We start from the raw sequence: 57,671 nt of genomic DNA on the forward strand, positions 1-57,671 counted from the left end.
AAACATGATTCATAAGTTCAAGCAAAATGTTGTTATGCGAAGACTCTGCAATTCCCATATGGAACTGAAAATCTGCTTTTTCACCAGCTTTTTCATCTCCAACGCTCTTTGCCATTTCATCTAACCAATGCTTCATATTTTGTAAATTATCTTCCGTACGTTTTGCCGCAGCTGCTCGAACTGCCCCCACTTCAAGCACCTTTCGTACTTCTAATAAATTCAAAATATCTTCTTTCTTCATCAATAATCTATTGTTTAATGATTTTGTTAATGAAGAAGAATCGAAGTTCTTCACATATGTACCTTCTCCTTGTTTCATCTCAATTAAGCCCATTGCTCTTAGCGCACTTAGCGCTTCACGAACAGCAGATCTACCAACTTGAAACTGCTCAGCTAATTGATGTACAGGAAGTAGTTTGTCACCAGGTTTTAACGTACCATTTTTAATCATTGTTAAAATAGCTTCAGATACTTCTTCATAAATCTTTTTCGGTTTAATAGATTTGTACTCCAGTTAAATCACCTCAGTATCTTCCAAACAACAATTGAAACGATTTATAAGAACTTTGCATCATAACTATTTTAGAACGAATTGGTAAGAAGTACAAATGTTTTGTTCATAAAATCGTCAAAATTCCGATATTTATTACATATTAATTTATATCTTACGTATAATTATTGTCTTCCATATAAAGAGCATGCCCTAAAAATTAGAACATGCTCTCCTCATCCTGTACTTTCAATTTAATACTAACCGTCGTACCGTTCCCTTTTTCACTTTCAATCCGCCACTGTCCGTCATGTATATGAACAATTTGTCTTACAATTGCCAGGCCTAAACCTGTTCCACCATGTTGACGACTTCTCGCTTTATCAACTCGGTAAAAACGCTCGCCAAGGTTTTCCAAATGCTCTGTATCAATACCAATCCCCGTATCTTTTATGTTCAATTCACAGTAATCATCTATCTGTCTGAGCGTTACCATAATATCCCCGTTTTGATTTGTATACCGTATCGCATTATCTAACACGTTATGAAGCACTTGTTGCATACGATCCTCATCAATCATTACAATGATTTCTGGATTTAAATTTGTTGAAATACGAATTTTCTTTTCTATAAACTTAATCTCATACGTATCTAACACATCTTCAATTAGTTGTGAAAAAACGATAGGTTGTTTCTTTAACGGAAAATGTTCACCTTCTAATTGTGCTAAATCTAATAAATCATGAACGAGACGCTGCATACGATCTGCTTCTTTATGAATAAGCTGTGTTACTTTTTCCTGTTGTGGTCCCTTCGCTACACCGTCTAAAATAGCCTCGCTATATCCTTTTATATAACTAAGCGGTGTTCTTAGTTCATGCGAAACGTTGGCTAAAAACTCCTTACGCTTTACGTCTTCTGTCTCCAAAGAATTTGCCATTTTATTAAATGCTTTTCCTAATCGCCCAATTTCATCTTCAGAAGAAATTGTAATTCGTTCTGAGAAATCCCCCGTAGCCAAATGATTGGCAACTCGTTCCATTTGCGAAAGTGGTTTCGTAATAGCAATAATAATTTTTCTACCAATCCATATTGTCAGTAAAGTTATAGCAAGTGCTAACGGTGCTAAAATAAGACCCATATCATATATTAAGTCTTTTATACTTTTTAAAGGAATATAAGAATATACAATACCAACTAATTTTTTATTTTCTAAAACAGGGATGACAACCCCCATAATATTACGATCAAAATGTTCCTCGTATCCTATCTTTGTCACAGTTTTTCCATTTAATAATGCTTGCCTGTCCCCTTCACTTATAAGAGAATGATGGTGCACATCAAATGGTAAACATGCACTTAAATCACGTGGGTTCGATACGAAAAGAACGTCTGAACTAGATATTTGATCAAATGCTCTTACTTTCTCTTCAAAAATTGATATTCCTTCGCGCTTATCATATTGCGCAGAAAGACGCTTCCCTTCCATTACTAATGAATCTTTTAAATTATCAACGTATAGCTTTTCATACGAGTATAAAGATACAAAATAAAGAAAGGAAACTGTTACAAATACTGCACATACTACTGTCAGCCAAAGCTTCTGTACCATCGTAAACATACGTTACACCTCAAATTTATAGCCTACACCCCAAACAGTTTGAATGTAGTTTCCACTTTCTCCAAGCTTCAAACGCATCGTTTTCACGTGCGTATCTACGGTTCTTGTACTTCCGGCATAATCATATCCCCATACCTTTTCCAGCAATTGTTCTCGGCTAAATACTTGTCCCGTATGTTGGCAAAGAAAATAGAGTAAATCAAACTCTTTTACTGTAAGAGAAATTGGCTCACCATCCACCTCAATTTTCCTACTTTTTTCATTAATAAGGATCGGCCCAAACTGAAATTCCTCTTGTTGCTCTTGCTTTGTATAACGCCTTAATACAGCTTCCATACGAGCAATTAATTCACCAGGACTAAATGGCTTTACAATATAATCATCTGCTCCCATACGTAAGCCGTTCACCCTATTCCACTCTTCACCTTTTGCTGTTAAAAATATTATTGGTACATCTGACGTTTTTCTAATTTCTTTACAAACTGAAAGTCCATCCATCTCTGGCATCATAATATCTAGTACAACGAAATCATAATGATTTGTCTCTAATTTTTTTAGAGCTTCTTTTCCATTTTCAGCTTCTCCCCACTCGTATCCGAAATTATCTAAGTACATTCCAACAAGTTGCCTCATATCACTTTCATCATCTACAACTAGCACCCTATATTTACTCATTGTCCTTCCCTTCTCTCTCTATGAGTTGAAACGGTCCTTTTCCGACTTTAATTGTTTGTTTTATTTTCAAATTCTTCATATCCATGACGCACACTTCATCACTATCATAGCTTGCTACGTATCCTTCTGCTCCGCTCTTCAAAAATGCAAATGGGTTTGATCCTACTTCTACAGAAGCCACCTCTTTATACGTGCTAACATCAAACTTTCTAAGCGTATTCGAACCGTGACTTAATGCATATACATACTTATTATCCTTCGTAATATTCACAGGCATAAACGGAGCGTGTAAAGAACGTACCATTTCTCCGCTCTGCAAAGAATACACTAATACTTTCTCATTTACCTGATTTCCATCACCATGTCCGCCAATCCATATTTCTTTCCCATCTGGACTAATTGTTGCCCCCGTTGACGCTGGTGGAATCATAAAGGATTGTATTACTTCTTTTTTCTTTGTATCAATTGTCGTTAGCTTCGTATCATAAAAGTTTAATACAGATAACTGGTTATAGTACTCTACCATCGTTATTGGTCCTTTTCCTGTCGAAACATTTCCTGTTTCTTTTCCATTAATCGTAAAGAACCTTATCTTTTGGGCATTTTGATCGGCAGCAAATAATTGCTTTTTATCTTCTGATACGACTACATTTACAATGCCTTTTCCTGTTTTATATTTTTCCACTTGCCTTCCTTCTGCTAGTGAATATACATACATGTACTCTAACTGCTTACCATATACAAGTATGTCCTCACCATTTGGAAGTAGTGCAATCCCTGCCATTGGTTCGTTAAGTTCCCATGTCGTAATTAACTTTTTAGTATGTTTATCAATAAAACTAAGGCTACCTTCTTTTATATTCGTTGTTATAATAACGCTTTTATCTTTAGCAATCGATGTATAGGAACTTCCTTGACACCCTACTAATAGAAATAAAAAACAGAGAAGAAAAACATACTTTCTCAAAAGATCCCCTCCATCTTCGGATGATTTCGTTATAATTGTAAAATAACAAATAAATGTGTGGAAAGTGTGAAATTTCCCTTTCCTACTTCATTTACATATATAATGTACAACAAATAGAATTTGAGGTGTGCCAATTATGCTTTTTCCTGATTTAGCGAATAAAATTGTACGAGAAGTACGCAGGCTAATTAAAGAAAATATTATTATCATTAATATACAAGGCGTTATTATCGCAAGTACAGATATAGAAAGAATCGGCCAATTTCATGAAGGCGCACTCCGCTGCGCAAAACAAAAGAAAACTGTCATTATTACAAAAGAGGATGAACGACGTTTGCAAGGCGTAAAGGCAGGTATGAATCTCCCTTTACTATTCCATGACGAAGTAATTGGTGTCATTGGAATTACAGGCGAACCTGAAAACATTTCCCAATACGGAGAAATATTACGTAAAATGACCGAACTACTCATTCACGAAAACTACTTTTTAGAACAGCTAGAACTTGAACACCGTTCTTATGAAGCATTTGTCTTTGATTGGCTCCAAAATACAGACTGGTCTCCAAGCTTTCTCGATCGTGCCAAAACACTTGGTATTGATTTATATAAGAAGAAACAACTTATTTTGTTCTCTATCGATCAAAATGACACGATGCTTCAGCGTAAGATTTGGCAACACGTACGCAATCTATTAACAAAGGAGCATCTATTTGTTCGCTGGGGAAATGATCGATTCATTTTATTTACATCCACGAACTCCAAAGAGCAAACATATCAATTTTTAAAACGATTAAAACAAGACTGTGAAACTTTGTTTTCTATTCCTTTATATATCGGGATTGGCCAATCCGTTACGCCAAGCAATATGAACTTATCATACGAACAAGCATTACAAGCTCTTTCCGTATCACTTGCAACGAAAAAGATTGTATTTAATGAAGATTTACGTTTAGAAATGTGCTTACAAGATATTTCTGCGGAAACGCGGGAACAGTTTCTAAAGCGCACCATCAAAAACTTGCTATCATCGCCTGAGCTTATGCACACTTTACGTTTATTTATCGATTATAACCAATCCTATAAACAAACAGCGGAGCAATTACATATACACATTAACACATTGCATTACAGACTTAAAAAAATTGAGGAGTATACAGGACTTGATCCGAAACAATTCAAGGACTTAAACATTTTATACTTCTCGCTCCTCTTATTAGATAATCACACAAAAAAGAATGATAAAATAGATTAATCTTTAGATGATTATACATAGAAAGAATCCCCCGACTTTTTTATCATTATAATGAAAGCACTGTGACAACGTTTTTTATTATGACTAATTACGTTAACAGTTTGAGGGGGATTTCCAATGTTAGAAAAACAAATTATTGATTCATTCGTATCCATTGTTGGCGAAGATAATGTAGATACATCCAATATGGGGCGTTTAACGTATAGTTATGATGCCACTCCAAACTTCCAAGCAATGCCTGATGCAGTCATTGCTCCTCGTAATACAAATGAAGTAGCTGAAGTATTAAAAGTATGTAACACTCACAACATTCCTGTATATGTTCGTGGGTCTGGAACAAATCTTTGCGCAGGGACATGTCCACTTGAAGGCGGTATCGTCCTTATCTTCTGCCATATGAATAACATTTTAGAAATTGATGAAGAAAATTTAACAATTACTGTACAAGCTGGTGTCATTACACTTGATATTATTAAAGCCGTAGAAGAAAAAGGTCTATTTTATCCACCAGATCCAAGCTCGATGAAAATTTCTACAATTGGCGGTAACATTAATGAAAACTCAGGTGGATTACGCGGATTAAAATATGGCGTAACACGTGATTATGTGATGGGTCTTGAACTTGTCTTACCAAATGGCGATATGATTCGCACTGGTGGTAAATTAGCAAAAGATGTAGCTGGTTACGATTTAACTCGTTTATTTATCGGTTCTGAAGGAACACTTGGTGTCGTAACAGAAGCAATATTAAAACTTGTTCCTATGCCTGAAACGAAGAAAACGATGCTTGCACTCTATGAAGATATTAATGAAGCTGCACGTGCTGTTTCTTCTATTATTGCAAATAAAATCATTCCAGCGACACTTGAGTTTTTAGACCAGCCGACAATTGAAGTAGTAGAAGAGTTTGCTCAAATCGGTTTACCAACTGACGTAAAAGCAATTTTATTAATTGAACAAGACGGTCCGCCTGAAGTTGTTAATCGAGATATTGAAAAAATGGCTAACGTTTGTCGTTCCATGAATGCAGTTGATGTTCGCGTCGCAAAAGATGAAGCGGAAGCAGATGCGCTTCGGACAGCTCGCCGTAGTGCACTGTCAGCACTGGCAAGATTAAAACCTACTACAATATTAGAAGATGCAACGGTACCACGCTCACAGATTGCTCCGATGGTTGAAGCTATTAATGCCATTGCCAAAAAATATAATATTCCTATTTGTACGTTTGGCCATGCTGGCGATGGCAACCTACACCCAACTTGTATGACAGATGCTCGCAACGAAGAAGAAATGCACCGAGCTGAACAAGCTTTTGCTGAAATATTTGCGAAAGCAATTGAACTTGGTGGCACGATTACTGGTGAACATGGTGTTGGTGCGATGAAGGCTCCGTATTTAGAAATGAAGTTAGGTAAAGAAGGTATTGCTGCTATGCAAGGAATTAAACAAGCCTTCGATCCAAATAACATTATGAATCCAGGAAAGATGTTCGCGAAGGACACTCGCAAAAGAGTGGTGGTTGAGCGATGACAACATTAAATAAAGAAAACATTCAAAAGGAATTTAAAGAACGATTAAGTGAAGATGAACTACTAAACTGTATGCGATGCGGTTTCTGCTTACCAACTTGTCCTACTTACATTCAATCTGGATATAAAGAATCACATTCCCCGCGTGGACGTATCGCATTAATGAAAGCGGTCGTTGACGGCTTAATTGAGCCAGATGAAGATGTTGAAAACACATTAAATGTTTGCCTCGGCTGCCGCGCTTGTGAACCTGTTTGTCCATCTGGTGTGAATTATGGACATTTATTAGAAGAAGCTCGTGATATTATAAATCAAAACAAAAAGTTTTCAATGCCAGTGAGAGCTGTTCGTAAAGTCGTTTTTGAAGGACTTTTCCCGCATCAAAATCGAATGAGAACATTAACAGGATTAATCGGATTTTACCAACGTTCCGGTTTACAAACGCTAACACACAAAACAGGAATTATGAAGTTATTCCCTGAAACACTTGCAACAATGGATCTCGTTTTACCAAAAGTCCCAAAAATGAAAGCAATGAAAGATCGCCCTGAATTTTTACCTGCTGAAATTACAAAAAAGAAACAAGTTGCATTCTTCACAGGTTGTTTAATGGATACGATGTTTTTAGAAACAAATAACGCAACGATGAAACTACTTCAGTTAGCTGGTTGTGATATCGTTATTCCAAAAACACAAAGTTGCTGCGGGGCATTACATGGACATGCTGGTGAGAAAAATGGAGCAAAAGAATTAGCAAAACGCAATATAAAAGCATTCGAAGATTTAAACATCGACTATATTATTACGAATGCTGGTGGTTGCGGAGCTTACCTCGTAGACTACGATTACTTGTTAAAAGATGATCCACAGTGGGCTGAACGTGCAAAGCAGTTCGTTTCTAAAATTAAAGATATTACTGCTATTCTAGTAGAACTAGATTTCCATAAACGTAATGACTTACGAGTCACGCCGCAAGTTATTACGTATCAAGACTCTTGTCACTTACGCAATGTTATGCGAACATCTTCAGAACCTCGTATGTTACTAGAAGCAATTCAAGGCGCAACATACCGTGAAATGAAAGATGCGGATCGCTGCTGTGGTTCTGCTGGTATTTATAACATTGTTCATTCAGAACTATCTATGGAATTTCTAGATTATAAAATGGACCGTGTGCATGAAACAGAAGCAGCAACCATTGTTACTGCAAATCCAGGTTGTTTATTACAAATGAAATTAGGCATTGAACGAGAAGGTCTTTCTCATAAAATGAGAGGAATTCACATCGTTGATTTATTATTAGAAGCAATTGAAACCATCTCGTAATAACTCGTAACATACGTAATAATAGGAAAACGGCTATCTCCTTCGTCTATGTAAAGAGATAGCCGCTTTTTTGTCCGCTACAACATTAAAAATATGTTACTTTATTATAAAAAAGAACAACAGAAACATTACAGTTTTGTAAAAATCAATCCAGTATATTCCTTAAAAAAACGCTCAAACCATTGATACAATAGGATTCTTCATTTTCAATATAGGTACATTTATCCAAAAACCGCGTCTTATAACCAAGTATAAAAATGCTGAAAATTCCTTTTATACTCTATGTTTCTCTTATTTTTCCCCTTTTCCCCTCTTAGGATAAATTAGGTAAATTTTAAGTCTATGAATTTTTTTCCATCTTTTTTCTCACAAAATCTATGCTACGATGAATTTGTCAGTCAGACAGGCTGTCAAAAACAAATCGTGTGAAAACAAATTAAAACTTTATATAGGGGGACACACATCATGAAAAAGCGTGTTTTATTATCTGTAGCTGCTGCAACGGCTCTTACTTTAGGAGTATCTTCTCTAGATGCACAAGCTGCAACAGTACAACCATCTAACATAAAGGTTCAAAATATTCAGCATTCAAAAGTGATGATGAAGCAAATGAGCCAACAAGAATTACAAGCATTCTTACAATCTATGGGCGTTGAGTCATTAGCACAATGGCAACAAGGAAACTTCCAACCAAATTGCATTATTCCTGGTCAACAACCTACTGAAAATGTTGTAACTGAGCAACCGACAGCTAAGCCAGAAACTCAAAAGCCTGCTGAGCAAAAACCGGCCGAGCAAAAGCCTGCTGAAGAAGTTCAAAAACCAGAAGCTCAAAAGCCTGCTGAAAACAATAATACGCAAAAACCGGCTGAACAAAAACCAGCTGAGCAAAAGCCTGCTGAAGAAGCAAAATCTTTAAGCGAGTTCGAACAACGTGTTGTTGAATTAACAAACGCTGAGCGTGCAAAACAAGGTTTACCAGCTTTAAAAATCGACACTGAATTAAGCAAAGTAGCACGCATTAAATCTGAAGATATGCAAAAAAATAACTACTTTGATCATAACAGCCCTACATACGGGTCTCCGTTTGACATGATGAAGAAATTTGGTATTTCTTATACATCTGCAGGTGAAAACATTGCCCAAGGCCAACGTACACCTGAAGAAGTAGTACAAGCTTGGATGAACAGTGCTGGACACCGTGCAAACATCTTAAATAATGGCTTCACTCACATCGGTGTTGGCTATGTAGAAAGCGGCAACTACTGGACACAACAATTTATTACGAAGTAAATAGATTAAAAGAGTCTTCTCATAATGAGAAGACTCTTTTTTACGTTTCATAACTTTCTATTATGTATGAGTATAAAGCGTAGAACATAAACAAAATAGAACCACCACTTATTACGCTAAGTAACACATAAAATCCCCATTTCAAGTTCAAAAACAATGAAAACAATATACTACATGCCATCACTTGAAAAATCCGTCTACTCACTAAACGGATTTTTTTTAATTTGATTGAGTCTTTTTCCGTACTCTGAACTTTTTTAAACGCCTTACTAAGCATAAAGAGAAACATACTAATCCCAATTGTTAGTCCTGTTTGAAAGGATATCATGCTTCCAAAATTAATAAAAAGAATGAGCATATGGATAAACAACATAAATAAAGTAATCGTCTTTAGAAATCCACTTATAATGACATGCTCGTCTTCATTAAACTTATATATATTATGTGAAATAATATACATCAATCCATGTAAGAAAATAATAAGACAAGGAATAAGTGCTATAACAACTTGTTTACTCATAAACTCGTTTGGCCGACCATTTCCATCCCAATGTACCGCCAAATGCTCTGGTAAATATGGATAGAGACATAGAGTAACTAAAAGACAAGCGAAAAATATTCCTAGTATATATTTATATTTGATCAAGTGATTCTCACCTCTCTTTTCTCTTAACGGCTTCGCTTCTTTTAGAGAAATTCCTGCAAAAATCTACTTTCTCAAATTTAAACTTACACTTTACGCATTTACTCTTTGAAATTCTTTCATTGTGTCATTTAATTTTGTAGGAAATGGTACATCCACTTCAATCTCTTCTTTCGTAATTGGATGTAAAAAGTTTATCTTCATCGCATGTAACGCTTGCCTAGACATATATTTCGTTCCTCCACCATATAAAACATCCCCAACTAACGGATTACCATTATAGCTCATATGAACACGAATTTGATGGGTTCTACCAGTTTCTAATTGTAACGTTACAAGCGTAACATTTTGTTTTCTAAAATACTTCTCTACTTTATAATATGTAATTGCTTGATCTCCCTTTGGAGAAACACGTCGTCTCGTCGCATGATGGCGATCTCTTCCGATAGCCGCGTCAATCGTTCCTTGCTTCTTTTTCACTTTGCCTTCTACAAGAGCTGCATATGTTCTTTTAATTTTTCGTTCCATTAATAAACGATCCATAATTGCACCAGCAATTCTATGTTTGGCAAACACGACACCACCTGTCGTATCTTTATCTAACCGATGAATATGACGAACCTTCGTCTCTAAACCTTGCATTTGAAAATGAAAGGCAACAAGGTTTGCAAGTGTTCCCATCCCACCTTTTTCAGAAGGATGCGTATCCATCTTCTCAGGCTTATTTACAATGAGTACATGATCGTCTTCATATACTACATGTAATTCACCATATTCAGGCTCTACATCGTATTCTTCCTCCATAAACATATGAACTTGCAACTTATCGCCTTCTTTTAAAAGCTCATTCCATCTTCTCTGTTCTCCATTAACGGTAACACCTTTTTCCATACGAAGCTGATGTAACAACTTTTTCGGTATTTCCCATTCTATTTTTAATAACGACTCAATGCTTATACCATTCCATTTCGCTGGCACAGTCATTTCGCACCATTCGCCCTTCTTCTTCGTTTCCATACTGTATCACCTTATCTTATTTCTATTGATTCTCTCATTGTAACGGAAAATACACTTTGATGCACCGTCAAAAATAGAGGACAGTCTTATAATAGACTGCCCCTCATGCTCTACGCCTTCTCATTTCCTGCAACACTTCTTCCGCTTTTTGTTCATATGATAAATCTTTAAAGAAATCCGCCAACCTCTTATAATCGTTATACGTATCTAATAAGTCATCCATCTTTTCTGTTTTCATCACTTGTTGTTTTTGCTTCATTTTTACCGGATAACGATAGCCCGATACTTCTTGTATTTTGTAATACTCATCCTCTACTTGAATGACCTTTACAAGTTCCTCTTCTTCCGCATCCATCGTATACCCATCAAAATCCCTAAGCAATTCATAAATAATATGAGTCCATTCATCTTTTGGATAAAATCCTTTTTCTAACCGATAACCGACAATGCGATACATATGCCCATCGTTTTCTGCAAACTGTACTGTATCATTTAGCTTAAATTTAAAATAACGAAACATTGCCTTCACCTACTTATATGTAATGTTCTTATCACATACTATTTGCAAAATGTAGGTCTTGCTATTCATAAAAAAATACTCATCTATAAGATGAGTATTTTTTACGATGATTTTTCTTTTTTCTTTCGAAATGGTAACCACCAGTTCCAGTCTCCAAACAATTTCATTAAACTTGGTACGAGCATAAGACGAATAATTGTTGCATCAAGGAATATCGCTAATGCGACGCCAAGCCCCATTTGTCGTACTGGTAAAATATCAGTAAAAGCAAACGCACCAGTTACAACAATCATAATTAAAGCGGCTGACGTAATAATTCTACTTGTTGACACAAGTCCTTCTAACGTCGCTTGATTATTATCTCCTGTTTCTTCATATAATTCATGGATACGTGAAATAAGAAAGACTTCATAATCCATGCTAAGCCCAAAGACGAGGCCGAAAATAAAGATTGGTAAAACAAATAGAACTGGACTTGCTTCTAAACCAAAATGACCACCTTCAAATAACCAAACAACAATTCCAATTGTTGCGCTTAAACTAAGTATATTCATAATAATTGCCTTAATTGGAATGAGTATAGATCGGAATGCAAATAATAATATAACGAAGGTCGATCCAAATATAACAGACATACCAATTGCAACTTTATCTTTAATTTCATCTTCTAACTCTTGTTGGAACGTCGTCATTCCGCCTAGATAATACGTAACATTCGTTTCTTTATAATTTTGTTTAAAATCACGCACCCACTGTTTCGCAATTTCTGTACGTGGTTTTGTATCTAAAAAGACTTCGATTGTTGTCTTATTTCCTTTCGTATACGCTTCAAATACCGGAGCTATTTTAGCAGCTTCTGGCGACTGTAACATCCCAGCAACTTGATCTGATTTCATTCCATTTAAACTGTCGTATAAACTTCTTACTTCATATACTTTCTTATCATCTTTTAACTTTTGAACGACTTCTTCTACCTTTTGTAAACTTTCTTTTTCTCTCATATCTTTTTTCGTCTCTACCACTAACGTAGCATCAGCATGTGTTTTTGCAGTTTTATTAAATGCCTCTTCGTACTTCTCATATGCAATTCTTGTATCACTTTGTTTAGGTAAAGCTTCTACGTCAGGGAACTGTAAATTAGCTGTACGTAATGGTAATAAACAAATCACAATAAATGTTGTAACAACAATAATCATCGCAATTGGGTGTTTCATTACAAATTGTGCAAATTTACGCCACGCCTTTGCCGGCGTATGTGCTACTTGATTCTTTTTTAATATTCGTTTACCGATTAAGGATAATAGCGCTGGAAGGAGTGTGAGCGAGAATACAATACTCATAATCACAACAATCATTCCACTAATTGCGACAGACTGAATATAATCGATTTTAAAGAAAAACAAACCGGATAGGCCAACGAATACACATAATCCTGAAAATACGATTGCCCGCCCTGCTGTCTGATATGTAATTGCTATTGCTTCTTTTACCGTTCGCTTTGCAACTTCCTCTCGAAAACGATTTACAAATAATAGCGCAAAATCAATAGATAGCGCAAGTCCGATCATCGGTGCAACATTTAACACAAAGATAGATAGTTCTTTATCGCTACCTATAAAGTATAATATGCCCATCGTACTTATAACACTAAGTGCCCCATTTACAATTGGTAAAATAGATGCCAAAAGGCTACCAAATGAAAATAGTAATACGAGAAATGCAATCGGTAACCCAATCATCTCTGCCACTTTTAAATCATTTTGCGTTCTTTCATTAATCTCTTTATTAATTTTTGGAAACCCTGTAGGTGTTACTTTTAATGCTGTATTACTTTCCTTTTCAATTTTATCAGCAAATTGTAATGTCTTTTCCATTCGTTCTTTATTTGTTTTCCCGGAAAATAAAATTGTCGCATAGCCGATATCATCTTGTAACATTTCTTTATTTTGCACTGGATGATGGAAAGATTCATATGTCTCTTTCTCTTGAACATTCTTTACAATTTCCTCTAACTGCTTTTTAAATTCCTCATGTGAAACACCTTTATTTTTTTCAAAAACGAGTAGGAGCGTATCTTGAGACCTCTTAAAATCTTTATCTAAAATTTCTTTCGTTTTTTGATAGTCCCCTTCCGTTTGAAAGCCATCACCACCTAATACTCCCGGTAACTTTGGAGCGAAAATACCCAGTGCTATCGCAAGCAATAATAATGCTACAATTACTGTATAACGAAACTGATATAAAAAAGCGCCTAACTTCCCCCACTTATCTACTTTATGTACATTTGTTTTCACACATTTCACCTACTTTACATCATTCAATTGTTACTTATAATGTATCACATCTTCATACAAACAAAAAACGTCTAAAAAAACTATAATAATAGTTTTTCTAGACGTTTTTCTATCTCTCTTTATGAAGAGCAAACCTCTCAGTAAGTAAACGATGGTAATAAATCGCCATAATTAATAAAATACCACCTACGCAGTAGCCTGCTAAAATATCAGTTGGATAATGTACATTTAAAATGACTCTACTTAATCCAATCGATACGATTACTATTCCCATGAAAAGCGTTATCACATATTTTCCGGTCACACTCTTCAAATTTGCTGCAATGATATAAGCAAGAAACCCGAATGTCATAATAGATAACATCGCATGCCCACTAGGGAAGCTATACCCAAGCGCATCCAACGTTTCATTTAACGACGGACGATCCCTTTTCATAATTTCTTTTATCCCTTTATTCACAAGATGTGTTGTTAAAATGCCCATTGGATATACGATCATCGCAGCATAATAACGTTTTCTCCAAAAAACAAGTAAACTTATAATGAGCGTAGTTACGATTCCAATGGCAGACCCTAATTTTGTATAATGTGAGAAAAATGCAAACGACTCTTCTGTTTGTACTCCTTTTACTAATCCTCGGACATATGTATCCATCACTGTAACGCCACCCGCATGTACGCGCCAAGCAACAATGCCAAATACAGCAAGTAATAAAGCGATACATATCAGCTCATATTGATGTAACTTCTTCTTCAAACGATTTCCTCCTACTATGAAAAAATGCGATTTCTACTGTAGAAACCGCATTTTCTTACTTATTTACCTTTTGTTTTTAGCTCTGTCCAGTAACGATCATAGTCTTTTAACTTATCGTCTACATCAACAAGCCATTCTGTACGATCTAATTCTTCCTTCGTTAAGAAAATCATGTGGTTATCACGATATTCTTTACTATGAAGAGGATGAGCTTTTTCATTTGGATTACTGTATCCAATTGACTCGTAGTTTTTCACACTTACTTTTTCATCTAATAAGTAGTTCATAAACTTCTCTGCAAGCTCTTTGTTTTTCGCACCTTTTGGAATTGCTAACGTGTCAGCCCAAATTGTGCCGCCTTCTTTTGGTACAACGTACTCTACATCTTTATTATCTTTAGCGATAAATGCTGCATCTCCAGACCAAACTGTTCCGATCCACGCATCTTCTGTAATAAATTTCTGTTTAATATTATCTGTATCAAATGCTAATAAGTTTGGAAGCAGCTTCTTTAAATCATCTGCTGCTGTCTTTAACTGCGCATCGTCTTTCGTGCTGTTTGAGAAACCATGCTTTTTAAGACCCATTCCTAACACTTCACGAGAATCATTTAATAAAGTTACATGCCCTTTATATTTCTCATTCCATAAGTCAGCCCAGCTTGTAGGTGCTTCCTTCACATACTTTTTATTGTATGCGATTCCTGTTACACCCCAAGTATATACTAAAGAATATTTATTCTCTGGATCAAACGCAGGTGTTTTGAAATTAGAAACCATATTTTCGATATTCGGGATATTCTTCTTATCTAACGGTGCTAATAAGTCCATTTTCGCCATTGTTTTAACCATGTAGTCAGATGGCTGAATTAAATCATACTTCGCGCCACCTGCTTGTAATTTCGCAAGCATTTCTTCATTACTTGCATACTTATCATAGTTTATTTTCACGTTATATTTCTTTTCAAAATCTTTTAGCACTTGCTCATCAAAATTGTCAGCCCAGCTATAAATGTTTAACTCTTCTTTTTTTTCACCACAACCAGCAAGTACACCAGCAACAAGGCTAAAGCTAATTGCTGCGCCGGCTAATCTTTTCATCAATTTCATCGGTTTATTACCCCCTCGTACTTTCTATATCGTTCGTATTATAAAGGAAGGTGTCCTCCAGAGTTTTCTTCACCATCTGCACCTTTGTTACGGAAGATTTCAGATAGAACCATTAATCCTACGATAGCTACAATTAAAATTGTAGAAAGTGCATTAATTTCTGGTGATACTCCGCGCTTAACCATACTGTAAATGTATAATGGCAATGTTGTTGATCCTGGTCCTGATACGAAGAAACTAATTACAAAATCATCAATTGATAATGTGAATGTTAATAATGCAGCCGAAATAACTCCAGGTGCAATCGCTGGGAACGTTACAAAACGAAATGTTTGCCACGGCGTTGCTCCTAAATCATTCGCAGCCTCTTCTAAATCACGTCCCATACCAGAAAGACGTGCTGCTAAAATAACGACAACAAATGAAATGCTAAAAGTAATGTGTGCAATAATAATTGTTGTTTTACCAAGCTCCATACCTAATTGACTAAATAAAATAAGTAAAGATAATCCCATTAAAATATCAGGAATTAAAATTGGTAAATACACAAGACCATTAATGGCCCCTTCATAACGATATTTATAACGATGTAATGCAATTGCGAAAATCACACCAAGAACAGTCGTTACAATCGTCGTTACGATCGCAATCGTCATACTATTTACAAATGCATCAATAACATCTTGTTTTTGAAATAAATCTGTATACCAATGGAATGTGAACCCTTCCCATTCCGCATTAATGCGAGAATCATTGAAGGAATATACCATTAAAACCATCATTGGAAAATACAAGAACAATAAAATTAACCAAGAATAAGAAACTAAAAACTTCTTCATTTTTGCCTATTCCCCTCCGTTCCCATCATATTTATATACTTTCGTTGCACGATAATATAAGTAAATTAACAGAACAGAGAATAGAACAACAATCATAGATAACGCAGATCCAAACGGCCAATCACGCGCTCCTAAGAATTGATTTTGAATTACGTTTCCGATTAATGCTACTTTCGATCCACCCATAACGTCTGATACAACAAACATTCCGATAGAAGAAACAAACACTAAAATAGAACCGGTAGCAATCCCTGACATCGTCATTGGTACTGTAACATTCCAAAATGCCTTTACTGGTGTTGCCCCTAAATCATAAGCTGCTTCTAGCTTACGCTTATCAAGCTGCTCAATCGCTGCATACACCGGTAAAATCATAAATGGTAATAAAGAATATACCATCCCAAGTATTACAGAAGGTGTATTGTATAGTAAATTTAACGGTTCACTAATAACGCCTAGCTTCAATAACAATGTGTTTACAAGACCTTGTGAACGTAAAATAACAATCCATGCGTATGAACGAACAAGGAAGTTAATCCAAAACGGGATCGTTGCCAATAATAAAAGAATCGAACGATATTTACGATCAACAATTGTAATTGTATACGCAAATGGATAACCGATCAGTAAACATATTACTGTCGTAATAACCGCAATTTTCACTGTTTCCCATAACGTCCCCATATATAATGGGTCAAATACACGTGCTATGTTCTCTAATGTAAATTGCATTTCCACTGTCCCATATGCTCCGCGCTGCATGAAGGCAAATGCCAATACAAACAGAAGGGGAATTAGGAAGAAGATTAACAGCCATGCGACTGTAGGTAGTGCGAGTAATTTCCCTTTTTTCAATTTAAGGTCACCTCGTCCTCTTGCTCCCAGCCTACGTATACATTATCTCCAATGCTCCACTGCGCTGCTTCTTCAGCAGTTTGATATGCCATTAGTAATTCTGATGTTTTCTCATCACGTACATAAAGCTTTTCCATATTTCCAACAAACTCAATGTCTTCAATATGTCCAAGATGGTATTCTTTTAAAACCGGCTCTTCAACCGAACGCACTTTTACGTTTTCAGGGCGAATTGCTACATAGCCTTCCCCGTTTTTCACAATATTATTTTCACCGATAAATGTCGCAACGAACAATGTTTTCGGCTTATTATAAATTTCTTTCGGCGTTCCAATTTGTTCAATATGTCCTTTATTCATAACAACGATACGATCACTCATGCTCATCGCTTCTTCTTGATCATGCGTTACGTATATGAACGTAATTCCTAAATTACGTTGTAAGTTTTTCAATTCACGTTGCAAGTCTTTTCTTAACTTAAAGTCTAACGCCCCAAGTGGCTCATCTAGTAATAATACACGCGGGTTATTTACAATCGCTCTCGCAATTGCTACACGCTGCTGCTGTCCACCAGAAAGCTTCGCAGGTTTACGATTACGGAACTCAAGTAACTGCGTTAAACGCATTGCCTCTTCAGCACGCTCTTTCTGCTCTGCTGCCGGTACTTTCTGCATTTTCATACCGAAACAAATATTTTTCTCCACATTCATATGTGGGAATAGCGCATAATGTTGGAACACTAGGTTCATATGACGCTTATATGGTGGCAAATCGTTAATCTTTTCATCATCTAATAAAAGATTCCCTTTAGTTGGCGTTTCAAATCCTGCGATCATACGAAGTAACGTCGTTTTCCCGCAACCACTCGGTCCTAAAATCGTTAAAAATTCCCCTTCTTTAATATCTAAAGAAAGCGGTGGGATAATCACTTGATTTCCAAAATGTTTTTCTACTGCTTCAACTTTAATAATCTTTTTCATTTTCCCGTCCAATCTACCTTAAATTTTAATTTTTATATTCATGAATAAATATTTATGTTCTATAGACTATTTTTTGTTTCGATCCAAACAAAAATGGTTATTTAGCAAACGTTCACTTCTATTCTTTATGTAGTATGTTTGATTCATTTTCGCCTGATACATAATGTCGAACAGAAAAACCCCTTCCATTGCGAAGGGGCTATTATCATACGGCTACGCCTACTGATAAACACCATCATCATTTTAACAACTTTCGTATGAATTTTAAAGCACTTTTTGTAGAAGAGTAACGAATTTTCATATCGAATGCCGTAGATTGGGCTAAAATGCTTTTATAATGTGAAAAAGTCCGAAAACTTTCTTCCCCATGATAACTCCCTAATCCACTACTTCCGACGCCTCCAAAAGGTAAATATGGCGTTGCAAGATGATAAACAACATCATTAACACAGCCTCCGCCATACGAAATATTACTCGTTACTTTCTTTTGCACTTCTTTATCTTCAGAGAATACATATAACGCTAACGGTTTCGGATGTTGCTGAATTGTGTCAATTGCCTCTTCTATGTTTTCGTACTCTATAATTGGTAAAATCGGACCAAAAATTTCATCTTCCATAACAGCATCTTGCCATGTAATATTCGTTACTACTGTCGGTTCAATATGCAAAGTTTCTTTTTTATAGTTCCCGCCAATTACAGTTTTACCATCTTTCAAAAACGTACATAAACGTTCAAAATGACGTTCACTCACAATTCGTACATAATTATCATTGTGTAGCGGCTCTTTTCCATACTGCTCCTCAATTTCATGTCGCAACGCTTCAATTAACTGTCCTTTCACCGAAGCATGCACATACAGATAATCAGGCGCTACACACGTTTGCCCTGCATTTAAAAACTTTCCCCACACAATCCTTCTTGCCGTTACATCTATTTTCGCATCTTTATGTACAATACATGGACTTTTCCCGCCAAGTTCTAACGTAAGCGGCGTCAACTGTTTTGCTGCTGCTTCCATGACAACTTTCCCAACGCCCACACTACCTGTGAAGAAAATATAATCAAATGGTTCCTTCAGCAAAGCTGTACTCTCTTCAACGCCGCCTTCTACTACCGCTACAAGCTCTTCTTGGAATAAATCCTCTAACATCCTTGTAATCACTTTGGAAACGTTTGGCGTTAACTCCGACGGTTTTAAAACGATTGTATTTCCAGCTGCTAGAGCTCCTACAAGCGGTGCAATTGCTAATTGAAACGGATAGTTCCACGGTGCAATAATAAGTGTCACACCGTACGGTTCAGGCACTACTTTCCCCTTTGATCCAAAATGAGTAAGTGCTGTTCGAACACGCTTCGGTTTACTCCACGATGAAATATGCTTCAATTGAAAAGAGATTTCTTTTAATACATATCCCACTTCCGTTGTAAATGACTCATGAACTGACTTATTTAAATCTAATTTTAACGCCTGAAATATTTCTTCTTCAAAACGCTGAATGCCTTCATAAAGCTTCTTCAAATTATTCTTTCTCACTTCTACACTTCTCGTATGGCCATTATAAAAATATTCCTTTTGTTTATTTACAATAGAAGAAACACTCATTCATTCACCTTCTCCCACTATTTTCATCCAATTCTTTCATTATTTATATAGACTTCATATATAATAAATTTCTATTCGTAAAGTTACATTATATATAATTTCTTTTTGTATATAAAATTCATTGCTCACAAAAAAACTACCGAAAGAAAATCTCTCGGTAGTTTTACTGTATTAACGATATAAACGAACAGCACCTGCAGAATTATCATCAGCTTGTCCTACTACTTCAAATTTCAAACCAAGCTTCGGCAAAATACGTCCTGCATCTGGAATCTGTTGGTTAATATACGTTTTCGAATCATCAAACTTCGGTACACCCGCTAAGCCATTATACGTATACGTTCCACGCGTTGGAGATACAACTTTCCATGCTGGCGTTTTATCAAATGAGAACGCCGCATCAGCGATTTGGAATCGTGTACTACTTTCAATTGTCGGTTTACCATTTAAAGTTCCTACAATTGCTTCTGGATGAGAATCCACTACACCAAGGAAACCATGCCCTGGATGTAAACCAACCCAGTTATCTGTGTAAGCTGAGTCTGCATACCATACAACCATACCAGAGTTATATTCTGGACCGCGAGCAAATTTCAATGCGCTATCTGATCCAGTATGATTTCTCCACTCTACATAGTAGTTATGTTTTTTCTTCTCAGTTCCGTTAGAAACTACAAAACCATCTAATTTAAATTGTGGTGTACCTTCTGCATCATCAGAGAATACTACTTTACCATCTACTGTTAATGAAGCATTATCAAGTAAGAAACCGTTTAATGCTAAGCCACCATCTGTAATGTACTCAAATGTTAATTTTACTTTCTTACCTTTGAATTGGCTTAAATCATATGATTTATCAATCCATTTTCCATTTGTCGAATCGGCATTTCCACTATTTGCTTTCTCACCAAGTTTTTCAATTAACGTTTTTTGACCATCTTCTGTTACAGCATGTACTTCAAGGAAGTCATACTCTGCTTCAATTTCATATAACGATTTGAAATCAAATTTCGCATTCGTTGCATTCGTTAAATCGAACAATGGTGTTTCTAACGTTGTATGCAGATTGTCACCTTTTGTGCTGTAGTAATACTGCTTACCAAACGCTGGAGCAATCGTTTTTATATCTTTATCAGGTAAGTTCACACGAATCATACCTGGTCTTGCTGATTTCGTAACACTTTGGTCTAAATATGTTGCTAGACCGATACCTTTATTTAATTTCTCGTAATCTACTTCTACGATATTTGCCCAGTTACCACCAATTGTTTTTTGGAAAAACTCTTTATTTTGTGGTGAGAAACTCGTTGGCGTTGTTCCCGCAATCTTACCAGCCCAGCTTCCGCCACTCATAACAGACCAAGCTTGAATTGGCTCACCATGACCGGTATAGTCTGTATCATACTCATCTGGAAGACCTAAATCATGACCGTATTCATGCGCGAATACACCAACCGCGCCATCTTCCGGTTCAATTGTGTAGTCGAATGCTGCGATCTTTCCACCCCAATATGGAACTTTCGCTTGTGTGCCTTCAATTGGGAATGGTTTTGGTCCAACAGTCCAGCGATGTGACCAGATTGCATCGTCACCTAATTTACCACCGCCTGCTTCTTGTCCAACACCCGCATGAATAATCATTAAATGATCGATTAAACCATCCGGTTGTTTTTGATTTCCATCACCATTTACATCGTATTGATCGAATTGGTCAAACTCTGATAAATCAATACCGCTATCTACAGCTGCTTTTAATGCATCTTTTACTAAATCACGTGGTCCTTTTGGTCCTTTATTATCATGACCTGTACCAGCATCTGCACCGTAATCAGCAGCTTTACCAGGAACTGTTAACCATTTTGTAACTGTTCCGTCTACTGTATAACTACCGCCAGATTGCTCTTCGTAATATTGTTTAAACGTTTCAATTTTGCTACCATCTTCTAATGCGAATGGCTCATTACCGAATAACATTTTTTCATAATGTTCTTTGTTAAAGTCTTCCGAATACATATAACCAGGTTCTTTATCGATATTGTTATGTTTAAAGTCAGCGTACTCTACAAGTAGAACGAGTACTTTATCTTTACGAACATCACCGTTGTACGCTTTTTGCTTTGCTGGAGATGTTGGTACTTTACCATTTAGACCACCCTTAACTGGCCCTGTCGCTGCAGGTGTTCCTGTCGCAGGTTTATCTAACTTTTCTTTCGTATCTGCTTTTGCATCTTTCACTTTCTTTAAAAAGTCAGATGCTTCTTTCGTAAGTGGGTCCCCATTTGATACTTCTTTCCCAGGATTTTCACCCTTTTTGTTCTCTACGTATTTTTCGACAGCTTTCTTTGTTTCTGTCTCTGAAGCCTTCGAATCAATTACCCCACGTTTTTTTAGCGCATCTGCTAAACGTTCTTCCGGAATTAAATGATCATCAACTGGGCTCGTAGCTGTCTTATTAACAGGCGTTTCAGCATATGCAGACTGACCACCTGCTCCGAATGAAAGACCTAATACAGCTGTCAAAGCGATCGATGATAAAACTTTGAACGGTTTCTTGTTCATCCCTTATTTCCTCCCCTAATAAATAATATGTATTACAAATTGAATTTTATTAAAAATTCAATATTTTTTCAATATTTAGTCATATTATGTAATGTTTTTAATATATTTGTAAAAATTCCATAGTTAGCATACGAATATATCACAATTCAACAATGTTTTCTGAAAATATTGAAAATATTTGTCAGAAACTTTATAATCGCCATAGAGGGAATTTAATGGGGATTTTATCTTTGTTTTATCTACAAAATATTTGATAATTCACTACATAAATACAAAATCTGATTGTATTATCACGTATTCTGTAGCAGCAGTTATGACCGATAATTAGGGAGGAATTACATTTGTACAAAGATAAGACTGACGCATTGGATCAAGAATGGATTGATTTAATACTTGAAGCTCTAGACGCTGGTATCGCCTTGCAAGATATCGAACATTTTTTCCAACGTATGAAGCCGGCCACTCAGGCTCAATAGGTTTGTTCTTTTTAGCGAAGTTTATGTTATAATAATGACATCATAAGACGACGACATATTGATAGAAAGGTGCGCAAATATGATTGGAGAACGTATAAAACGCCTGCGTTTACAAAAAGGTATTTCATTAACTGAACTTGCCGAAAAAGCTGGCGTTGCTAAATCTTATATTAGTTCTATAGAACGAAATTTACAAAAAAACCCTTCCATTCAGTTTCTTGAAAAAATTGCAGCAGTTCTACAAATTCCAGTTGATACTTTACTTCATGATGAAACAACAAAGGAAAATCACTTAGACTCCGAATGGACACAGCTCGTTAAAGATGCAATGAACTCCGGCGTCTCCAAAGAACAATTTCGTGAATTTCTTGAATTTACAAAATGGAAGCAAGATCAAAAATAATAAATAGAAAGAAGTGCTTACAATCAGCACTTCTTTTTTCTTTATAAAAAAAGCGGGGGATACCCGCTTTTTTATTATTTTTCTTCGCCAGCTTCTTGGTTAGCATTGAATGTCCATTCTAAATTCAACGAATCACCTTGGAAGATATTTTGGTCTTTTCCATCATCTACAAATTCAAATTGTACCCATAAATAATCCTCTGTACCAGCTTCTAATCCACTCTTTTCTCCCCACTCAGGAGCAAAGATGTCTTTAGCTAAAAGATCTGGATCGGTTTTTTGTAAGTCTGCTAAAGTTGTTTCATATACAGGTTCACTTTGTTTATCCCAGTTCCAAAGGAATTTCACTTTAATGTGCTTACCAAAGTCTTCACCAGCATTATCGCCTTTTGCATCTTTCACAGTATACTTTGTCGCTAATTTAACATCTTTAATTGTTAATGAACCGCTATTCTTTAATAAGAACTCTTTCTTAACAGAATCCCCTGGTTTTAAATCTTTAATATCTACAAGCGTTGTAGGGTCTAATGTAAGATCTAACGTCCCAGCCGCAAATGTATTATTCGATACTTCTTTATCGCTAAAGTATGCGAATGTTCCTCCACCAATTAAAGATAACCCCAATGCTGCTGATGCAACTCCCATACCTAATTTCTTTTTCAGACTCACAATCAATTCCCCCTAGCTGTTTTTTATATTTTTTATTGCTATCTCTTATTTAAAATAAGAGATGTAACTAAAACTATATTAGCTTAGCTAATATGTGTTCTTTTTTAAAAACCTTATGTTCATTATAACGAACATAACTATAGAAATACAACACATATTTATTAATATTTTCAGTTATTTTTATTTCTCAATATTATTTTGATTTTTCAGTTAAATATTGATAAATCAAAATAATATTGTTGATCTCTTGACTTATCCCCACTAACTAATAGCCTTCATCCATCTAACTACCTCTAGGTGGCTAAATAATAAAATGAGCAGGACATGAGAAATAGGCGAGTGATAGTGCTCTCCTCACCTATTTATTTATGATCCCTATCTACTCTAGAATATTACTATATTTTACTTGCTATCTTTATTTTTCTGCTCTTCTTGTTTCTTACTCTCTTCTAGCTTTTTCGCTTCTTCTTGTTTCTTCTCTTCTAGTTTTTTCGCTTCCTCTTGTTTCTTACTCTCTTCTAGTTTTTTCGCTTCCTCTTGTTTCTTACTCTCTTCTAGTTTTTTCGCTTCCTCTTGTTTCTTCTCTTCTAATTCCTTTTGCTTCTCAGCCTCACTCACTTGTTTTGCTGTTTCATCTACTAGTAACTTCTCAAACTCTTGAATTTGTTTATCGATCGCCTGTAAATTTACTTCTTTATCGACATACTGACAGTTGTCTTTTACTATTTGGAAGCCAGCATTCACATACGAGAATACTTGCTTATTCGATTCAGTTCCATTTCCTTTTAACTCTTCTTGTACTTGATTATAAGGTTCTTCTATTGATTTATATACTTTTTGTAACGATTCTCTCTCAGTAGCTATCTTCTCACGCCCTTGCTTCCATATAACAAGCGCCTGTTCTAATTCCTGAGTGGATCTAGCAGTTAATTTTGATTTCATCCCTTCGTACTCATGCAAAATAACTTCCTTATGCTGCTTAGCTTGTTCTATTAATTGATCAACTGTTTTCGGAAAAATACTTGCTGTAGAAATAGTGGCCTCTACTTTCGTCTCATGAATGAAAGCTGCTTCTGTATAAGTCATCATTTGAGAGCCTAAATAAAAAGTAATAGAACACAAACATGGCAATATAAGCATCTTTTTGAATTTACGAGGTGGCTTCAGCATTTTAATCTCTCCTATCGAACAACACGTTCTTTATCAAGAACTATATCTTTATTATAATAAAATGAATTACAAAATGATATAAAAATTATGTTTCTTTTTACATTTCACTTTTAGCAGAAAAAGAGACTATCACTTTCGATAGTCTCTTTTTGTTGTCCTTATTATTTTGTTTCACCATCGCCTTGCTGTGCATCAAACGTCCAAGTTAATTGTAACTTATCGCCTTGGAATTCATTTTGATCTTTTTTATTATCAACGAATTCAAATTTCACTTTGAATTTATCAGATTTACCTGCTGAAATACCTTTTTCATCCCAGAACCAAGCAGCTAAATCATTATTTACAGCAGTAAGTGTGTCACCCTTCAATTTATCTAGCGTTGTTTCTTTTACGATTGTTTCATGCTTGTCTACATTTTTTAAGAATGTTACTTTAATATGTTTACCAAAATCATCTTTATTATCTTTCTTCACATCTTCTACATTGTAATCTGTTTTTAGTAGTACTTTTTTAATATCTAATGTCCCTTTATTTTCTAATTTAAATTCTTTTTCAACTGTATCACCAGGTTTTAAATTCGATACATTAACAACTGTTGATGGATTTAATGCTAAATCAAGCGTACCAGACGCAAATGTATTATTTGACACTTCTTTATCGCTAAAGTATGCAAATGTTCCTCCGCCAACTAATGCCGCTCCTAATACTGCTGATGCGATACCCATTCCTAATTTTTTCTTTAAAGTCATGTCCATATCCCCTTAATATATATTTGTTAATTTCCTAATAGGAAACTATAACCAAAATAATTAGACTGATTGTTCTACTTTTTTCTCTTTCTTTTCTCCGTCAATGCTACGAATCGCACTAAAGATAGTAATAGCGGAATAACCTAGTAAAAAGACTCCTGGAATAATAAGAAGCAAAGCAGCTCCCGCTTTTGAATTCGCATAATTTAATGCATACCCTGCATAAGGAACTGTAATATCTGCATATTTCCCAATAACATTCTCCGCAAGTACCGGTTCTAAATCTGGCCCGTTGTTGTTATCTCCTTTTGTTTCATACATTACTTTTCCATTTGTATCTTTTACACCGATAATACGGTGAGTGATAATTTTTTCATCTTTCTCTTTAAAGGTAATAACATCACCTTTTTGATATTTAGAACCATCTTTCGTCGGCTCTATCGCAATAATTGATCCTGTTAAAAATGTTGGTTCCATCGATCCTGAAAGAACGCTCTTAAATTGATATCCCATCACCGTTGGATCACCACCGCTCGCTTTTGAAGAAATAACTACAAAAGCTAAGCAAACCATTAACGCAAATAAAACAAATGAGATAACGTTGCTAATCACCTTCCAAATTAATTTCATCGTTTCTCTTCCTCTCCGTTGTTTTATATTATTTGAAGTATGCAATATTCAGTTTTGTTCTTTAACAAGAACACAACTAAATAATATAACGAACATATTAGAAATGCAATAAGAAAATTTACAATTATTAGTTATTTACAATATAAAAAAGGACTGTGAAGAAGTCTCTTCACAGTCCTTTTAAACTAGTAATTTATTTTTCTTCTGATTTCATTCCTTTTGTATTTCGGCGTAGCACTACAAATAAAATGGCTCCAAATAATATGGCGGCACCTATTCCAATGCTTATTATTTTCACGTTTGATTCGTTTACTTCAGGCTCGATCGTATCTTTTTTAGGCATCGCAAAAGTAACATCTTCTTTAGAAAGAACATTTACCGTCGCAATTGTTTGATTATTTTTCGTAATATCAACTGCACCAACTACTTCACCACGATGAATTCCTTTATGATACAAAGAATCTTTATCTAATGAAGCCGCCCGGAACGTCGTCTTCACATTTTTCCCTTCATCTTTCTTAAGCATTAGTTCTGCACTTTTTTCAAGCTCACTATCAATATCTTTATTTAAATACGTTGTCTTTTGATGCCAACTATGTTTATCCAGTACAGTTTGCTTCACAAATTGACCGAAAGAATAGTCCGCCATCTGCTTTAAATCTTCATAAATTTCAGGTCTTTGAGAAGCCATTACTACATTTATAATACGATTTCCATCCTTCTCATTTAATAAAACGAGTGTATTGCGCGCTTCATTTGTAAAACCTGTCTTACCACCAATACTATATGGATTTTCAAAATAAGTAGATTTATTAAAAATAGACACCGTCTGCCTAGATGTCGTAACTGTCGTTCTTTTCGTATTCATCGCTTGTAAAATTTCAGGATACTTTTGCACACCTCTCGTAATCATAGCCATATCATATGGCGTAGTATAATGATTCGGATCATGCAATCCATTTGGTGTTACAAAATGACTGTCGGTAGCGCCTAATTGCTTCGCTCTCTCATTCATCATATTAGCGAAATTCTCAACACTTCCTCCAATACACTCCGCAATCGCATACGACACATCATTTGCACTCAGCACCATTAAAATCATAAGTGCAGTATTTCTATTAATCGTCTCACCAGGTTGAAACTCAATTTGATAATTACTCTTCTCTTGATCTAATGCTAATTGTGAAAATGTAAATTGATCCTCTGGCTTCGTATGTTCCATAAGTAAAATCGCCGTTAACACTTTCGTCATACTAGCCGGAAATGCACGGTGATGTGCGTTTTTATCATACAAAATATCTCCAGTTTTCGCATCAATTGTAGTTGCAAACTGACTAAAAACATTTGGCCCTTCCTTAGGTGGTGGTGCCACTTGTTCTGGGTTCACCCCAATATTCGTCTCAGCACGTAACGTCATAGGTGTCAAAAAAAATAAACAAATAACGGTAATAAAAGCCAAAATTTTCTTAAAATTTACCATATGACTCTCCCTTTTCACTATACTCTCACAGCTTAAAAACTGCATCTACCAATCTATATGTAATTTGTATTAAATTGGAAGAACATTCACTGTTTTTTACTATATCATACTTTTACGATGAAGAACATAAATATACAATAAAAAATAAGAAAGAATTATTCTTTCTTATCCTTCTCATCAATTAATGAATCTATTAAATTTTGACTAGCTTCCTCAGGTGTAATCTCATCTGTCATCCCCATAAACGACCAACCTTTAGAATCGACCCACTCAACAAACTCTTGCAAAAACTCATCATGTGTAACATCCACATCAAGAATTGAGCCATTAATTGAAATCGTTCTATTTTTAGATACGCGCATCTTGAACGTCTTCCTTACCATTACGATAATTCTCCCTTTGCTTTTGAATATTTATAAAATAATCTTGTATCTCTGTTATACATGATTTTAAGTAAATTGTAAAAAGGATATATTGGCCAATTTGGACATTAAACATAGAAATCTCTTATTCTACATAAACCTCGTACGATATACAAATGGTCATAGTATTCAACAATTAGACCATTTAGATGAATAAAAAATTATGGTCTTTTGGAAGATATCACGCAAAATAGTATAATTTAAATACGGGAACTAAGGCAGCACCATTTAGCTGGACTCTTACGTTGTAGACTTAGAGACCGATGCGAAAATTACTATTTGGTTCCTATTTCTATACATAATATCTTTGGAAAGAAGGTAGTACGGTGAAAACAACAGAAAATTTTACTGACAAGGCCGATATATATGCGAAATATCGCCCTAGTTATCCTAATGAATATATTGATTATTTGCTTTCGGCTAACGAACTAAATGAGAATCAAATTGTGGCCGATATTGGTTCTGGTACAGGGATATTTAGCCGCCAGCTGCTTGAAAGTGGTTTACATGTTATTGGAGTGGAGCCAAATGATGACATGAGAAAAATGGCAGAACAATCGTTAAACCAATATCCTCGTTTTCAATCTATAAAAGCAACTGCTGAAAATACCACTTTAAAAGAAAATAGTGTAGATTTAGTGACTGTTGCCCAAGCGTTTCATTGGTTTGATAAAGAGGCTTTCAAAATCGAATGCCAACGAATTTTAAAACAAAAAGCAAACGTTGCACTTGTTTGGAATAGTAGAGATGTAACTAGTCCACTTATTAAAGAGAACGCAGAAATTTGCCAGAAAACCTGTCCAACCTTTAAAGGCTTTAGCGGTGGAATAGATGAAACTCCAGAAATGTTTAACAGCTTTTTTAAAGATGGAAAATACGAGTTTAAAGAATATCAAAATGATTTACTTTTTGATTATGAAGGCTTTTTAGGAAGGAATTTATCAGCGTCCTATGCTCCGAAAGAAAATGACGAAGAGTATAAAAGCTTTGTTCTTCTCCTATCAGAGTTATTCGATAAATACAGTAAGAATGGAAAAATTATTCTCCCAAACTTAACGCGAAGTTATTTGGGCAATGTGTAAACAGCCTGATACAAAGAGACTTTGATCGGAATTAAAACAAGCCTACCCCCTCCCTAAATGTAGAACGAGGTTAGGCTTGTTTTACGTGTTGAAACGTAATCACTTTATTGTCTTTTTACAAAAAACAAAACAACTTGCATTTTACCACATCAAATTCAAATGACTTTCGTACAATAAAGTAGAATATATTAGAAAACACCTTAAAATGAGGAGGAACTCAATGGCGCACTGTACGTATTGTAAAACGAAATGGAAAGTAAAAGATGTATGGTCGATACTCGTGACATTTGAAAAAGATTGTCCCTATTGTTTCGGAAGGCAATACCTATCAAAGAAAACAATAAACGCTATGCCAGAACTTTTAAGCTTACCTTTACACTTCTTATTCCCTTTTCTTGTTGATTTGAGTGATGAAGGTCCTTTAGATTGGTATCAAAAAAAATAATATAACCGCTCTATTTTAACCCACTTTTCATTACATTCCCTACCTATATATTCCTTAATACACTACTAAATTGACTCCAAACTCTTCCTATTCAAAAGATTACTATAAAAATATTGTAAAATTTCAGTTAATTATATATAATTGTTTTAACATAATGAGTAAAGATGCTGTTACATAAGCATTTTTGAAGATCCCGTAGCTCAGCAGGGAGAGCGCCACCTTGACAGGGTGGAGGTCGTGAGTTCGAGCCTCTCCGGGGTCATACTTTTTGAGAAACCGTGTCAAATTAACGTTTGATGCGGTTTTTATTTATTTACTTTCATACTCTATAAAGCCAGTGGTCACAGAATTGGTCACATTTCCTACAAAATCTCTTCTATTTTATTAACTGCATCTTCTTGCATCGTTGGCAGCACATGCGAATAAGTGTCTAATGTAATTTTGATGTTACTATGTCCTAGCCGCTCAGAAATCACCTTCACATTCACACCTTTAGCCAATAACAACGTTGCATGCGTATGACGTAAATCATGGAAGCGAATCTTTGGAACAACAGCTTTCTTAATCAAAGTGTTTAGACTTCTTCTAACATTAGCAGGATTAATTGGTGTTCCAGAAGGAGTACTCATCACCAAGTCATTGTCTTGGTATTCCTCACCTTGACTCAGCTTCTCTTTCAATACGACCGCTCTGTGTTTCTTTAGCTTTGCTACTGTTGATGCAGGTAATAGTAGCTTTCGTAAACTTGATTTTGTCTTTCCTCCAAGCAAGAACGTCTTCCCATCATGGCTTAACGTTTGGCTAATAGTCAAATGTCCCTTTTCTAAATCAATATCTTTCCACCGCAAGCCTAACAATTCACCTTGTCTCATTCCAGTTACAAGAGCCATATGAAAGACAATAGAATACCTGCTATCCTGTGCAGCTTTTAAGAACAACTGTACTTCCTGTTCATTCCACACAGTTAACTCTTCCTTATCAGCTTTGGGCAACTTCGTTTTCGCTGCAACATTTTTACTGATTAACTCTAAATCTATTGCATGTTCAAGAGAGTTCCGAATGACTTTGATTATCTTCTCGATTGTCCCTCGCTTTAAACCTTCATCCCGCAGTGAATTAACATAGTTTTGCATATGCAATGATGTTAACTTAGCTAATTTGATATTACCTAGAGAAGGAATGATACGACTGTTTAAATACCCTTTCAGTACCTTCGCTGTTTGGATACCAACACTGTGCTTCTTGGTATTGAACCAACTTTCCAGATATTCACCATAGAGAAGTTTGCTAGGTTCTACATATGTTCCAGTATGAACTTCTGAGAGCAGCATTGCTAAAGCATTTTCTGCTTCTTTCTTACTAGTAAATCCTCTTTTTTTCTTTTGCTTTCTTTTACCTGTTAAAGGGTCAATACCAATATCTGCAATGTAAAAGTAATTTCCTGTTTTCTTATCTTTTTTAATGCTTCCTTTCATTGTTAAGAGCCTCCTTGGAGTCCTTAACTGTGCTGTATATGGTAGTTTAATTATAACGGATAATCTTAGTATTATGGGTTATAATTTCACGCTACACCAATATACAGGAAACTAGTAGTTATTGTTATACCTGTTCTAATAAATTAAAAAAAGAAGACATAACCGTTCCAAAAGTTCAATTAATTTATACTACTTTTTACTTCTTCGGTTGAAAAATAGCCCTTTAAAATCAATAAAAAATACTACTGTACCATTTCTCTTTATCCCCTAAATTCATTTTCATGTTAATATATTCTAAACAAATAGATACGGAGGGATTTTCAATGAATATCTATGATAGAGATTACAATTCTCTGACTGAACAAGAACGAATAGAATGGAAAAGAATAAAAAAAGAAGAAACGGTTCATTTGGGTGATTTTACAGTTACCCAAAGCAAATTTCATGAATACCCAAAAGCAGTTCGGCATTATGAAAGTCTTTTTCCAAATAACTATTTAGACATCATGGATTTACAAAAGGTAGATGAGTTAAATAAATTAATAGAACAATTTTCAAAACTGCTAGAAAATAACCACTCAAACGAAAGAGATATCTTAAGCTTTATTAACGAAAATAAAGCTTATCCTATAATTGCTTCCCTATTAAAAGAGTATAGTTTTGGACATCATGATGCTTTTATTTTCCCCGAATTCCAACTTGGAAATTCCTATAGAGTTGACTATCTATTAATTGGAAGAAATTCAGGTGGACATGAGTTTATCTTTGTAGAATTGGAACATCCTAATAAAAAAATATTCCTAAAAGATGGAACTCTAGGCGAAGCATTCAGAAAAGGATTGAATCAAATCGATGATTGGAAAAGGTGGCTAGAGATACATTTTTCATCTTTGCATGAAACATTCACCAAATACAGAAACCCTAAATTATCTTTACCAGAAGAATTTTTAATCACAGACAGGACACGTTACCATTATGTAGTGGTTGCTGGTAGAAGAAACGATTTTGAAAAGAATCATCATATAACTTATAGATTAAGAAGAGAAGCAGCTGAAAAGAAAATTCAATTACTTCATTATGATAATTTATATGACAAAGCTAAAAGCATAGTTGGAGAAAATAACTATTAAAATAAAAGACAGCACCTCTTATTAGAGATACTGTCTTTTATCTACATATAACACACTCATACCTAATCTTTTTATACTTGATTTGCAGAGAGATTTCTATTTTTCTAAAATTAAGAACCTTTGACTATTTTTATTAGTTGAAGTGTATGAATAATACTATTTCCATCCTAATTTTGTGACCAACTTTCCGAAAAAAATAGATTCCTATTGAGAAATTCCAAAGTTTTATAAGAATAAAAATACAATATTATTTTCAGAAACTAAACTTAAGTAACTTATCATTTTCATCTAGTTCTAATTTCGTGTGATTATTAATTAATTCCATTAACTCCTCATCTTTTTTATTAAGTTGATAATCATTTATTGAAATAATATATTGTTTATCATTTACTTGACCTATATTGTGTCCTAATTTAATCAAATTAGAAACTTGCCTATTGTCGATTCCTGAAAAACATGCTGAGTCATGTATCAAAACATTTAAATATTTATTATATCTAAGAATCAATAAGTCTATTAATAGCTTACGTACTTCCCCAACGCCTTCACCTGTGTCACCTGTTAAATTCAGTTCAACAGCAAAAGGTCTATTCCTTTTATGACGATTTTTCAACTGAATTGAAAAATATGCTTCTACTTTATCGGTATATATACTATGAACCATTTCATAAATGAAGTTTTTGTATTTATCTACCTTCTCCATATAAGTTGTATAAACATTTTTCACATCACTATATTTTGTCGCCAATTTGTCTTCTTCGTCTTTTCTCTCTTTTATTATCCCATCAATTTTTGATAATTCCCCTCGTGTATACATAAGATTCTGTAATTCCATACTTTTTTCCTTATATATTGCCATAGATTCTTGATAAATCTCATTTTGAGATATGATATTTGCAAGTTTTTCTATTTCATTTTCTAAGTCATTAATATCTTTCTTTTTAATGAATAGACTACTTGCTACTTTCTCTAATTTCTCTTCAGTTAGATTCTTTCTATCTGAATAAACATTTTTTTGGAACTCCTCAACTTCCTCTAACCTTTTCTTAATTAACTGAGGAATTTCAAATTTGGCTCTCTCATACAATTTCTTTATCTCTCGGGATGAAATGTCTATTTTATTGAAATCATCTAATGATTGTGATAATCTTCTGTATTCAAGATTTAACTTTTGGTAGTTTACCTGTAATAATTTCAATTTATAATTTTTGTCAGCATATTCATCCATTATCTCAGATTTTTCTTTACTAATTTGAATATTAGTTATTCTTTCATCCAATAGTTTTAATTCTTTTTCTTTTTCTTTAATGGCTTTTTTTATCAAGAAAATCTGTTCTTCAATTTGAGATAACTCAATACCATCAAAGAACTGGATTACTCTTTTTTCAAGTATTGTTAATTCTTTAATCTTATTTTGGATTTCATAGTATTCTATCAATTCATTTGATAAATTTTGCAAATCCAACAAATAGAATAAGGATGTATAATCGTCTAAGCTTGCATCACTCCGACTACTAATTAAATGGCTCTTTTGAGTTAGAAAAACTTGTTTATTGTATAGTTTCCTATCAATTTTAAAACGCTCTTTATATTCACTTAGCTCATATTTTTCTCCATCGACTATAAGCTCAGATTTCCCTAGTATTCGTTTTATATTGAACTTTGTACCTTCATACTCTACTACTGCATCTAAATACCATTCATGAATTTTCGGTTTTACCATTTCTGCATTTTCATTAGCACCGAATATGTAATCAATAAACTTTAATAATAATGTTTTCCCTATACTATTCGATGTTTCTTTTTCATCCTCAGGTTTATTCACCTTACCATAAATAACTGTTATCCCTTTTTTCTCGAATTGAATTTCTCTAACCTTTTCACCATTTGGATTACTTATTATTAGATTTAAGATTTTCATTATAAATTTCTCCTTCGTCAGTATATCCAATCATCCCCAACATAAACATTAAATTTAGTGTTAAAATGAATTTTTGATACGTCGGAGGATTATTTAATTTATTAATAGTGTATTTTTTTTCAAAAGCTTTCCACAATTTATCTAAAGGAATAGATTTCTTTCCCATTACATCTAATATTAATGCGCCTAAACCTATTAGACTTTCTGAATTAGATACATATTTATTAGGTAAAATCATGATTAACAACTCACTTCTTCTTTTTCGAAAATATCACATTTATCAAATATATATACCACTAACATTTTTGCTGGAAATTCAAAACTTCTTTTATACTCTGCAAATCCTATTACATTGTTGATAATTTTTTTATAAAGTTCTACTCCTTTATTCTCCTTAGAAAGTTCTTCATATTCTTGAATAATATATGAAATAACACGCTCAAATTTATCAGTGTAATTGATATCTTGATACACTGTACTCACTATCTCTTCTAAAAGATGCAATTCTAACATTATATCTTCAATCTCATCTACAACATCATCTAATTCATTCTTCGTTATTTTAGAAGGTGATGACATTCGCTTATAATCTGAGCTATTAGTTTTTATTTTCCCTCTAAATTTATTTTGAAAACCTTCATTTAATACATCTATAAATTCATAGAACAATTTAGAATTCATAGCATTATAATCAATAATTGATTTCACTTTTAATCTGGCACTTAGACTCCTTAGTTCGTCTACGTTAAGCTCTTCTAATAAATCTCTTATGTAGTCAACATTTACTAATTCCGCATTAAAGACAATATTATATTTATCTTCAAATCTCAGTCTTTCCCTTTCAAAGTATCTCTCACTATCATGAGGAAGATTTCTATCTATCGTATTAACTATAAAAATAAAATCTTTAATTTCTCCGTTCCATTTACTTTTAACATATAATAGTTCTAACAGTTTCTCTAAATCTTCCGTAAATTTTGTTTGAATATCTTTTCTTAAAGAATCTCTTAATTGCTGTGGAGAATAAATTTGATAGAACCTTTTAAGCTCAACAATCCAACCATCATTTTTATCATCTCCACCTGAAGAATTTGGCATTTCATATGTTAATTTTTTCGACTTACAATAAACTTTTAAGACTTCTCCGATTTTTATTTGAAAATTTATATCTGTTGTACCTTTTAATTCTGTAATAATTGTTTCAATATAATCGTACTTCTCCAACAATTTAATCGCCTCCGTATATAAAACAATTATAATTCAAATAATTAAATTCACCAGATTTTTCTATTATTACAGCTGAAATTATCCGCATCTACGAAGACTTTTCTATCCTCAAAACTTCACCCAGAGTTCAAGAAATCCCCTGTTCATTGATACCGACCGATATAATACTGTCAATTCCCCTTAAGTTTAATTCTATATATGAAACATAATAGAAAACTTTTTGAAGGCTATAGATGTATTTACTTTATGCCGCATCAGCTTTTTCCATGTTTATACTTTATCTCTTGCGTTATAATTAACTTATTAAAAGAGAGGTGAAATTTAGTTGTTTAAATATGGAAAATAGCTCCATTATATGTATTACCCTTTTCCATCTTAGTTCTAATAACTATATTAATGATATATTAGGGTGCAAAAATTAAATTCTTATTAATTAAAATGATATGTTTAAAGTCTTCAGAACAATTTGCTGGAAAGACTAAAACATAAAATTTTTCACCAATCACGCAACCTATGCCTATAGTATTAAATCCTCAATTTTATATGATGTTACATTTACGGAGAAAGGAATGAGAAAAATTAACAAGATACAAAGAATAAAAATAGAAAATGTTAAAGGTCAAAATTCATTTGAACTATCCTTCAATGAATTACATGCAAATTTCCCTAATTTATTTGTTGCACCTAATGGCTTTGGAAAAAGCACTATCGCTACAACTTTTAAAGCACTTAAACCAAATAAAATTGAATTGAATAAAGAAGATTTATATGCAGGTCAAGAGGAAAATCTTTCATCTTTAGAAATAGAATGTTTGTTAAATAATGATAGTTCTATACTTGTTGCTAATACAACTAAAAATGAAATTAATAGCTTAATTGATACATATGTGATAAGTAGTCCTGTATATGCGAAAAGCACTTCTCGTAGTTTGGGTAAGGGACGGTTTGCGTCAAAATCAGCTAAATTAGATGTTGAAGATTTAGTGCTTTATGATAATATACCTCCAAAAGTAGAAATACCGTATAAAGTCACTGAAATTAAGGAGAAGTACGGTGAAAAAGGAAAAGTTTTTTTGAACATTTCTAATGTATTCAAAACCTTAAACAATCTAGAATTACTTAGTGATAACTATGAACTCCTTAGCAAATGTTCAATTCAAAAAAAGCCCGAAATGGCTATTAACCATTTCTTTGAACAGCTACCCGATAATGGGTCAGCCACAAAAATAAAAGAACAAATAACCGATGAAAACTTAAAATTACTTAAAGATAATCTATTAATCTCAGAATTACTCAAAATTGTAAAGGAATTCAAGAACCTCCCTTTCAGTAACGAAAATAATGATATTGATTTATTATTAACCGTTATTCAAATTATCGAAGTAGCAAAAAAGGCGGGGAGGGATATAATAAAAGCTAAAATTTATTTAGATTACTTAATGTATAGAAGAGATTTAGATTATAAACTAGACATGTTTAACACCACTGGAAGAGCAATAAAAACAAAAGAAGCAAAAAATAAATTAGTTATTAATTTTTTGGAAGCAAATAAAATGTCTAATGGTGAAAGAGATGTATTAAGCTTTATTTCGCATCTATCAAAATTCAAATTGAAATTTAAGAAAAAAGTAGGGATTTTAATCATAGATGAAATTTTCGACTATCTGGATGGTTCTAATATGTTAATAGTGCAATATTACTTATCACAGATGATTGAAGAGAATAAAAGAATGGGTAAAGTATTATTTCCAATAATATTAACACATTTAGACCCTATACTTTTTAACAACTATTACTTTAAAAGACCTAAAATTCATTACTTAAAAAGTTACTCTTATATTAACGATACAACTATGTTGCATCTTTTGAAAATTAGAAGCAACAAAGTATTATATCAAGAGCTGGCAGAAAACATTGAGACATATTATCTACATTATAACCCTGAAAATATCCAGTTATCTGAAGAAGAAAAAACACTGATTAATAATACAGAATACCATGAAACTGCACGCTTTTATGAGATGTTACATAATGAAATAGCGAAGTTTCTAAGGGGCGAAAAATACGACCCTCTAAAAATAATATGTGCAATACGAGTGAAAGTTGAAAAAATAGTATACGACTGGCTGCCCACTGATATACAAAAAAAAGAATATATTGAGACTCATACTACGATTAAAAAGCTAAATTATGCCATAAAACAAAATATAGATATACCAGAGGATTTTTTCTTACTTCAACCATTATATAATGATGCATTACACATGAACGATAATGAAAATGCAACAAGGAATAAAATCCAAAGTATATGTTTGAAATTGGATAATTTTGTTATCAGAAGGGTTGTTGATAGAATTCAAACAACTCAAGGAAGCAATTTAATTTTAGCTAACGCTTGATGAATAGCACCCTAAATGGTGACTTTTTAATTTGTATTATCTTACTATTTTTTAACTATAGATGAAATAAATTAATCTTGTGCATAAGAAAAAGCAGTAGAGCTAAAGCTCTACTGCTATAAAAGAATATTGAGCTACCTTTCGCTCGGCGAAAGATGCTCAATTATCTAGCGCACACATATATTGTTAATAAAACTCAACTTTTATTCACCTAGCATCTCTTCTCGTCACCAATTTTTCTTATATAGAAGCATTGACGAGTTGCTCGTCTGCTTCAAAAGCTCCCTTTTTCACAATTTCTTTATGACGAATCTCAATCAATTCTCTACCAACCATATTTTGGATAATCTTACTCTTCCAACATCGAGATAGATTAGTACTTGGGATTCCAAGTGCTTCTGAAACATCCTTCTTCAAGACTATTTCACCCACTTCGTACTTATCATTGATATATTTAAGTATCTTTTCTGCCTTATCTTCTAATGCAGAAGTATTTGCTCCTATTACGCTTATATTTTCTAGCTCTATAACATCCATCAGATTTTTGAACTTTGAATTAAACTTCTCGATAACTTCCTCATCAAATGTATACAGAATATATGTTGCTTTAGGATTCTGGTTACGTTGAATACGTCTTGCCGCTTGGTAGAAGTCTGAAGCAACAAATGCTTTTCTAATAGTTTCCAATTCTTCAATCTTAAATTTCCCTGCTTCTAATGCCATCTTATCTGGCAATTTACTAAAGTCTGTTCCAGTACTATATTGATAAAACTGCAATAGATATATTGGCAAAGGCATATTATTAGTTCCAACAATAAAACACAAATCATAATCTTTATAAAGATTTTTCCCAACAATATTTCCGTACCAATCTGTTGCTGCTTTATAGCTCATCACTTCTTCATTTTCATCTTCATTTGGATAGTAAATCCCCCTTTTGAGGGTGTTCTTAAGTGTATTATTCAACTCTTTAGCATTTTCTTTGTGACTGACTACTAACGCTCTTTTGTCACTGTCATTAAAGTTTCTCAACCTGTTTTGTATATCCTGTATAATTGCCTCTAAATTCTTCTTCAAACTAGACTTACTCGTATTCACCTTCATATATCCCATATTTGATTTCGAATGGTCAATACAAAGTCTATTTTCTACAATCTTAAATTGCTTTTTCAGTCTATATAGTGGCGTAATATCTGCACTTGCATCTAAGATAATATTATTCTTTAGCTTTCGGAATTTCTTTGACTGGTCAATCAGATACAAAGCATTGTTATGGATAAGTCCATTAGATTCATCTTTTTGTAGAAGTTCAATCTTCTCAATAATGTCTTTATATTTTTTCTTCCGTAAATCGTTACCGTTCACTTTCACCCATTTTTTGAAATCTTTCAATGTTTCTTTATCAAATGAATCTTTAAAGGTAACAATATTGTTGTAGTCTCCTGATTTATAAACACTATCCAATTTCTTAAGTAAAGGTAAAAAACACTTATCAAACAAAACTTGTCCTTCATATAAGTGTATATCTTTTCTCATGTCATTGTATTCTGCACGCCCATATTTTGTTATTGGAAACTGTAGTTGTTCATCTATAATTAGGGTATCTCTTTCACCAAATGATGCAGCAAGTTCTTTTGAACATGCTTCGATATATCTTTGATGTGTGATAACCAAAACCATACACGCTTTAATATCCTCTACACTATACTCTTTAACGTTTTCAGATGTTAATCCAATTATCGAATGCTTCCCATACATATCCAATAAACTATCACTTTTCAACCTTTCAACCGTTTCATACACATCACTTTTAAACTTCTTTACAATAAGAAACTTTTTGACACCTTCTTCAAAAGCAAACTCATTGTAATGCTCAATAATTGAGTCATTTACATGTGTACTCTTTCCAATACCAGCCTCCCAAGCATATACATGGAATCTGTCTTTATCACCAGTGCCATTTTTAACAGCATCGCCTAACCGTTCTTTCATCTCTTCAAATAATTGCAAATCCAATATACATACATCCCCTCACTGATTATTGTTCCTTCCTTATCAAATCTAACACATCATTATTCCCAAATTTATTTACACCCTACTTACAAAGGTAATTTGTTTTCAAAGTCTCATATACTTCAATTGTGAAGACAAATTCCCCTTTTTCAAGATAGCCATCCTGTTTCGTACCTCTGAGATAGTTAGCAGTCATACTCATGTCATAGTAATAAGTACCCTAGGGGTCAACTTAGTGTGTACCATTAACACCATTGCTTAGCTGTGTTTGAGCGAAGTAATGCCTGCAATCATTCGGTAAGTAGCATATTTTAATCTGTTTGTATGTAACATCTTCATTTTTGATATTACATAATTCACCAACTCAAATATCTGTATCAACAAAAATGTAAGAATGAGCTTATCACGAACATTGGAATAGATTTTCTCTTTCACATCCCGAATAATACGTGCCACTTCATCCTCATTAAACTTATGTATGTTTTTATACATAGAATGTTTTCAAACTTAATCATATCATGCTCAACCTCTACTGTTGAAGTTACACAGTAAAACGCTCTCAATCCTGCAACATCAAAGGATTGAGCATAATTCGACCAATTGTTACATTTTCATTACAAATTACTTAGGTTAATTTGTTGGTAAAAACCCCCATTGTAACTTTACTTGTTTTCCACAAGCAAAATAGAAACTTCCAGATACAAACTGAGTAGGCATATACGCTTCGAGATTCATATTATAAATACTTGCGGATGAAATGTTTGTATTGAACAAAAAACATCAGATACCCGTCTCGTATCGGTGTTTCAAACATGACATTGGTGTGGATATATGTGCTATGTATCCCTTCTCTGATAAGAGGGATAGAAAATGTGGAAAATAGCCCCCCTCTACGCAAAAAGGGAATGAGTCACCCCATTCCCTTTACCATTATACCGACAGTTAAGAACATAATTTTGTGGTCACAAATGGTCACAGAACTTACAATAACCATTGCATTTTTAATAGAATTCCATTTATATAAACTCGTAAAAATGCCTTTATATCAACATTTCTCCCGTAGCTCAGCAGGGAGCCCTCCACCTTGACAGGGTGGAGGTCGTGAGTTCGAGCCTCTCCGGGGTCATAAAAAAAGAGAAACCATATCAACTTTCTACGTGATATGGCTTCTCTTTTTTATCTAAATCAATCACTTCCCACCAAACATCTTCTCCAAAGACTTCGCATTAGCAAACAATACTTCTTTCAAGTTATCATCTGCAACGATTTTATAGTCGCCATCTTTATTTTTCTTTAAGTTCAATGTAACTTTGCGAGTTGCCATGATTGCATCTTTATCTGATAAATGTTTGATGATCGCTGATGTCATTGTTTTTTCGATTGCTTTTTCAGATTGTTCTTTGTCTTCGCTAAATGCGCTAGCAAAGGCCATTGGCATAACTTCTCCCACTGCTTTTGTTACAGCAACGGATAGATCAGCAGATGTAATTTCCACTTGCACTTCTGATTTGTCATCCTTTTTCGATACTTCTTCTAGCTTTTCAAATTTAAAGTTTTTCGTAATGGCGCTCAGCATTGCTTTCGCTTCCGCATCATCTGTTTTTTCATTTAGTTTATTAAATTCTTTGTCACTCTCAACAAATGTACGAGCCTTTTCTACATCACCTTTTTGTATCGCAGTTAAAAATTCTTCTGTCGTATCTTTCGGATTTGCACATCCTGCTAAAACACCGACTGTTAATCCTACTACCATCATTAACAGCAATAATTTCTGTATCTTTTTCACGTTCATTCTCCTCTTATCTTTTCTAGTAAGTCAGCAGTATACAATAGTATGAAACTTACATTACAAACATTTTTTAGTATAGCATTTATATGAGTCATTCTTTTCTATTTTTTCAAACGTTCCTGCTTTCCATCTCATAACGCCCACTACTCTCTATTAAAAATTTGTTTCTTCATTATAAATAGCAAAATAAAAACCAGCAACTTTAAGATTGCTGGCTTATCTCTTATTCATATTCGAAAATACAATAACAATTGCTCCAAGCACATAATGCCCCGCTACCATCCACATGCTCCGGTCCAAAATTATAAGTGACACCCAAAGCGATATATTAATAGCAGCAAATAATACGTATAAAATAAAGTCTCTCTTTTGTAGTGCCCCCCTATTCATTACAATGTAAATTGCACCGATTGGCGGAAGGATGAAGCAAAGGAAAAAAACAAACATTTTTCTTAACGACTATGGATATGAGGTTACTGTCTGCATATGAGTCTCCTTTTCACTTTATAGTACTTGGAACCTCGGTCTTGCTACTCTATATTCGTCACTATAAGGCTCCTTTATGATTAAAGGTGAGTGAGGATTTTTTTCTTCTTCTACCATTGTGAATACTTTTGTTTTTTCTTGTAATATGTTGGATTCACTGTTTTTAGTAGATTTTTTACTCGTTTCGATTTTCTTCGTTACTTCTCCGAGCCTTTGTCCAACTTTTTCAGCTTCGGCAGGTTCATGCGTTACATAGTATTCCTGACCCTCCCATACTAACATAGGTGGCACTGGTTGGCGTTTGTTACATATTATATAAGTAATACTAGCTATAAGTAGTAGACATGTTAGTCAACTCTCCCCACTGAGATAAAACGTTTCAGTGGGGGCTTGAGTTTGAATGCTAGGTCTTTTCGGTCTATCACTAGACCGTTTGACGCTCTAGCATTCATGCTACCCTACGGTAACACCCCAAGTATGTTTTTGGTTGGTACTGACAAAGAACGATTGTTTTCCCACTTGCACCACCCTTTCGCAAAAGAGCAGTTCTTCCTTGCAGAAGAAGCCACCACTCAGATGAATCTGGCGTGTGCTACAAGCCCCGACAAGTCGAGTACACATGGATGGTTGACACACCCACTAAGCTATGCGCGAAGCAACAGCCTTACGTTTTTGCACTCCTAATAGAATCGGCGTTTTTACCTTGAGATTGTCGTCCAATTCTATAACTTTTGATTTTTGCAATGTATTCAGCGCACCATTAATATCAGCGTGGATGCATGTTCCTGCTTTACTTTGATACAGACCACGAGTAATTCGTTTGCCACTAAAGCGATAATGCGTCCTATCTTCCTTAGACCAAACTGGAACTGGATCTTTATCAAGAAAACTAGCTTTTGAAGTATAGCTTTCTTCTTGTTTTAAAAATTGTATACCTTCTTTTACACACTTATTCTCAATTGCTGCCATCAGTTTATGAAATGGGATTTGAACAAATGTTTGATTATTCTTTTTTCCCATATCAGATTTTTGTTTCCAACCCGCGTTATACCCTACGACAATCGTATCTATATCGAATGCTTTCACTTTTTTGAACAATAAGCCTACCGTTTGTGAAATGTAACCATTGATTTGTCTTTCCCGTTTATGCCAAAGTGCAGCAATTTTATTCGTTACAACGCGTTTTGAAAGCCCGTTTTCTATATTTTTCCGTTGCAGATTACGTATCATTTTGTTGAAGTACTGGTTAATAGATTTTAATTTTTTTCCATCAATTAAAAATGCATCGCCTGTATTGGTTACACAACTTACTAATCTATCTACACCTAAATCGCAACTCAAAGCGTTACTCGTAGTCGTGGATGGTTTCTTCATTTGAGAAACGTGCATTTCATATGTATAATGCACCTCAAAGAACCGACCTTTTTGCTTCGGTACAATCTCAATGTAGGAGATTTTTTTATGCCTTACGTTTTTCGGCATACGTATTTTAATGGAACCGAATTTTTTTCTAAATGCAACATTCATCGGAATCATCCAATACCCGTTATCATCCACTTTTGGAATTTGATAGATTTCAATGATTCGTTTATCCGTTGAACGAGAATAATTCGGAAACTTAGGACGACCTGTGAAGGTTTTAGGTTTTTTCTTCCACTGTTCCAACGCTTTAAAAAAGCTCTTCACTTCTGTAAATAAGGCTCTACGAATCGCTTGAACAGAGTTTGATTGAACGCCCGAGTAATTCAAATCAGCTTGCATGGCAGTGTCCACTTCTTTTACAGTAGCCATCTTGTTATAGTTCAAGTAACTTTGTTTAATCGTGTACAATCCGACATTTCGCAACGCTTTTGAACTATGTGACATACGTTGCAGTAAGCGAAATTCTTTTGCAGTAAGGCAAGCTCGTCCGATATTCTGTTTCTGCGTGAATCGTTGCATGGTTTCTCTTTTCTTTTGTCTCCGTAATACTTTCACTGCTTTCTTTCTAGCCATTGTTTTCACCACCTTTCTCAGAAAGTTCATTAAAATTATTTCTTTCCTAAGATCGTGTTTTTTCTTAGGAAAGAAATAATTTTGTAACTGTTAATTACTTTTGACAAATCAATATTTAGAACGGAACAAAATGTGAACATGTTCTTCATCTTAATTTCTTTTGGTTCAAGCAGCCGAATGATTATGATTATCTAATTTCGTTGTCCTACAATATATCCCCTCCTCATCTAGAGCAGATTATATCGTAAGACAAAAGAAACAAAATTGTTTCGTCTACCTGCTGACGGCAATTCATCTCCACCTGAATTGTTGTGCTTCACCCGTAACACAAATCTCAGATGGAGATGAATTGCCGAAAAGGATAAAAAAGAAGATAGTTTTTTTATTCATATACTATGCTCCCTATCTATCATTTTATCAAATTATATAATATCAATTATATGTAGCAAATGGATTTAGTGGGGATTTTCGGATTTTATACAAAAAAGAAAAACCTTACTCAAGTAAGGTTCATTCTATAGTGATTGATTTATTAAAACGATCATTACGATAATCGCTATAAACATAACAACTAAACAGCCGATCATTTTATAAAAGCCTCTTTTCGTTAACGTCCCACCTTGCACGTCTTTACGAATAAATAAGAATACGGCTAAAAATAATACAAGCCCAATGCCAAAAGCATACATCATTTGCATATGTTAATCTTCCTTTCTCTCTTCCATCTTAATATCTTTTTGCCAAAACAACAAATGAGATAAAGACGGTACTCATCGTAAGTGCCATAAGTATATTCAATAGTTCAGTAGCAGATAGTGTAAGTATTTTTAAGTTTAAGCCGATAGAGAAAAGAAGATAATATGCTGTTAATGCAAAAAAGGTCACGAACATTCCTTTATAACGAATGAGTTTCATTCGTTCGTCTTTTTCTTTAAATTGTGGGTGTAGGTAACTTAGGCAAAAACACATAATCATCATACCAAGTAATGGATAAGTTGCTTCTGGCGGTGCGGAATGCGTCATTATACCTGTTAATATCATAAATCCACTCATGAATAGAAAAATAATTCCCATGATAACGAAGTACTTTTGTGAATAGTTCATCTTTATTCCTCCCCTTCTTTTCCTTCATAAATAAATACATGTTCTATCGTTGTCTGAAATGTTTTCGCGATTTCAAATGCTAACGGAAGTGATGGATCATATTTTCCCTTTTCAATTGAAATGATGGTTTGTCTGGAAACGCCGAGTTTCTCAGCCAATTTTTCTTGAGATAGTCCAAATTTTTTTCGATATTCGACCATTTTATTTTCCAAGGAAATTTCTCCCTCCTTCCTTATAACGAGTATATACGTAAAGGAAACTTTACGTCAAGTTTCCTTTACATCCGTTTTGTTTATTTTTCGTTCTATTTATATAGAAGAAACTTTTTAATTTCAGCACGTCTATTTTGAAACAAAATACGGAACACTGTAACTAACAGTTACTATATCTCCTCCTCTCTTTTTTTAAAATTTAATATCTCCATATTTGTTTTATCCTTTTAAAATATTTCATTTATCCCTTTATTCGGCGAAATGTGTTATTGGTTTTACGGTGTTTTTCGTCATATTTATAGAAACTAACTGTTTATAAAGCATTTTTTATGTTTAGCAACTTTTTTTGTAGAAATCCTTCATTTTCCTTTCAATATTTAACACTATCTAAATAAAGTTTACGATAAATTCATAATTTTTTATTTTTTATACTATATTCCGTTATATTGTTGTATAATATCAATGAAAGCGCTTATTATTTCAATATACATAATTCGAACTTATTTTTATCGAAACATTCTAACTATTATACTTATATTTACATGCAACAATTTTAGTTATTCGTATAGGTATACCAAATATATCCACCCTATTTTTCTGTAAAATTACTTTATAACATGAAAGATTAACTTGGGTGATAAGTTATTGTGAATGTTTTTTTACAAAACAGATAAGTAATAGTGTTTGGTATTATGTAAATTATTGTAATAACATAAGAGTAAAGAAAAACATTTACATTGATTATTGGTTCATCAATTATTGAAAAGAGCAAAATGCACCTTTTTGTATGGAAAAAGGATTATATGCATTGGGAGGTTTAAACAAATGACGAGGAAGAATACAACGACAAACCCTTGGGCCAAGTTCCACGGTCCGAACCTTGGTTATGTTATTGAACAGTATGATCTTTACGTAACTGGAGCAGGTTCTGTTGATCCGGAATTACAAGAGCTTTTTGAAATTTTTGGAGCTCCTTCGTTTCAAGATGATGTCGTAACAGGGGACAACACAGCAACACATTTTTCTCCTCAAAACACAGGTAACATCGAAAAGATTCTTAAAGTCGTTCAGCTTGTTGAACAGATTCGTTCTTTCGGGCATACGTTGGCTCACATCAACCCGATGGAGGATGCTGCAAATGGACAATCTCTTCTTGAAAAAGCAATGAACGAACTAAGCGATGCTGATTTGAAAGCGATTCCAGCTAAAACAGTATGGCAAGATGCACCAGAAGGTATTCACACTGCACTTGATGTAATTCATAGATTAAAAGAAGTGTATACACAATCTTTAGCTTATGAATTTTCTCATATACAAGATAGTGAAGAACGCGCGTGGTTGCATCAAATGGTGGAATCAAATTCATTGCGTCAACCACTATCAAATAAAAAACGAACTGCTCTTTTAAAACGTTTGACAGCTGTTGAAGGTTTCGAGCAATTCTTGCATAAAACATTCGTTGGGCAAAAGCGTTTCTCTATCGAGGGCGTTGATATGCTTGTACCTGTTCTAGATGAAATTGTGCTAGAAGGTGCAAAGAACGGCGTAGAAGATGTCATGATTGGTATGGCTCACCGCGGTCGTCTAAGCGTACTTGCACACGTATTAGAAAAACCATATAGTCACATGTTTGCTGAGTTCAAACATGCAAAAATAGAAGGCGCAGTAGCAAACTCTGGTTGGACTGGCGATGTAAAATACCATTTAGGTAGAGAACAAGTCGTTAGTAACGAAGAAGTTAGCACTCGCGTTACATTAGCAAATAACCCAAGTCACCTTGAGTTCGTTAACCCTGTTGTAGAAGGTTTCGCACGTGCGGCTCAAGAAAATCGTAAAAAATCTGGTCTTCCAGAACAAGATACTTCAAAATCATTCGTAATTTTAGTTCATGGTGATGCTGCATTCCCTGGTCAAGGTATTGTATCTGAGACATTGAACTTAAGTAGATTGAACGCGTATCAAACAGGCGGAACAATTCATGTTATTGCAAACAATGCAGTTGGTTTTACAACTGATAGCTATGATTCTCGTTCTACGAAATATTCAAGTGACCTTGCAAAAGGTTTCGATATTCCGATTGTTCACGTGAACGCTGATGATCCAGAAGCTTGTCTTGCTGCTGCTAACCTTGCGATTCAATATCGCATGTTGTTCAAAAAAGATTTCTTAATCGATTTAATTGGTTACCGCCGCTACGGTCATAACGAAATGGATGATCCAGCAGTTACACAACCACAAGTGTACAAAAAGATTAAAAATCACCCAACTGTAAGAGCAATTTATGCAGATCAATTACAAGCTGCTGGTGTTCTAAATGCAGATGAAATTGAAACAATTACACAGTTTACGCAAGAGCAATTAAAATCTGACTATGCACAAGTACCGCCAGCTGATACGAGCGATGCAACAATTCACGTTAAAGTGCCAGATGTTGTTGCAAAAGGTATTCAGCCAATTGATACTGGTGTTGAGCTTGACTCACTTCGTGCAATTAATGAAGGTCTACTCTCTTGGCCAGAAGGCTTTAACGTATATCCGAAAGTGAAGAAAATTCTTGAGCGCCGTAAAGATGCTCTTGAAGAGAACGGTAAAATTGAATGGGCACTTGCTGAGTCATTAGCATTCGCTTCTATTTTACAAGAAGGTACGCCAATTCGTTTAACTGGGCAAGATTCACAGCGTGGTACATTCGCGCATCGTCACATCGTATTACACGATACTGATACAAATGAAACATATTCACCATTACACCGCTTACCAAACATCAACGCTTCCTTCTCTGTTCATAACAGTCCGTTATCAGAAGCTGCTGTTGTTGGTTACGAGTATGGTTATAACGTATTCGCTCCGGAAACGCTTGTTATGTGGGAAGCGCAATATGGTGACTTCTCAAATACTGCGCAAGCATTATTTGATCAATATGTTTCAGCTGGAAGAGCAAAATGGGGTCAAAAATCTGGTTTAGTTCTTCTATTACCACACGGTTATGAAGGTCAAGGGCCAGAGCACTCTAGTGCACGTCCAGAGCGATTCTTACAGTTAGCTGCTGAGAACAACTGGACAGTTGCAAACTTAACGAGTGCAGCACAATACTTCCATATCCTGCGTCGTCAAGCATCTATCTTAGGAACAGAAGCTGTTCGACCATTAGTACTGATGACGCCGAAAAGTTTATTACGTCACCCACTTACGCTTTCAACTGCTAGTCAGTTAAGCGAAGGACGTTTCCAACCTGCTTTAGAACAAGAAAACCTTGGCATGAAACCAAACAAAGTAAAACGTCTTGTTTTAAGTACAGGTAAAATGGCGATTGACTTAGCAGCAGAAATCGAGTCTGGTAAGCATGAGTACAACTTAGATGAAATTCATATCGTTCGTATTGAACAGTTGTACCCATTCCCTGCTGAGAAAGTTCAATCTATTATTAAACGCTTTAAAAACTTAGAAGAAATTATTTGGGTTCAAGAAGAGCCTCGTAATATGGGCGCATGGCATTACATGGCTCCAATTCTGTTCGAACTAGCTGGAGATAAAGTAAAAACAGGTTACATCGGACGTCCAGATCGCTCTAGCCCATCTGGCGGCGATCCATTCGCTCACAAAGCTGAGCAAGAACTAATTGTTGCACACGCTTTAGATGTAAAGTATAACTTCCGTCAAGATAAACTAGAAATTGAAGTTTTCAGCAACTAAAAAGTAACAATGAAGATTTCTAGCTTGTTCCTTGGGCAGATATTCTGCCCAAGGTCAGGCTAACAAATGGAGATTACCGAAGACAAAAGAAGAAAAAACACACCGTTAGGCAAATAAGGGGAGGACATTTAAAATGATCGAAATTAAAGTACCTGAGCTTGCAGAATCTATTACTGAAGGAACTATCTCACAATGGCTTATCAACGTAGGCGACAAAGTTGAGAAAGGTGGCAGCGTTGTTGAGCTTGAAACTGATAAAGTCAATGTAGAAATCATTGCAGAAGATTCAGGTATTGTATCGAAGTTACTAGGCGAACCTGGGGATACAGTTGAAGTTGGCGCAACTATCGCAATTTTAGACGCAAACGGAGCACCAGTTGCAGTAAGTACACCTGCACCGTTGGCTGAGCAACCGAAACAAGAAACAGCTGAAGCACCAAAAGCTGCGGCACCAAGTGCTGAACAAACTGCAACTTTACAAGGTTTACCAAATACAAACCGTCCTATCGCATCACCAGCTGCTAGAAAAATGGCTCGTGAATTAGGAATCGACTTAAACGATGTACGTAGCACAGATCCACTTGGACGTGTGAGACCACACGATGTACAAGCTCATGCTGCAGCACCAAAAGAAGCACCAGCTGCTCCAAAAAGTCCAGCTCCTGCTCCAGTTGCAAAAACTGAATTCGAAAAACCAGTTGAGCGCGTGAAAATGTCCCGCCGCCGTCAAACAATTGCAAAACGTCTTGTAGAAGTTCAACAAACATCTGCAATGTTAACAACATTTAACGAAGTTGATATGACTGCAATCATGGAATTACGTAAAGAGCGTAAAGACGCTTTCGAGAAAAAACATGATGTACGTCTTGGTTTCATGTCATTCTTCACAAAAGCAGTTGTTGCAGCATTAAAACAATTCCCATTATTAAATGCTGAAATTCAAGGCGACGAGCTTATCATTAAAAAATTCTATGATATCGGTATTGCAGTAGCAGCTCCAGATGGATTAGTTGTTCCAGTTGTACGCGATGCGAACCAATTAAACTTCGCTGAAATCGAAAGCGAAATTCGTGAATTAGGTAAAAAAGCACGTGATAACAAACTTTCACTAAAAGAACTACAAGGTGGTACATTTACAATTACAAACGGTGGTGTGTTCGGTTCTCTAATGTCAACACCGATCCTAAACAGCCCACAAGTTGGTATTTTAGGAATGCACAAAATCCAAGTACGTCCAGTTGCAATCGATAACGAACGTATGGAAAACCGCCCAATGATGTACATCGCTTTATCTTACGATCACCGTATTGTTGATGGTAAAGAGGCAGTTAGCTTCCTTGTTGCTGTTAAAGATATGCTTGAAGATCCAAAATCATTATTATTAGAAGGTTGATAGATTCATAATCTATTACAGGCTGTAGAATATATCATTCTACAGCTTTTTTTATTGCATTCATACGGGACAAATCGCATGACATAAGGTAATAATGTATGCCTAAAACGTAAGGAGGATTAAAATGAGTAACCTTCCAGCACATGCAAAACTAAAAGCAAATAAAGATACTTTCTTCCTCCCCGACTCAAACGGGGGTGTCTATTTTCGAAATAACGCCAGTTCATTTCGTATGGACGGTGACGGAATTTATAACTGGATTGAAAAATTAATGCCAATGTTTAACGGTAATTATTCTTTAGCAGAAATAACGGATGGTCTCCCTCTCCCCTATCAAAATCGTGTATTTGAAATTGGAGAGATTTTATATACAAATGGGTTTGTCCGTGATGTAAGTCAAGATGCACCTCATGAATTAAACAGTGCATTACTTGATAGATATGCTTCGCAAATTGAATTTCTAGAAGCAGATTCTCATTCAGGCGCTTTAAAATTCGAAACGTACCGCAATGCAAATGTACTTATAATCGGCTCTGGAGATATGCTTACTTCCTTAGTTTCTTCTTTATTAGAATCCGGATTACCTACCTTTCATTACCTTGTGACAGATTATGAAGAAACGAATTACGACCGTATTCACGAGCTAGTAGAACTTGCGCATGAAGTAGATGATGCTGTACTTGTTCAAGAAATAGATACAACAATTGATCGTCCCCTGCATGAAGTGTTCGAGCCTTTTGACTGGATTTTATACGTTTCGCAAAATGGAGATATCGAAGGACTAAGAGCAGTTCATGCGATTTGCAAGGAAATAGGAAAGAACTTCATACCTGCTGTCTGTTTATCAACAGTTGGTTTAGCTGGTCCTGTCGTAACAACTAATCATGAAGAATGCTGGGAATCCGCATGGCATCGGCTACATGAAACGACTTTACAAAATGAAAATTCATCAGCCTCCTTCTCTCCTATTACATCTGCAATGCTAGCAAATATAATCGTTTTTGAATTATTTAAGCACGTTGCTAATGATTCTTACCGAGAAAAAGAACCTCAATTCTTTTTATTAAATTATGAAACACTCGAAGGAACATGGCATCCCTTTATAAAACATCCTCTCGCAACTGATGAAAGTTTTACAATTGATACGATAGAAAATCTTTCTGAACAACTTGAGCATCGGTCTATCCAGCATACTTCAACTGATTTATTCCGTTTTTTCAATTCATTAACTTCTAAAGAAGCTGGTATATTCCACGTATGGGATGAAGAAGATTTATATCAATTACCATTATCACAATGCAATATTCAAGTAGCTACACCTCTATCAGATGGCCCAGCTTCCCTCCTGCCTCTTATGACTTGCGCTGGTTTGACTCATAACGAAGCGCGCCGAGAAGCTGGTTTAACAGGAATTGAAACCTATGTAGCAGAAATTATACACCGCCTTATCCCTGAACATAACGATATTGGTATTGGCGCTGGAGAAACGATGACAGAGGGTGTATACCGGGCATTACAACAACATTTAAATCACAAACTGTATGAACGACAATCACATATGCTAGAAGAAATTACGACGGTGGACTTAACCGAAATTCATGATAAACATTGTAGATATTATTACGATGCCCTCGCTACAATTCATGAAACACCTAAAATCGCAATGGGTGAAGAGATTCTCAGCTTCCCAGTCGTTTGGGTCGGTATAAATGATCGATGGTATGGTGCATCTAATATTAATATGACATTAGCCTTACGAAACGCACTACAACTATCGCTTCTTCATAGTCAAAATGAAGAGACTCCTTACAGAACTAATATCTTGCCTGAATCATCTATTATTTTATATGATACGGATTCTTTTAGAGTGGAAATACAAGCGGAAAAAGAAATTCCAGGTGTGCAATCATTACAGCTTGCCTTGCAACATTTAGAAGAACATCATTTTTATCCATTCGTGTTTGATTTAGCGATTGAATCATTTTTGAAAGAAAACTTAGATGGTGTGTACGGGGTATTAATTGCAAAGGAGGACGGTCTATGACTCAAAATATATTGCTTATAGGAGATAGCCTTCTTGCAGACTATGTACATGATCAATTATGCAAACAATATTCCATCATTCGCCAACATACAATTGCAGATGAACTCCCTGAAAATATCGAACTCGCTCTCGTATTACACGACGGCTCTCCTTCTACTATTCACCATGACGCTGAGCTAATTTTCCGTTCAAATCATATTCCGTGGCTACGTGGTTTTACTTCATTTGGTGAAGGTATTATCGGTCCTTATATTCATCCTCTTGCAGCAGGATGTACTCATTGTGCCGATGGACGACGCTTTATCGCTGGATTTGATCAAAAAGAGATGTGGGAGCTACAACGAAAATATGCGGTAAAAGAAGAAAACGTAACAAGGCGTGATGTACGTGCCACCCAAAATGGCATTCTGCAAATGTGCCATCTGATTTGCGCAGAAACAGAGAAAATATTAACTCATAATCATCCTTCTTTAGAAAATGAACTCATTTTACTAAACTTACAAACACTGCAATGTACGCGGCATTCTTTTCTTCCAGATCCGCTCTGCCCTGTATGTAGTAATTTACCTGATGACACAGCAGATGCAGCATTGATTTCATTACAACCGAGCTTAAAAACAAATGATGCAACATATCGCTGTCGTTCCATTCATGAACTAAACACATTTTTAACGAAGGACTATTTAGATTACCGAGTCGGTATGTTGAACGGAAAAATGCAGCATTCTTTATTACCATTTGCTGACGTTATTATAAACATGCCATTAATGTTTGGAAATGAAGGGGTTGCAGGCCGAACTCTTTCATTTGCAATAAGTGAAGCAACTGCTATTTTAGAAGGTTTAGAACGTTATTGTGGTATGTCACCTCGAGGGAAAAAGACAAATGTGCATGGTAGTTTTCATGATTTAGAGGATCATGCACTAAATCCCCTTACGCTCGGTGTACATACAAATGAACACTATAATCGTGATGGTTTTCCATTTAAACCGTTTGACCCTGACTATGAACAAAACTGGGTATGGGGATATTCCTTGTCACAAAACCGTCCAATTTTAGTTCCTGAATCAATCGCTTATTATAGTCTCGGTCATCGAGATGCTTACGTATATGAAACATCAAATGGCTGTGCCATTGGTGGTAGTTTAGAAGAAGCAATTTTTCACGGCATTTTAGAAATTGTAGAGCGTGACGCCTTTTTGCTCACTTGGTACGCTGAATTACCTCTTCCCCGCCTTGATCTTAGTTCAGCACATGATACAGAATTACAACTAATGATTCAGCGGCTGTACACGATTACTGGTTATGAATTGCATGCTTTTAACGCAACGATGGAACACGGCATCCCGAGCTTATGGGTAATTGCAAAAAATACGCGTGAAAATGGAATGAATGTCGTTTGTGCTGGAGGCTCTCATTTGGACCCAGTCCGCGCTTTAAAGAGTGCCATTCACGAAATAGCAGGCATGTTACTTATAACAGACGATGAACTCGAACAAAAAAGAGAGCACTACGAAAATTGCTTACAAGACCCTTATCTCGTAAATAAAATGGAAGACCATAGTATGCTGTATGGATTGAAAGAAGCAGAAGAACGTCTTCACTTCCTTTTACGTGACGATGCACCAGTGCAATCGTTCCAAGAAATGAATACATTACAATCAGTTAATCTAGATTTAACATCCGATCTTTATCAACTTTTAAACCGCCTGCAGCAATCTGGACTTGACGTAATCGTTGTAAATCAAACAGTACCTCTTATAGAAAAAAACGGATTACATTGTGTAAAAGTCATTATTCCAGGCATGCTACCGATGACGTTCGGTCACCATCTCACTCGACTTACAGGGCTAGATCGAGTGTATACCGTACCGATGACACTTGGATATACAGACGAACCTTTAACGACTGAACAATTAAATCCACATCCGCACCCGTTTCCATAGTAAAGGAGGGGATTTCATGCAACTAGATACTTTTTTACATCATCTCCATTTCTCTATCGATGAAATTATGCCAAATCATGAAATAGACTGGGAAGATGCACCGCTTCCTTATAAATTATATCGAAACTTACCTATTATCCCTCTCTCTTTAGAAATCCCATTATCTTTACCTAACTCTTCTACTACACCTACTTTGAAAGAGATTGGTCATTATCTTTGGTGTTCATTTGGTTTAACCCAGTTATGTCAGCTAAATAGCGAGAAAATTTTATTTCGAAGATCTATCCCTTCCGGCGGCGCTTTGTATCCAAATGAATTATATATATATTTAAAAATTGACGATTATCCAGACGGCATTTACCATTACGACGCCGCGCATCACCGACTTATCTTACTTCGCGAAGGAAATTTCGATTCTTACCTTACAGAAGCACTCGGCAATCGTTGTAACATACAATCTTGTTTTGGCGCTGCATTCGTATCCACTATGTTTTGGAAAAACTACTTTAAATACAATAACTTTTCGTATCGGCTTCAAGGGTTAGATAGCGGTGTTCTCATCGGCCAATTACTGGAATGTGCCAAACAATTTGGTTACACAAATGGTGTGTATTTTCAGTTTCTAGACCGTGCAATCAATCATTTACTCGGACTGTCAGAAGGAGAAGAAAGCGTGTATGCTGTCGTTCCTTTCAGTACAGAACCGCAATCTAATTGGTTTCACAATGATTACCGTGAACATAAAACAATTACTTCTCATGAGCTATTACAACAAATTCCGCCTTTAGCACATGAACATTTCGTTCGCTCAAAGCATGTAAATGAGTATCCGATGATAACAAAAATAAATGAAGCTTCTATGATCGAATCGACAGCACAGTTCCAAACACTAGCTCATGAAGAGCACTATCAACATCATGCGCACGCTGTACAGCTGCCAAAAGTAGAGCGTTTATCTTATGATTTCTTACAACTTTGCAGAAAACGGTATTCCCCTGATGCTGACTTTATTTTAACGAAATGGGATGCGGCCGAGCTCGCTACTTTACTACAAGAAGCGAGTCTCTCCTTCCCTTATTCCAACGACCTTGATGGTAAGTATGTAAATGAAAATGCGCGCGTCTCATTATATGGGTGTTTCTATAACGTAAAAGATATAAAAAACAGTGCTTACGCTTATAACAGTAAAACTCATTCCATCCAGCCAATTCGGTACGGAGACCTTCGTTATCCCCTTCAATCTAGTATGACGATGGATAACATAAACCTTTTTCAAGTACCACTTTGCTTACATGTAGTCGGAAAGAAAGATTACTATACAAATGCATTAGGCTATAGAGGGTACCGTATTCATCAAATGGAAGCAGGTATGCTCGTTCACAAACTCGTTTTTGCAGCGACCGCAATGGGGATGGGCGGGCATCCTTTACTTAGTTTTGATACAAATTCATGTGATCAGTTATACGGGCTAGATGCTGGAAATGAAACGTCACTTATTCAAGTTCCTGTTGGAGCTTATCGAGCGCGGAATTGGTTAAAAGGGGATTTGCGTATTTAGAAGCACGCCGGCTATCGGCGTGCTTTTTTACTAGATTAATTTAAAGATACTTTTAATTTGTCTCGCAAATAACCAGTTTTTCGTACCGTAGTTATCATTTAAACTATCTAAATTGATAGATTGTCCGTTAGCAAACTTTAATTCTAGCGTTGTATTTTTATCGTTTGTTTTTAAGTTACTATTTGTAATAGCATCATACTTTAATTTTTCAATCTCAACATATTCGTCTTTTTCTTGTCCGATCACGACATGGTCTTGGAAGAAGAACAATACTTCTACTTTCTTACCGAAACAAAATACATTTTTCGTATAAATTAATGTCGCATTATCAAGTCCAATGCATACTTCTTTCATCTCTTCAACAACGTTTCCAAAGTCTTCTTCATGTCTTGCGTTTGATTCAGCAATCCATTCTTCGATTGTTTTCATGTTAATTGCCATACTGTGCCCCCTGGTTCGTTCATTGCTTTGTTTAAAAACTAAATACTATATGACAATATAAGCGATACGTACTATGTTTTCAAGGGTGAACGGTATATTCAAAATAAAGTTAAATTTCAAAGTAATATACTAGGAGCACCAATCTCATTGTATTTTAAACGTTTGCACGAGGCATTCTTCATCGTCGATTAACTGTATTTTCTCATCAAATTCGATGTTTAGCTCCCTATATACTTTCTTCCAAAAAGAAACGGCTGGTACATTTTTCACAAGTTCGATAACGAAATATTGCCCTCGTTTCTCTTTTAGTACATTCTTAATAACTTGTTTACCGATTCCTTTTCCCTTGTATTGATTCAATATGAAAATGTCATGAATACTAAAGTCATTTTCCTTCTTTAAGAATGGACGTTCCAGTAGCAATAAAAATCCTACAATATCATTATCACCTTTAATAAAATACGGAGTAATTCCATCATTTCCCCAAAACATATGTAAATCTTCGTATTCAAAAAATCCATTTGCCCCAATCGTTATATTCGGAGTGAATGTAGAGAGGTCATGAAGATATAGTGCGTACAAATTACGTAATATTTCTTTTTCTGATTCTTGAACTGCTTGAAGTGTTATAAACATTTTTAATGATCCCCCTTCCCTATATGTAACTATTTCCCAACCCTCTTCATTCGACAAAAATGATGATTACCCTTTAACGAAAAAAATAGCACTTAAAAAGTGCTATTCTGCTCGTCTTGCCGCTTGCTGAATTGGATCCCAAACGCTGTTATATGGTGGTGCATAACTTAAGTCCACATCTTCTAAATCGTGAATGCTCATTTTATTGAAGAGTGCCATTGCGATCACATCAATCCGTTTATCTACACCTTCTTCTCCAATTACTTGTCCACCTAATAATTGTTTCGTGTCAGAACGGTATAGTAATTTCAAGTAAAGTGGTTTCGCATTTGGATAATAGCCCGCCATATTT

51 protein-coding genes and 1 tRNA gene (2 of these 52 running past the window's edge) are annotated in these 57,671 nt (G+C 35.0%); 16 read left to right on the forward strand and 36 right to left on the reverse strand.

The features are described 5' to 3' along the window. From RCJ96_RS08325 to RCJ96_RS08340, 4 genes are all read right to left on the reverse strand, one after another. A protein-coding gene (locus RCJ96_RS08325; protein ID WP_255254326.1) for a FadR/GntR family transcriptional regulator crosses the window boundary here: on the reverse strand, window positions 1-484 show its 5' portion. 206 nt of this gene lie to the left of the window's left edge; 484 of the gene's 690 nt are visible here — the first part of the coding sequence; its start codon is at window positions 482-484; its stop codon lies beyond the left edge, outside the window. Between the two features lie 226 nt (window positions 485-710). Continuing rightward, window positions 711-2,111: a sensor histidine kinase gene (locus tag RCJ96_RS08330; protein WP_270796236.1), complete on the reverse strand. Its 1,401-nt coding sequence runs from the start codon at window positions 2,109-2,111 to the stop codon at window positions 711-713. Window positions 2,112-2,114: 3 nt separating this feature from the next. Continuing rightward, complete coding sequence (locus RCJ96_RS08335; RefSeq protein WP_000049881.1) at window positions 2,115-2,786, reverse strand: response regulator transcription factor; 672 nt, start codon at window positions 2,784-2,786, stop codon at window positions 2,115-2,117. Beyond that, window positions 2,779-3,753 (reverse strand): YncE family protein, encoded by a 975-nt coding sequence (locus RCJ96_RS08340; RefSeq protein WP_416504442.1) that lies wholly within the window; start codon window positions 3,751-3,753, stop codon window positions 2,779-2,781. Before RCJ96_RS08340 ends, RCJ96_RS08335 begins: the two co-directional genes overlap by 8 nt. Before the next feature lie 136 nt (window positions 3,754-3,889). On the opposite strand from RCJ96_RS08340, the gene RCJ96_RS08345 reads away from it, so the two are divergent. The 4 genes from RCJ96_RS08345 (at window position 3,890) to RCJ96_RS08360 (ending at window position 9,153) form a co-directional block, all read left to right on the forward strand. Next, window positions 3,890-5,005 carry a CdaR family transcriptional regulator gene (locus RCJ96_RS08345; protein WP_270796234.1) on the forward strand — a complete coding sequence of 372 codons (1,116 nt, stop codon included), beginning with the start codon at window positions 3,890-3,892 and terminating at the stop codon, window positions 5,003-5,005. A gap of 117 nt (window positions 5,006-5,122) precedes the next feature. Next, window positions 5,123-6,535 carry a glycolate oxidase subunit GlcD gene (gene glcD / locus RCJ96_RS08350; protein WP_270796233.1) on the forward strand — a complete coding sequence of 471 codons (1,413 nt, stop codon included), beginning with the start codon at window positions 5,123-5,125 and terminating at the stop codon, window positions 6,533-6,535. Further along, the gene (locus RCJ96_RS08355; protein ID WP_270796231.1) at window positions 6,532-7,860 is read left to right on the forward strand and encodes a (Fe-S)-binding protein; all 1,329 of its coding nucleotides are present in this window, start codon (window positions 6,532-6,534) and stop codon (window positions 7,858-7,860) included. Before glcD ends, RCJ96_RS08355 begins: the two co-directional genes overlap by 4 nt. Before the next feature lie 465 nt (window positions 7,861-8,325). Next, entirely contained in the window at window positions 8,326-9,153 is an 828-nt protein-coding gene (locus RCJ96_RS08360; protein ID WP_000747582.1) for a CAP domain-containing protein, read from the forward strand. Between the two features lie 40 nt (window positions 9,154-9,193). Here the strand turns inward: RCJ96_RS08360 and RCJ96_RS08365 are convergent, their stop codons facing one another. From RCJ96_RS08365 to inhA1, 11 genes are all read right to left on the reverse strand, one after another. Then, complete coding sequence (locus RCJ96_RS08365) at window positions 9,194-9,799, reverse strand: DUF1648 domain-containing protein (RefSeq protein ID WP_000598989.1); 606 nt, start codon at window positions 9,797-9,799, stop codon at window positions 9,194-9,196. Window positions 9,800-9,889: 90 nt separating this feature from the next. Further along, complete coding sequence (locus RCJ96_RS08370; RefSeq protein ID WP_000448363.1) at window positions 9,890-10,813, reverse strand: RluA family pseudouridine synthase; 924 nt, start codon at window positions 10,811-10,813, stop codon at window positions 9,890-9,892. Window positions 10,814-10,916: 103 nt separating this feature from the next. Continuing rightward, window positions 10,917-11,333: a hypothetical protein gene (locus RCJ96_RS08375; RefSeq protein ID WP_000490293.1), complete on the reverse strand. Its 417-nt coding sequence runs from the start codon at window positions 11,331-11,333 to the stop codon at window positions 10,917-10,919. Between the two features lie 101 nt (window positions 11,334-11,434). Then, window positions 11,435-13,627, reverse strand: a complete 2,193-nt coding sequence (locus RCJ96_RS08380) for an MMPL family transporter (RefSeq protein WP_074607968.1) — start codon at window positions 13,625-13,627, stop codon at window positions 11,435-11,437. A gap of 109 nt (window positions 13,628-13,736) precedes the next feature. Next, entirely contained in the window at window positions 13,737-14,384 is a 648-nt protein-coding gene (locus RCJ96_RS08385) for a phosphatase PAP2 family protein (RefSeq protein WP_139302782.1), read from the reverse strand. 59 nt (window positions 14,385-14,443) lie between these two features. Continuing rightward, window positions 14,444-15,493: a spermidine/putrescine ABC transporter substrate-binding protein PotD gene (gene potD, locus RCJ96_RS08390; protein ID WP_074607970.1), complete on the reverse strand. Its 1,050-nt coding sequence runs from the start codon at window positions 15,491-15,493 to the stop codon at window positions 14,444-14,446. Between the two features lie 38 nt (window positions 15,494-15,531). Continuing rightward, window positions 15,532-16,332: a spermidine/putrescine ABC transporter permease PotC gene (gene potC / locus RCJ96_RS08395; RefSeq protein WP_000714198.1), complete on the reverse strand. Its 801-nt coding sequence runs from the start codon at window positions 16,330-16,332 to the stop codon at window positions 15,532-15,534. A gap of 6 nt (window positions 16,333-16,338) precedes the next feature. Continuing rightward, window positions 16,339-17,187, reverse strand: a complete 849-nt coding sequence (gene potB, locus RCJ96_RS08400) for a spermidine/putrescine ABC transporter permease PotB (protein ID WP_070805543.1) — start codon at window positions 17,185-17,187, stop codon at window positions 16,339-16,341. Then, window positions 17,184-18,167: a spermidine/putrescine ABC transporter ATP-binding protein PotA gene (potA, locus tag RCJ96_RS08405; RefSeq protein WP_074607973.1), complete on the reverse strand. Its 984-nt coding sequence runs from the start codon at window positions 18,165-18,167 to the stop codon at window positions 17,184-17,186. Before potA ends, potB begins: the two co-directional genes overlap by 4 nt. Before the next feature lie 238 nt (window positions 18,168-18,405). Next, window positions 18,406-19,773, reverse strand: a complete 1,368-nt coding sequence (locus RCJ96_RS08410) for an aldehyde dehydrogenase (RefSeq protein WP_074607975.1) — start codon at window positions 19,771-19,773, stop codon at window positions 18,406-18,408. 171 nt (window positions 19,774-19,944) lie between these two features. Continuing rightward, window positions 19,945-22,332, reverse strand: coding sequence for a M6 family metalloprotease immune inhibitor InhA1 (gene inhA1 / locus RCJ96_RS08415; RefSeq protein WP_074607977.1), 2,388 nt, complete (start codon window positions 22,330-22,332; stop codon window positions 19,945-19,947). A 341-nt stretch (window positions 22,333-22,673) separates the two neighbouring features. Between inhA1 and RCJ96_RS08420 the strand changes: the two genes are divergently transcribed. After that, window positions 22,674-22,808 (forward strand): anti-repressor SinI family protein, encoded by a 135-nt coding sequence (locus tag RCJ96_RS08420; RefSeq protein WP_000276215.1) that lies wholly within the window; start codon window positions 22,674-22,676, stop codon window positions 22,806-22,808. Window positions 22,809-22,887: 79 nt separating this feature from the next. Continuing rightward, on the forward strand, window positions 22,888-23,211 hold the full coding sequence (locus RCJ96_RS08425; RefSeq protein WP_000578880.1) for a helix-turn-helix domain-containing protein: 324 nt from the start codon (window positions 22,888-22,890) through the stop codon (window positions 23,209-23,211). A 74-nt stretch (window positions 23,212-23,285) separates the two neighbouring features. On the opposite strand, the gene calY is transcribed toward RCJ96_RS08425, so the two are convergent. From calY to RCJ96_RS08455, 6 genes are all read right to left on the reverse strand, one after another. Continuing rightward, window positions 23,286-23,879, reverse strand: coding sequence for a biofilm matrix protein CalY (gene calY, locus RCJ96_RS08430; protein ID WP_446699753.1), 594 nt, complete (start codon window positions 23,877-23,879; stop codon window positions 23,286-23,288). Window positions 23,880-24,281: 402 nt separating this feature from the next. After that, a complete protein-coding gene (locus tag RCJ96_RS08435; RefSeq protein WP_446699754.1) occupies window positions 24,282-25,049 on the reverse strand; it encodes a DUF4047 domain-containing protein in 768 nt (255 codons plus the stop codon). A gap of 161 nt (window positions 25,050-25,210) precedes the next feature. Continuing rightward, window positions 25,211-25,798 (reverse strand): CalY family protein, encoded by a 588-nt coding sequence (locus RCJ96_RS08440; protein ID WP_000172849.1) that lies wholly within the window; start codon window positions 25,796-25,798, stop codon window positions 25,211-25,213. Between the two features lie 60 nt (window positions 25,799-25,858). Further along, on the reverse strand, window positions 25,859-26,428 hold the full coding sequence (sipW, locus tag RCJ96_RS08445; protein ID WP_000767813.1) for a signal peptidase I SipW: 570 nt from the start codon (window positions 26,426-26,428) through the stop codon (window positions 25,859-25,861). A 193-nt stretch (window positions 26,429-26,621) separates the two neighbouring features. Further along, a complete protein-coding gene (locus RCJ96_RS08450; protein WP_074607979.1) occupies window positions 26,622-27,908 on the reverse strand; it encodes a D-alanyl-D-alanine carboxypeptidase family protein in 1,287 nt (428 codons plus the stop codon). Between the two features lie 155 nt (window positions 27,909-28,063). Next, entirely contained in the window at window positions 28,064-28,291 is a 228-nt protein-coding gene (locus tag RCJ96_RS08455) for a hypothetical protein (protein WP_000251858.1), read from the reverse strand. A 365-nt stretch (window positions 28,292-28,656) separates the two neighbouring features. Between RCJ96_RS08455 and RCJ96_RS08460 the strand changes: the two genes are divergently transcribed. From RCJ96_RS08460 to RCJ96_RS08470, 3 genes are all read left to right on the forward strand, one after another. After that, a complete protein-coding gene (locus tag RCJ96_RS08460) occupies window positions 28,657-29,412 on the forward strand; it encodes a class I SAM-dependent methyltransferase (RefSeq protein WP_074607982.1) in 756 nt (251 codons plus the stop codon). Window positions 29,413-29,632: 220 nt separating this feature from the next. Beyond that, window positions 29,633-29,857, forward strand: a complete 225-nt coding sequence (locus tag RCJ96_RS08465) for a hypothetical protein (RefSeq protein ID WP_000929649.1) — start codon at window positions 29,633-29,635, stop codon at window positions 29,855-29,857. A gap of 189 nt (window positions 29,858-30,046) precedes the next feature. Beyond that, window positions 30,047-30,119: transfer RNA gene (locus RCJ96_RS08470), tRNA-Val, on the forward strand. A 100-nt stretch (window positions 30,120-30,219) separates the two neighbouring features. On the opposite strand, the gene RCJ96_RS08475 is transcribed toward RCJ96_RS08470, so the two are convergent. Beyond that, window positions 30,220-31,332 (reverse strand): tyrosine-type recombinase/integrase, encoded by a 1,113-nt coding sequence (locus RCJ96_RS08475; RefSeq protein ID WP_446699755.1) that lies wholly within the window; start codon window positions 31,330-31,332, stop codon window positions 30,220-30,222. Between the two features lie 323 nt (window positions 31,333-31,655). Between RCJ96_RS08475 and RCJ96_RS08480 the strand changes: the two genes are divergently transcribed. After that, window positions 31,656-32,462, forward strand: a complete 807-nt coding sequence (locus tag RCJ96_RS08480) for a Shedu anti-phage system protein SduA domain-containing protein (protein ID WP_416504449.1) — start codon at window positions 31,656-31,658, stop codon at window positions 32,460-32,462. 253 nt (window positions 32,463-32,715) lie between these two features. Here RCJ96_RS08480 and RCJ96_RS08485 read toward each other — a convergent pair whose 3' ends face one another. From RCJ96_RS08485 to RCJ96_RS08495, 3 genes are read right to left on the reverse strand one after another with little or no spacing between them, the layout of a single operon-like run. Further along, entirely contained in the window at window positions 32,716-34,383 is a 1,668-nt protein-coding gene (locus RCJ96_RS08485) for a DUF2326 domain-containing protein (RefSeq protein WP_446699756.1), read from the reverse strand. Then, entirely contained in the window at window positions 34,355-34,621 is a 267-nt protein-coding gene (locus RCJ96_RS08490) for an ABC-three component system middle component 6 (RefSeq protein WP_098604235.1), read from the reverse strand. Before RCJ96_RS08490 ends, RCJ96_RS08485 begins: the two co-directional genes overlap by 29 nt. Window positions 34,622-34,623: 2 nt before the next feature. Further along, window positions 34,624-35,607, reverse strand: coding sequence for a hypothetical protein (locus RCJ96_RS08495; protein WP_416504197.1), 984 nt, complete (start codon window positions 35,605-35,607; stop codon window positions 34,624-34,626). Window positions 35,608-36,179: 572 nt separating this feature from the next. Here RCJ96_RS08495 and RCJ96_RS08500 point away from each other — a divergent pair. Further along, the gene (locus tag RCJ96_RS08500; RefSeq protein ID WP_416504198.1) at window positions 36,180-38,009 is read left to right on the forward strand and encodes a hypothetical protein; all 1,830 of its coding nucleotides are present in this window, start codon (window positions 36,180-36,182) and stop codon (window positions 38,007-38,009) included. 240 nt (window positions 38,010-38,249) lie between these two features. On the opposite strand, the gene RCJ96_RS08505 is transcribed toward RCJ96_RS08500, so the two are convergent. The 8 genes from RCJ96_RS08505 to RCJ96_RS08540 form a co-directional block, all read right to left on the reverse strand. Further along, complete coding sequence (locus RCJ96_RS08505; protein ID WP_416504199.1) at window positions 38,250-40,025, reverse strand: hypothetical protein; 1,776 nt, start codon at window positions 40,023-40,025, stop codon at window positions 38,250-38,252. 1,186 nt (window positions 40,026-41,211) lie between these two features. Beyond that, entirely contained in the window at window positions 41,212-41,808 is a 597-nt protein-coding gene (locus RCJ96_RS08510; protein WP_416504200.1) for a hypothetical protein, read from the reverse strand. 219 nt (window positions 41,809-42,027) lie between these two features. Then, a complete protein-coding gene (locus RCJ96_RS08515; RefSeq protein ID WP_074607992.1) occupies window positions 42,028-42,258 on the reverse strand; it encodes a hypothetical protein in 231 nt (76 codons plus the stop codon). A 57-nt stretch (window positions 42,259-42,315) separates the two neighbouring features. Further along, window positions 42,316-42,630 (reverse strand): hypothetical protein, encoded by a 315-nt coding sequence (locus RCJ96_RS08520; RefSeq protein WP_074607994.1) that lies wholly within the window; start codon window positions 42,628-42,630, stop codon window positions 42,316-42,318. A gap of 306 nt (window positions 42,631-42,936) precedes the next feature. Then, on the reverse strand, window positions 42,937-44,292 hold the full coding sequence (locus RCJ96_RS08525) for an RNA-guided endonuclease TnpB family protein (protein ID WP_416504201.1): 1,356 nt from the start codon (window positions 44,290-44,292) through the stop codon (window positions 42,937-42,939). Window positions 44,293-44,807: 515 nt separating this feature from the next. Further along, window positions 44,808-44,990, reverse strand: a complete 183-nt coding sequence (locus RCJ96_RS08530; protein ID WP_001178300.1) for a DUF3976 domain-containing protein — start codon at window positions 44,988-44,990, stop codon at window positions 44,808-44,810. A gap of 28 nt (window positions 44,991-45,018) precedes the next feature. Further along, entirely contained in the window at window positions 45,019-45,396 is a 378-nt protein-coding gene (locus RCJ96_RS08535) for a permease (RefSeq protein WP_098265442.1), read from the reverse strand. Between the two features lie 2 nt (window positions 45,397-45,398). Beyond that, the gene (locus RCJ96_RS08540) at window positions 45,399-45,608 is read right to left on the reverse strand and encodes a helix-turn-helix transcriptional regulator (protein ID WP_000428510.1); all 210 of its coding nucleotides are present in this window, start codon (window positions 45,606-45,608) and stop codon (window positions 45,399-45,401) included. 825 nt (window positions 45,609-46,433) lie between these two features. On the opposite strand from RCJ96_RS08540, the gene odhA reads away from it, so the two are divergent. The 5 genes from odhA (at window position 46,434) to RCJ96_RS08565 (ending at window position 56,242) form a co-directional block, all read left to right on the forward strand. Beyond that, window positions 46,434-49,301, forward strand: a complete 2,868-nt coding sequence (gene odhA, locus RCJ96_RS08545; RefSeq protein ID WP_074609784.1) for a 2-oxoglutarate dehydrogenase E1 component — start codon at window positions 46,434-46,436, stop codon at window positions 49,299-49,301. Window positions 49,302-49,434: 133 nt separating this feature from the next. After that, window positions 49,435-50,694 (forward strand): 2-oxoglutarate dehydrogenase complex dihydrolipoyllysine-residue succinyltransferase, encoded by a 1,260-nt coding sequence (gene odhB / locus RCJ96_RS08550; protein ID WP_000569915.1) that lies wholly within the window; start codon window positions 49,435-49,437, stop codon window positions 50,692-50,694. A gap of 124 nt (window positions 50,695-50,818) precedes the next feature. Continuing rightward, a complete protein-coding gene (locus tag RCJ96_RS08555; protein ID WP_416504202.1) occupies window positions 50,819-52,738 on the forward strand; it encodes a putative thiazole-containing bacteriocin maturation protein in 1,920 nt (639 codons plus the stop codon). Further along, window positions 52,735-54,684, forward strand: coding sequence for a TOMM precursor leader peptide-binding protein (locus tag RCJ96_RS08560; RefSeq protein WP_416504203.1), 1,950 nt, complete (start codon window positions 52,735-52,737; stop codon window positions 54,682-54,684). Before RCJ96_RS08555 ends, RCJ96_RS08560 begins: the two co-directional genes overlap by 4 nt. A gap of 16 nt (window positions 54,685-54,700) precedes the next feature. Beyond that, entirely contained in the window at window positions 54,701-56,242 is a 1,542-nt protein-coding gene (locus RCJ96_RS08565) for a SagB family peptide dehydrogenase (RefSeq protein ID WP_416504204.1), read from the forward strand. 30 nt (window positions 56,243-56,272) lie between these two features. On the opposite strand, the gene RCJ96_RS08570 is transcribed toward RCJ96_RS08565, so the two are convergent. The 3 genes from RCJ96_RS08570 to RCJ96_RS08580 form a co-directional block, all read right to left on the reverse strand. Further along, on the reverse strand, window positions 56,273-56,683 hold the full coding sequence (locus tag RCJ96_RS08570; RefSeq protein ID WP_416504205.1) for a DUF3908 family protein: 411 nt from the start codon (window positions 56,681-56,683) through the stop codon (window positions 56,273-56,275). 144 nt (window positions 56,684-56,827) lie between these two features. Continuing rightward, window positions 56,828-57,319: a GNAT family N-acetyltransferase gene (locus RCJ96_RS08575; protein WP_416504206.1), complete on the reverse strand. Its 492-nt coding sequence runs from the start codon at window positions 57,317-57,319 to the stop codon at window positions 56,828-56,830. 102 nt (window positions 57,320-57,421) lie between these two features. Next, window positions 57,422-57,671, reverse strand: the 3' end of a protein-coding gene (locus RCJ96_RS08580) for an FAD-dependent oxidoreductase (protein ID WP_416504207.1). Its footprint extends 1,085 nt past the window's final position; only the last 250 of its 1,335 coding nucleotides appear in the window; its start codon lies beyond the right edge, outside the window — the gene reads right to left on this strand; the stop codon is at window positions 57,422-57,424.

Source organism: Bacillus sp. BSL6, assembly GCF_052928345.1.

Excerpts from the sequence above, each read along its gene's own strand:
- odhB (WP_000569915.1), top strand. The coding sequence starts at position 49,435 with ATGATCGAAATTAAAGTACCTGAGCTTGCAGAATCTATTACTGAAGGA.
- RCJ96_RS08565 (WP_416504204.1), top strand. The coding sequence starts at position 54,701 with ATGCAACTAGATACTTTTTTACATCATCTCCATTTCTCTATCGATGAA.
- RCJ96_RS08535 (WP_098265442.1), bottom strand. The coding sequence starts at position 45,396 with ATGAACTATTCACAAAAGTACTTCGTTATCATGGGAATTATTTTTCTA.
- potA (WP_074607973.1), bottom strand. The coding sequence starts at position 18,167 with ATGAAAAAGATTATTAAAGTTGAAGCAGTAGAAAAACATTTTGGAAAT.
- RCJ96_RS08330 (WP_270796236.1), bottom strand. The coding sequence starts at position 2,111 with ATGTTTACGATGGTACAGAAGCTTTGGCTGACAGTAGTATGTGCAGTA.
- RCJ96_RS08480 (WP_416504449.1), top strand. The coding sequence starts at position 31,656 with ATGAATATCTATGATAGAGATTACAATTCTCTGACTGAACAAGAACGA.
- sipW (WP_000767813.1), bottom strand. The coding sequence starts at position 26,428 with ATGAAATTAATTTGGAAGGTGATTAGCAACGTTATCTCATTTGTTTTA.
- RCJ96_RS08375 (WP_000490293.1), bottom strand. The coding sequence starts at position 11,333 with ATGTTTCGTTATTTTAAATTTAAGCTAAATGATACAGTACAGTTTGCA.
- RCJ96_RS08435 (WP_446699754.1), bottom strand. The coding sequence starts at position 25,049 with ATGCTGAAGCCACCTCGTAAATTCAAAAAGATGCTTATATTGCCATGT.
- RCJ96_RS08525 (WP_416504201.1), bottom strand. The coding sequence starts at position 44,292 with ATGGCTAGAAAGAAAGCAGTGAAAGTATTACGGAGACAAAAGAAAAGA.
- inhA1 (WP_074607977.1), bottom strand. The coding sequence starts at position 22,332 with ATGAACAAGAAACCGTTCAAAGTTTTATCATCGATCGCTTTGACAGCT.
- RCJ96_RS08360 (WP_000747582.1), top strand. The coding sequence starts at position 8,326 with ATGAAAAAGCGTGTTTTATTATCTGTAGCTGCTGCAACGGCTCTTACT.
- RCJ96_RS08455 (WP_000251858.1), bottom strand. The coding sequence starts at position 28,291 with ATGGTAAGGAAGACGTTCAAGATGCGCGTATCTAAAAATAGAACGATT.
- RCJ96_RS08465 (WP_000929649.1), top strand. The coding sequence starts at position 29,633 with ATGGCGCACTGTACGTATTGTAAAACGAAATGGAAAGTAAAAGATGTA.
- RCJ96_RS08500 (WP_416504198.1), top strand. The coding sequence starts at position 36,180 with ATGAGAAAAATTAACAAGATACAAAGAATAAAAATAGAAAATGTTAAA.
- RCJ96_RS08410 (WP_074607975.1), bottom strand. The coding sequence starts at position 19,773 with ATGAGTGTTTCTTCTATTGTAAATAAACAAAAGGAATATTTTTATAAT.
- RCJ96_RS08345 (WP_270796234.1), top strand. The coding sequence starts at position 3,890 with ATGCTTTTTCCTGATTTAGCGAATAAAATTGTACGAGAAGTACGCAGG.
- RCJ96_RS08355 (WP_270796231.1), top strand. The coding sequence starts at position 6,532 with ATGACAACATTAAATAAAGAAAACATTCAAAAGGAATTTAAAGAACGA.
- RCJ96_RS08450 (WP_074607979.1), bottom strand. The coding sequence starts at position 27,908 with ATGGTAAATTTTAAGAAAATTTTGGCTTTTATTACCGTTATTTGTTTA.
- RCJ96_RS08570 (WP_416504205.1), bottom strand. The coding sequence starts at position 56,683 with ATGGCAATTAACATGAAAACAATCGAAGAATGGATTGCTGAATCAAAC.
- RCJ96_RS08530 (WP_001178300.1), bottom strand. The coding sequence starts at position 44,990 with ATGCAAATGATGTATGCTTTTGGCATTGGGCTTGTATTATTTTTAGCC.
- RCJ96_RS08475 (WP_446699755.1), bottom strand. The coding sequence starts at position 31,332 with ATGAAAGGAAGCATTAAAAAAGATAAGAAAACAGGAAATTACTTTTAC.
- RCJ96_RS08515 (WP_074607992.1), bottom strand. The coding sequence starts at position 42,258 with ATGTTTGTTTTTTTCCTTTGCTTCATCCTTCCGCCAATCGGTGCAATT.
- RCJ96_RS08440 (WP_000172849.1), bottom strand. The coding sequence starts at position 25,798 with ATGACTTTAAAGAAAAAATTAGGAATGGGTATCGCATCAGCAGTATTA.
- RCJ96_RS08575 (WP_416504206.1), bottom strand. The coding sequence starts at position 57,319 with ATGTTTATAACACTTCAAGCAGTTCAAGAATCAGAAAAAGAAATATTA.
- RCJ96_RS08490 (WP_098604235.1), bottom strand. The coding sequence starts at position 34,621 with ATGATTTTACCTAATAAATATGTATCTAATTCAGAAAGTCTAATAGGT.
- RCJ96_RS08485 (WP_446699756.1), bottom strand. The coding sequence starts at position 34,383 with ATGAAAATCTTAAATCTAATAATAAGTAATCCAAATGGTGAAAAGGTT.
- RCJ96_RS08425 (WP_000578880.1), top strand. The coding sequence starts at position 22,888 with ATGATTGGAGAACGTATAAAACGCCTGCGTTTACAAAAAGGTATTTCA.
- potD (WP_074607970.1), bottom strand. The coding sequence starts at position 15,493 with ATGAAATTGATGAAAAGATTAGCCGGCGCAGCAATTAGCTTTAGCCTT.
- RCJ96_RS08335 (WP_000049881.1), bottom strand. The coding sequence starts at position 2,786 with ATGAGTAAATATAGGGTGCTAGTTGTAGATGATGAAAGTGATATGAGG.
- RCJ96_RS08560 (WP_416504203.1), top strand. The coding sequence starts at position 52,735 with ATGACTCAAAATATATTGCTTATAGGAGATAGCCTTCTTGCAGACTAT.
- RCJ96_RS08370 (WP_000448363.1), bottom strand. The coding sequence starts at position 10,813 with ATGGAAACGAAGAAGAAGGGCGAATGGTGCGAAATGACTGTGCCAGCG.
- RCJ96_RS08555 (WP_416504202.1), top strand. The coding sequence starts at position 50,819 with ATGAGTAACCTTCCAGCACATGCAAAACTAAAAGCAAATAAAGATACT.
- odhA (WP_074609784.1), top strand. The coding sequence starts at position 46,434 with ATGACGAGGAAGAATACAACGACAAACCCTTGGGCCAAGTTCCACGGT.
- potC (WP_000714198.1), bottom strand. The coding sequence starts at position 16,332 with ATGAAGAAGTTTTTAGTTTCTTATTCTTGGTTAATTTTATTGTTCTTG.
- glcD (WP_270796233.1), top strand. The coding sequence starts at position 5,123 with ATGTTAGAAAAACAAATTATTGATTCATTCGTATCCATTGTTGGCGAA.